A 56308-nucleotide genomic window follows, 5' to 3' on the forward strand; every position below is an offset into this window, starting at 1 on the left:
AGGACGATCCCTCCAAGCCACGTGGGCGCAGCAGCAGTTCGACGAGTGAGGCGAGCCAGTCGACCAGCAGCGCCAGTGCGACGGTGAGTATCGAGCCGAGCATCAGCACGGGCATCCGCTGGTTGGTGATGCCGGAGGAGATCAGGTCGCCCAGGCCGCCGCCCCCGATGAAGGTGGCGAGTGTGGCCGTGCCGACGTTCAGGACAAGAGCGTTGCGGACGCCGGCGAGGATCAGCGGTACGGCCAGGGGCAGTTCGACCTTCGTCAGCACTCCGAGCGACGACATCCCGATGCCCTTGGCGGCCTCCGTCAGGCCGGGGTCGATGTTGCGCAGCCCGGTGATGGTGTTGGCCAGCACCGGCAGCACCGCGTAGACGACCATGCCGACGACGGCGGTGCCCTGACCGATGCTGAGCCAGAACACCAGCAGCACCAGCAGCCCGAGGGACGGGACGGCCTGCCCCAGGTTCGCGGCCGCCATGGCTACGGGTGTCGCCCTGCGCAGCTTCTGACGGGTCAGGGCGATGCCGAGCGGTATCGCGATGATCAGCACGAAGAACGTGGAGATCACGGTCATCTCGATGTGCTGGCGCAGGCGGAGGGTGACGTTGCCGCCCGAGATGGAGTTGCGGGCGATCGTGTCGAGTTCGGCGCCGCGGAACCACAGCCAGGTGCCCAGCAGCACGAGCGCGAGCACACCGGGCAGGATCGTGAGTTTCTGCCAGGTGAGCCTGTCGCGGAGCCGTTCTTCGCTGTGTGCGGCCGCCGCGGGCGCCGACTCCTCGTCGGGCGCGGCCTGTTGGTCCTGCTGTGCGGGCGTCTGCCGCTCGTCCGCCTCGGTGGCCGCACTGTTGGTCGATCCGCTCACGATGTGAGGCCCTCCTGCGCCGCGTACGTGCGCTTGGCCTGCGTCTCGCTCAGGCTGTGCCGGTGCTCGATGGCCTCCAGCCGGTCGGCGTCGAGGAGTTCGTGCACGCAGTTCATCAGCGTCTCCAGGTCGACGACGCCGGTGTACTCCCCGCGCCGGCCGGTGACGGCGACCCGTCCGCCGCTGTCGGTGAGCACCGCCTCCAGCGCGTCGCGCAGCGTCGCGTCGCGGGTGACGGTGTCGTGCACGAGTGTCCCCGCGCGGGCCAACGAGCCCTTCGCATGGGTGAGATCGCCGCGCCGCAGCCACTTGTACGGGCGCTGCTTCGGGTCGAGCAGCAGCACCTCGTTCGTCGTGCCGGCGCTGAGCATCTCCGAGATGGTCTCCAGGGGCTCCTCAACGGTGGCGGTGGGGAAGTCGACGATCTCGACGTCCCGCACGCGGGTCAGGTTGAGCCTCTTGAGCGCCGCGCCGGCGCCCACGAATCCGGAGACGAAGTCGTCGGCCGGGTTGGTGAGGATCGCCTCCGGGGTGTCGAACTGGGCGATGTGCGACTGTTCGCGCAGGACGGCGATGCGGTCGCCCAGCTTGATGGCCTCGTCGAAGTCGTGCGTGACGAAGACGATGGTCTTGCGCAACTCGTGCTGGAGCCGGATCAGTTCGTCCTGGAGGTGGTCGCGGGTTATCGGGTCGACGGCGCCGAAGGGCTCGTCCATCAGCAGCACGGGCGGGTCGGCGGCCAACGCCCGTGCGACGCCGACGCGTTGCTGCTGCCCGCCGGAAAGCCGCCGCGGATAGCGGCCCTGGAACTCGGCGGGGTCGAGGCCGACAAGGTCGAGCATCTCCTCGACGCGCGCCTTGATCTTCGCCTTGGGCCAGCCGGCCATCTTCGGCACCTGGGCGATGTTCTGCGCGACCGTCATGTGCGGGAAGAGCCCCGACGACTGGATGGCGTAGCCGATCTTGCGGCGCAGCTTCACCGCGTCGATCCCGGTGACGTCCTCGTCGTCGATGCGGATGCGTCCCGAGGTGGGCTCGATCAGCCGGTTGATCATCTTCAGCAGGGTGGACTTGCCGCACCCGGAGGGGCCGACCAGGACGACGGTCTCACCGGCCTTGACCTCCAGGCTGACGTCGTCCACGGCGGCCACCGTGGAGCCGGAGTACCGCTTGGTCAGGCCCTCCAGGCGGATGGTGGCGCCGGAGGCGGCAGCGGGCGCGCCCCGTTCCGGAGCAGCCGCGGCCTGCGCGGGCGTCCCGCTGCCCTCCTCCGTCCGCGGCGTCGTCCCGGAGCCGGATGCTGCGGATGTCTCAGGCACGTATCCCCCTCGGGGTGGTCAGTCGTCCGACGACGACGTACGCGGCGTCGAAGAACAGGGCGAGCACGACGATGCCGAGAGTCCCGGCGAGCACTTGGTTGAGGGCGTTGGCGCTGCCGAGCGAGGCCACACCGCGGAAGATGGTGTTGCCCAGCCCGGGGCCGGAGGCGAAGGCGGCGATCGCCGCGATGCCCATGAGCATCTGCGTGGAGACGCGGATCCCGGTGAGGATCGGCGGCCAGGCCAGCGGCAGTTCGACCCTCAGCAGCCGCCTCGTACGCGACATGCCGATGCCGCGGGCCGCGTCGACCAGAGCGGGATCGACGCCGCGGAGCCCGACGATGGCGTTGCGGACGATGGGCAGCAGCCCGTAGAGCGTCAGCGCGATGACGGTGGGGGCGACCCCGAGCCCCACGAGGGGGATCAGCAGACCGATCAGCGCCAGCGACGGCACGGTCAGGATCGTCGCCCCGGTCGTCATGGCCAGATCGCCCGCCCATTCGCGGCGGTAGGTGAGCACACCCACCGCGACACCCAGGACGGTCGCCGCCACGATGCACTGGAACACGGCGCTCGCGTGCTGGAGCGAGTCCGCCAGCAGCTGCGTGTGGCGGTTGCCGAGATACTCCCAGAAGCTCATTCCGGTACCCCTCGCCTCTTCAAAGCCGCTCCGTCCGTTCCTGCCCGCCCACGCGTGCGGGCGGGTCCTGTCGTGCCGCGTGCTCTCCTGCCCGGCGACGCCGGAATGACGCACCGGTCACGGGTTCCTCACGGCACCGGCTCGCCGTCTCCGCCCCCGCCCGCCGCCTGACGCACCAGCGGGACGATCCGCAGCGGCACCGGGTTCTCCATGACGATGGCCGTCGAGGCCCGCACGATGCCCTCGAAGCCCACCACGCGGTCGATGACCCGCTGCAGATCCGCGTTGGACCGTGCGACGAGGCGGCAGAGCATATCCCCGTGACCCGTCGTCGTATGCAGCTCCAGCACTTCCGGTACGGAGTCCAAGTGGGCCCGTACGTCGGCGCCTTGGCCCTGCTTGATCTCCAGGGTGGCGAAGGCGGTGACGGGGTAGCCGATCGCCGCCGGATCGACGTCGGGGCCGAAGCCGCGGATCACCCCCGTGGTCCTGAGGCGTTCCAGTCGTGCCTGCACCGTGCCGCGGGCGACGCCGAGCCGGCGGGATGCCTCCAGCACTCCGATCCTCGGCTCGTCCGCGAGCAGTTCGAGCAGACGTCCGTCGAGCCGGTCGATACCCACAGCTTCCCTTTCGGTAACCAGCCTTCTGAGCATCTTGTACAGATCGTCCGGCGCGAGACCGGTCTCGCTGGTCAAGGTGTTCAGTGAATACGGGAAGTATTGCGCACCTTGTGGAACAGGGGGAGCCTTGGGGCATGACTGAGACCACCCACGCAACCCCTGACACTGCCCGGCAGGCCGATCCCTTCCCGGTGAAGGGGATGGACGCGGTCGTCTTCGCCGTCGGCAACGCCAAACAGGCGGCCCACTACTACTCGACGGCGTTCGGCATGAAGCTCGTCGCCTACTCCGGACCGGAGAACGGCAGCCGCGAGACGGCCAGTTACGTCCTCGAATCGGGCGCCGCGCGCTTCGTCCTCACCTCCGTCGTCAAGCCCTCCACCGACTGGGGGCGCTTCCTGACGGAGCATGTCGCGGCGCACGGCGACGGAGTCATCGACCTGGCCATCGAGGTCCCGGACGCGCGCGCCGCGTACGAGTACGCGGTCGCGCAGGGCGCCACCGGCATCGTCGAGCCGCATGAGGAGAAGGACGAGAACGGCACAGTCGTGCTGGCGTCCATCGCCACCTACGGCACGACCCGGCACACCCTCGTCGAGCGCTCGGCCTACTCGGGCGCCTATCTGCCCGGGTACGTGGCCGCGGAGCCGGTCGTCGAGCCGGGCAAGCGCAACTTCCAGGCCATCGACCACTGCGTGGGCAACGTCGAACTCGGCAAGATGGACGAGTGGGTGGCCTTCTACAACAAGGTCATGGGGTTCACGAACATGAAGGAGTTCGTGGGCGACGACATCGCGACCGAGTACAGCGCGCTGATGTCGAAGGTCGTCGCCGACGGCACCCTGAAGGTCAAGTTCCCCATCAACGAGCCCGCGATCGCGAAGAAGAAGTCGCAGATCGATGAGTACCTGGAGTTCTACGGCGGTGCCGGCGTCCAGCACATCGCGCTCGCCACGAACGACATCGTCGCGACGGTACGGGCGATGCGCGCGGCGGGCGTCCAGTTCCTGCAGACCCCCGACTCGTACTACGACACCCTCGGCGAGTGGGCGGGCGAGACCAGGGTGCCCGTGGAGACGCTGCGTGAGCTGAAGATCCTCGTCGACCGTGACGAGGACGGCTACCTGCTGCAGATCTTCACCAAGCCGGTCCAGGACCGCCCGACGGTCTTCTTCGAGATGATCGAGCGCCACGGTTCCATGGGCTTCGGCAAGGGCAACTTCAAGGCCCTCTTCGAGGCGATCGAGCGCGAGCAGGAAAGGCGCGGCAACCTCTGACGGCGGCCGTACGCCCGGGTGAGCGGCCCTGATCGGGGGACGCGCACCCCGGACACGGTCCATGACACGCATCCGTGACGTCCGCTCGTCACGCGCAGCCGTCGCCCGCAGCCGTCGCGCCTGCCCGGCAGCCCGGCCTTCCCGGCGCTGCGGGCAGGTGCGACGCTGAGCGCATGAGCGAGTTGATCCAGCGGCTCAGGGACGGCCTGCCCGGGGACGCCGTCATCACCGACCCCGACGTCATGGCCTCCTACTCCCGCGACATGGCCGACTTCTGCGAAGCGGGCACGCCGGCGGCCGTGGTGCTGCCCCGCACCGTCGAAGAGGTGCAGCACGTGATGCGCACGGCGACCGCCCTGCGCGTCCCCGTCGTGCCGCAGGGCGCCCGCACCGGTCTGTCGGGCGCGGCCAACGCCTCCGACGGCTGCGTCGTGCTCTCCCTGATCCGCATGGACCGGATCCTGGAGATCAACCCCGCCGACCGCATCGCCGTCGTGGAGCCCGGCGTCGTCAACGCCACGCTCTCCCGCGCCGTCAACGAGCACGGCCTGCACTACCCGCCGGACCCCAGCAGCTGGGAGCAGTGCACGATCGGCGGCAACATCGGCACGGCGGCCGGCGGGCTGTGCTGTGTGAAGTACGGGGTCACGGCCGAGTATGTGCTCGGCCTCGACGTCGTACTGGCCGACGGGCGGCTCATGTCGACGGGCCGCCGCACCGCCAAGGGCGTCGCCGGGTACGACATGACGCGGCTGTTCGTCGGCTCCGAGGGCAGCCTCGGCATCGTCGTACGCGCCGTGCTCGCACTCAAGCCGCAGCCGCCGCAACAGCTCGCGCTGGCCGCCGAGTTCCCCTCCGCAGCCGCGGCGGGCGACGCCGTCAGCCGGATCATGGAGTGCGGCCACGTCCCGTCGCTGATGGAGCTCATGGACCGCACGACGCTGCGGGCGGTCAACGCCCTGACGAACATGGGACTTCCGGAGTCCACCGAGGCCCTGCTGCTCGCCGCGTTCGACACCGACGACCCCGGCGCCGACCTCGCCGCCGTGGGAGAGCTGTGCGAGGCGGCGGGTGCCAGCCAGGTCGTGGCGGCGGAGACCCGTGCCGAGTCGGAACTTCTGCTTCAGGCGCGGCGCAGCGTGCACTGGGCGCTGGAGGCACTGCCGGGAACCACGTTGATCGACGACGTCTGCGTGCCGCGGACGAAGCTGGCCGACATGCTGGACGGCACCGCGGCCATCAGCGAGAAGTACGGGCTGACGATCGGAGTGTGCGCACACGCCGGGGACGGCAACACCCACCCCACCGTCTGCTTCGACCCGGACGACGAGGACGAGACGCGCCGCGCGCACGAGGCGTTCGACGCCATCATGGCGCTCGGGCTGGAACTCGGCGGCACCATCACCGGTGAACACGGCGTGGGCGTCCTCAAGAAGGAGTGGCTGGCCCGCGAACTCGGCCCGGTGGGGCTGGAGATGCAGCGCGGCATCAAGGAGGTCCTCGACCCGCTGGGCCTGCTGAACCCCGGCAAGCTCTTCTGAGACGTACCGGTCGGGGACGGTCCGGGACGCGTCGAGGACCGTCCGGGGACACCCGTCCGGGAGGCATCGAGGCGACGGGCAGAGCCACCGCCCGGCGGTTCGGGCGGATCACGACGGATCGGCCGAACTCCCCACCGCGCGTGGGATGTTCACGCCCGATGCACATTCGTCGGATCGAGTGAAAGTCGGAGGGAAATTCACCCTCACACTTCGGCGTCGCCTGCCTCTTCGGACGGTGACGGGTCGGTCAGGCAGACCCCCTCGCCGTGGCCCACCCGCAAGAGTTCGGCCAACGCGTCGTCCACGCCCAGCGCTTCGCCCTCGGTGCCCGCCGGCACGGCGCGCAGCGTGCGTTCCAGCCATCCGGAGACGATGCCCGAGGGGGTCTCGAGCAGGGCGTCGCCGTCGGGGGAGGAGAGAGCCACACAGATCACGTCGCGCCCCTGAACCTTCGCGGGCCACACCCGTACGTCCCCCTCACCGCAGGGGCGGAAGACGCCCTCGACGAGCAGTTCCCGTGCGAACGTCCAGGTGACGGGCGCGCCCGTGCCGACGTGGAAGGCGATGTGCGCGGCGTAGGGATCCTTCGCGAGATACGTCAGACGCGCCTGTACGGGAAGGCCGTGCTCGGGTGAGAGCACAAGCCTGATCTCGAGTTCGCATTCGACGACGAGGTTCATCGGACCGCCCTTTCGTGATCCTGTGATCAGTCGCGCAGCCTGTCTTGGCGTGCACTGAAGAGGGCCCAGGCCGTGGCCGGTTACGCGTGTTCGCGCCATTCTCTCCCCAGAGTGGGCCTGTGCGTCCAGCACGGGTGGGCAAGTTGTCGGCCCTGTCTGGTAGATGTGGACACTACGCTTCACGGTTGCACCGCGCGGGTCAACTGCGGAGCACGTACATCACAAGACGACACAACAGTCGAAACAGATACGGGACCTGGACACTATGAGCGCGCCCCTCTCAGGATCCGCCGGCGGAAGCCCTGCCCCCGGCTTCTATCCGGATCCGTCCATCCCCGGCTACATCCGCTACTGGAACGGCTCCTCGTGGGTGCCCGGTACCAGCCGCCCCCAGCCGGAAGAGGGCGAGGCGATGCCCACGCCGCCGTCGGCCGCCGCCGCCTCCTCGGCGGTCGCTCCGCCCACCCGGGAGGAGCCGGCACCGGCGGAGGAGACCGGACCGGTCTTCCTCGACGAGGAGATGGACAGCGGCGCCGGCCCTGAGTCACAGCTGCCTGCCGCCCGCAGCGGCGATGCGCCTCTCCCCGAGGTGCGCCCGCGTGGCGAGGTCGCGTCGGCCGGTTCCATCGACTGGGACGATCCGAGCCGCCTCCACGGGCAGCGCCCGGAACCCGCGTCCGCATGGCAGGCTGACGCGGCGCGGCAGGGAGGCTTCGCCGGGCAGAGCGAGGGCATCTCGTGGGGCCGCGGTGAGGGCGGCGAGGGAGCAGCAGGCGCTCCTGGCGCCTCAGCCGACCCTCGAGGCGGCTGGGGAAGGCCAGCGGCCGAAGGGGCCGCGGAGGGGCGCACGGACAGCGGTGCGGCCCCTGCTCACGGTTCTCCGGCTTCTCCTGCCCACGGCGCGGACTCCGCCGGCTCACCGCCTCGTGACGGCACCTTCCAGATGCGTGCGCTCAGCCCCGAGGCAGGCAGGCAGACGGGCCAGGAGCAGCACGGCGCCGACAACTCCGCCCCCGGACCGCAGGTACCCGAGCACACCGTCGGGCTGCGCCGCTCGGACGTGCTGCGCTACGGCACGGGCAGTGGCCAGACGCCCCCGGCAGCGGCCACGCCGTCCGCCCCGTCGGTGCCGGGCCAGGGCCCGCCCGCGCAGCCGCACACACCTGCTCAGGGCGCCCCGCCCCAGCCCCCTCAGGCCGCACCGCAGCAAGGCGCACCGCCGCATCAGGCCGCACCGCCGCAGCACGGCCTGCTGCATCAGCAGGGCGTGCCGCCGCAGCACGGTGCCCCGCCGCAGGGTGCTGCCCCCGCCGCCGGGCCCGCGCAGCCGTCCTGGACCCAGCAGGTGCACGACCTGGCCGGCAATGCCCCCGGCGGCGGCCAGGATGCACATGCCGCTCCCGCCGCGGAGGCCGCCATGGCGTGGCGGCCGCCGAGCGCCGACCCGTTCGCGCAGGCGCAGCAGGAGGCCCGTCCCGCCGCTCTGGGCAAGCGCTTCGGCGCCCGCATGGTCGACGGTCTGATCACCGGGGCGGTGGCTGCGGCCGTCGCGTTCCCGTTCGTCGGCGAGTCCGTCGACCATGTACAGGCGAAGATCCAGGCCGTGAGGGACGCGGGCGAGACGAAGACGGTCTGGCTCATCGACGGCACGACCGGCAGCAGCCTCGCCGTGGTCCTGGGCGTCCTGCTCCTCTTCGGCCTGCTCTACGAGGTGCTGCCGACGGCACGCTGGGGCCGCACCCTGGGCAAGAAGCTGTTCGGGCTGACGGTGCTGACCATGGAGCAGCAGGACAAGCCGGGCTTCGGGGGCGCCCTGAAGCGCTGGTTGACGTACGGCGTGCTCTCACTGCTGGTGATCGGCGTGCTCAACGTCCTGTGGTGCGTCTTCGACCGGCCCTGGCGGCAGTGCTGGCACGACAAGCTGGCGGGCACCTTCGTCTCCAAGGACTCGGGCGAGATCCGCCTCTGAGCGGATACGGGCGGGCCGGCGCCGCGCACCCTGCGCGTCCGGTCCCGCGACGGTCACTCCGATGACGCACGCCGGGTGCGAGGCGGCGCGGGCCGCGGTCCACTCGGCCCATGAGTACGGATCAGCCCGGCAACGACCCGTTCCGCAAGCAGGAGTCGCCCGAGGAGAGGCAGGAGCCGCCCAGGTACGGCGATTCGGCAGGTCCGTACGGCGACTCGGCCGGTCCGTACGGCGGTCCGCCCCCGCCGCCGGGCGGCCAGGGCGAGGGCCCGCGGGGAGATCCGTACGGCGGAGGCCCCTACGGCGGCGCGGGAGGCCCGTACGGCAGCGGCCCCTACGCCTCCAACCCGTACGGAGACATGGCGGGAGCCACCGACCCCCTGGAAGGCATGGCGCCTCTCGCGTCACGCGGCAGGCGGCTGGTCGCGCGGATCATCGACGCGCTCCTCATCGGCATCCCGGTCGGTCTCATCATGGGATTCGCACAAGGGGGCTGGGATCCGGACGACAGCAGCCGTACGGCGGGTCAGCAACTCGTCTACACGGTCGTCTATCTGGTCTACGAGGGGCTGATGCTCACGCACTCCGGCCAGACGGTGGGCAAGAAGGTGATGCGGATCAGGGTCGCTGTGCTCGCCGACGGCACGGTGCCCAGGGGAACGCCGGGCTGGCTCCGTTCGGCGGTCTACCACGTGCCGCCGCTGGTGCCCTGCATCGGCTTCCTCTTCTGGCTCGTGAACGTGCTCTTCTGCACCTGGGACAAGCCGTACCGGCAGTGCGTGCACGACAAGGCGGCCAAGACCGTGGTCGTGGCCGCCGATTGACCGGGTGACCCGTGGAACGGGTCCGACGGCGACGGTGGAGAGCGAGCACGAACCGCGGCGTCGCGGACGCCCGTCCGCCTGGTCAGGAACGCAGCGAGGGTTCCGCCACACGCCTCGCGCCCCGCGCCGCGGCCGTGTCGTGCCGCGCGTGGATGCGGGAGGGCGAGGAGGCCCGGGCCCGCAGCGCGACCGCACGCGCCTGCGAGCGTGTACGCACGCGACGGACCGTCTGCACCCCCGGAGTTGTGAGTGCCACCAGTACACCGACCGCCAGTGCGACGACCGCGATCAGTGCGACTCCCGGCCCTGACTGGGTCCGGGAGAGCAGGAGCATCGCGAGCGTCGAGCAGATGACGGTGACCGAACCGTAAGCGAGCTGTGCGGGGGTCGGACGCGGCATGGCGTGATCCGTCCTCGGGAGACGTGTCGGGAGTGGGGCCGTCGGTCGAGCCGTACGGAGGCACGCGGTGCCCGCCGAACGACCCTACGGTCCGGGATTCCCGGACGGACACCACGGTAAGCGTGAGCTGACCCACGTCGAAGTCGCACAGGGGGCGCACGGTCGCACAGCCGTTGATCGTCCCAACTGGCGGACAGGTGCCGACGCTTGCGTGCCCAGCACGAATGTGGGCATCAGGGTCTGTCTTTTCTCTCTCGGCTGCTGTCCAATACCTCCTGTCCCATGACACTCCACAGGGGAGGGCACCTCAGAGGTGAACGGCAGACGGAGATCCAAAAGATCCAGAGCAGGAGCGCTGACGGTTGCCATAGCGGCGATCGGCGCCACCGCACTGATACCCGCAAGTGCGGCACAGGCTCAGCAGATATCGGCGCCGGCCGCACATCCGGCACCGCAGTCGGCGGTAGCGCAGCCCGGAGCGCCCGGGGGGAGCGCGGACGGGCACAGCAAGGACAATCTCAAGGGTCCGTTCGACAAGGAGCGGAACGCTCAGCGTCAGGCGGCACTGGAGAAGCTGGCACAGGGTGACGCCAAGACCGTCCAGCGCAAGGGCTCCGAGGTCGTCAAGCTCGATGACGGCAAGTACGTAGAGCTGGCGCGGCAGAAGACGGACAAGATCTTCACCATCCTCGTCGAGTTCGGCGACAAGATCGACGACAAGTACGGCGGCGACCCGGGGCCCGTGCACAACAAGATCCCCGCTCCTGACCGCAAGAAGGACAACTCCACCTTCTGGAAGAAGGACTTCAACAGGGAGCACTTCCAGAAGACGTATTTCTCGACGAAGACCGAGGACTCGGTCAAGAGCTACTACGAGAAGCAGTCCTCCGGGCGCTACTCCGTCGAGGGAACGGTCTCCGACTGGGTCAAGGTCGACTACAACGAGGCCCGTTACGGCTCCAACTACTGCGGCGACTCCAACTGCCCGACCGTGTGGGACGCGATCCGGGACGGCGTCGAGAAGTGGGTCGAGGACCAGAAGGCGGCCGGCAAGAGCGACGCGGAGATCGCGGCGGCAGTGGCGGAGTACGACAAGTGGGACCGCTACGACTTCGACGAGGACGGCAACTTCAACGAGTCCGACGGCTACATCGACCACTTCCAGTTCGTGCACGCCGGTGAGGACGAGTCGGCCGGCGGCGGAGCCGAGGGCGAGAACGCCATCTGGGCGCACCGCTGGTACGCGTACGGCAGCGACGCGGGCAAGACCGGTCCGGAGGACAACAAGGCCGGCGGCACCCAGATCGGCGACAGCGGCATCTGGGTCGGCGACTACACCGCGCAGCCGGAGAACGGCGGACTCGGCGTCTTCGTCCACGAGTACGGCCACGACCTGGGTCTGCCCGACCACTACGACACAACTGGCGGCGGCGAGAACTCCGTCGGCTTCTGGTCGATCATGTCCGTGGGCTCCTGGCTCAACAAGGGCAAGGACGCCATCGGCGACTCCGCCGGCGACATGAGCGCGTGGGACAAGCTCCAACTCGGCTGGCTGGACTACGACAAGGCCAAGGCGGCCACCAAGTCGAAGCACAAGCTGGGCACGCACTCGTACCAGACGAAGAACAAGCAGGCGCTCATCGTCGAGCTTCCCGAGAAGGACGTCACGACGACGATCACCAAGCCCGCCGAGGGCGAGAAGCAGTGGTGGAGCGGCAGCGGCGACGATCTGCGCAACACCCTCTCCCGCAGCGTCGACCTGACGGGCAAGTCCAAGGCCTCCCTGGACCTCAAGGGCTGGTGGGACATCGAGGAGAACTACGACTTCCTCTACACCGAGGTCTCCGAGGACGGCGAGAACTGGACGCCGATCGACGGCACCGCCGACGGCAAGCCCATCCCGCGTGACGGCAGCAACCAGCCCGGCCTCTCCGGTGTGTCGAAGACGTACAAGGATCTCGCCTTCCCCCTCGACGACTTCGCGGGGAAGAAGATTGATGTTCGCTTCCGCTATCTGACGGACGGTGGGGTCGCCCAGAAGGGGTTCGCGGCGGACGCCATCAGCGTCACCGCGGACGGTGAGAAGATCTTCGAGGACGGCGCCGAGGCCGACAACGACAACGGCTGGGAGACGAAGGGGTTCTCGCGCATCGGGGAGTCCTTCACGAAGCCCTACGCGCAGTTCTACATCGCCGAGAACCGCAACCACGTCTCCTACGACAAGTCGCTGAAGTACGGGCCGTACAACTTCGGTTGGGCCTCGACGAGGCCCGACTGGGTCGAGCGCTACGCGTACGAGAAGGGCCTGCTCGTCTGGCTCTGGGACACCTCTCAGCTGGACAACAACGTCTCGGCGCACCCCGGCGAGGGCCTGATCCTGCCGGTCGACGCGCACGCGAAACCGGAGAAGTGGTCGGACGGCAAGCCGCTGCGCAACCGCATGCAGGCCTATGACTCGCCCTTCGGGAAGTATGCGACGAATGGGATCAAACTCCATAACGACGGCAAAGCGGTCAAGGTCAAGTCGAAGAAGGGCGTTCCTGTCTTCGACGACCATAAGGGGACGTACTGGTACGACTCGAACCCCACCCAGGGGGTCAGGGTGCCGGACACCAACACCCGGATCATGGTCGTGAACCAGCCCCGTTCCGGTGAGACGATCACCCTCCAGGTGAGACCTTCCACAAATTAATTTGCATCGTTGCAGGTCAAAACATGATCGGCCGTTGCCCCCCTGGCGGGCAGCGGCCGATCGCGTTTAGATGCCTGTGACGGGCCTCTGCGGAGGTCCACCGGAACAGTCTCGCGGGGGTGTTGTTGATCATGGCTGGAGGCGGATTCGCCCAGCTGCCGGACGGGAGCGTGATCGTCGCGCTCACCATTCCGGTCCCGGCCCAGCGTGCAGCCAGGCACGCGGGGCCGGATACGGGGGCGACCTCGGACGCGGGCCCGGAGGCGGCGACAGGAAGCCGGCAGCCGGGCCCCGTACGGCAGGGCCGCGGTGGCGGCCCGTACGACGGCCTCATGCCGGAGCGACGTCGCTGGTCGGCCCACGCGGACGAGGCGCACACGGTGCGTGCTGTCACGCCGGGGCGGCACGGCGACGAGCCGCGTGTACGCGTGCTCGTCCACTCCGTCAACCGTGCCCGCGCCCTGACCCGGCTGCGGAACCTCGGCATGCGGGCGGTCTATCTGCGGGGCAACGCGGAGCCGCCGACAGCCGACGAGGTCACGGCCGTGCTGCACCACCCGGACGGGCTGGTGTGGCGCACGACGCCGGGCGACGACCGCGAGGCATGGCACCCCATCGAGTCGCTGCTGCGGCCCTCGGACCGGGTGCGCACCGGCTAGGCGGGCACCACGGCCACCCCGGACACCGCGGCCCGCGTGTGCGCGGGCCGGAGGGCTGCCCGCGCCGCTGACGACACACGACCGCCCTGACGACAGGCGACGTCCAGACAGGGCAGAGCCGAGGCCGCTGGGCGGCGGCGCTCACGCCTCCCGCAGGACCGGTGCGCCTGACAGGTGGATCCCGGCGTCGCGCATCTCGTCGAGCGCGTTCTGCGTGGTGGCCGGCGCTACGCCGGCGGTGAGGTTCAGCAGGACCTGGGTGCGGAAGCCCTCGGAGGCCGCGTCCAGCGCGGTGGCACGCACGCAGTGGTCGGTAGCGATGCCGACCACGTCGACCTGGTCCACGCCGCGCTCCCGGAGCCAATCGGTGAGCGGCGTGCCGTTCTCGTCGGTGCCCTCGAAGCCGCTGTAGGCGGCGGAGTACGAGCCCTTGCTGAAGACCGCGTCGATCGCGCCGGCGGCGACGGCTGGGGCGAAGTTCGGGTGGAAGCCGATGCCTTCGGTGCCGGCGATGCAGTGCGGCGGCCAGGTGCGTTCGAAGTCGGGGTTGTCGGCGAAATGGTCGCCCGGCTCGATGTGGTGGTCCCGGGTGGCGACCACATGGTTGTACCCGGCGGAGGCGTCGCCGATGAGATCGGTGATGGCGGCGGCGACGTCCGACCCGCCGTTGACCCCGAGGCTTCCCCCTTCACAGAAATCGTTCTGCACGTCTACGACGATCAGTGCCCGGTGCATTGGAGGTGCCTTTCGGGGGGTGGGGGATTTGGTGCGGGGCGTCGGCACGACCCTAGAGAATCCGCCGTCTCCGTGGGAGGTCCCACGCAGACCTGTCATACGTACTCCGTAGGCAACACCGGCTCGCCGCGTGAGAGTTGCATGGCGGACATCGGCAGGCCGGCGAGGGCCCGGGTGTGCCGGTCCCGTGCTGCGTCGAGCGGTTCGCGGGCGACGGTCTCGCCGCCGCGCACGAGCGGCACGTGGAGCTGGTGCTCCCTCAGGTGCTCGGGCACCGGCCCGGTGCCGACGACCTCGGCCGCCGCGACGCCGTCCTCGTCGGGCCGGCGTGCAGCCCATTTCGCTCCTCCAGCGGAGGACTTGCCGCCCATCGACTTCTTCGCGACGGCCAGCATCGGCGCGTCCGGCTCGTCCGACGCGGCGCGCGCGACGAGCTTGTAGACCATCGCGCAGGTCGGGTGGCCGCTGCCGGTCACCAGCTGGGTGCCCACCCCGTACGCGTCGACCGGTGCCGCGGCGAGCGAGGCGATCGCGTACTCGTCCAGGTCGCTGGTGACCACGATCCGGGTACCTGTCGCGCCCAGTTCGTCCAGCTGGTGGCGCACCCGGTGGGCGAGCAGCAGCAGGTCGCCCGAATCGATGCGTACCGCGCCCAGTTCGGGTCCTGCGATCTCGACTGCGCTGCGCACCGCTTCCGCGACGTCGTAGGTGTCGACGAGCAGGGTCGTACCGCTTCCGAACGAGTCCACCTGTGCGGTGAAGGCGTCCCGCTCACTGTCGTGCACCAGCGTGAACGAGTGCGCGCTGGTCCCGACGGTGGGGATGTCGTACCGGAAACCGGCTGCGAGGTCCGAGGTCGAGGCGAAGCCGCCGAGGTAGGCGGCGCGGGAGGACGCGACGGCCGACAGCTCGTGGGTGCGCCGTGCGCCCATCTCCATCAGCGGACGCCCGCCCGCGGCGACGGCCATGCGGGAGGCGGCAGCGGCGACCGCCGAGTCATGGTTGAGGATCGAGAGGATGACCGTCTCCAGCAGCACGCTCTCCGCGAAGGTGCCCTCCACCCGCATCACGGGGGAGCCGGGGAAGTACACCTCGCCCTCGGGGTAGCCGGCGATGTCGCCGCTGAAGCGGTAGCCCGACAGCCAATCGAGAGTGGGCTCGTCGACTATTCCCCGCTCACGCAGGTAGTTGAGGACCTGGTCGTCGAAGCGGAAGTTCTCCACGGCGTCCAGTACCCGGCCGGTCCCCGCGACGACTCCGTACCTCCTGCCCTCGGGCAGCCGCCGCGCGAACACCTCGAAGACGCAACGCCGTTCGGCCGTGCCGGCGCGCAGCGCGGCCTGGAGCATGGTGAGTTCGTACTGATCGGTGAAGAGCGCCGTCGACGGCACGGCCACCGGCAGCCCCCTGTCCACGGTCGCCTGTCGGTTCACTGGTACTGGCTCCTCGCTTCGGCGAGCCCCTGGGGCAGGGGCGGTGCAGGAATCGAGCGTACAACACATCTCGTCAGTGTGACGATATCGGTTGTGGCCGTTTGGCCACCCGACACCTCTGAGTGGCAGCATGGGACCCGTGAGTGTTGCCCCCACTGAGATCGAACGCCCCGAGTCTGCCGAGGCGCCCCTCGAGGTGCCCGAGCCCGACGTCCCCTGGGCGACGATCGTGCACAACGACCCGGTCAACCTCATGAGCTACGTGACCTACGTCTTCCAGAGCTACTTCGGCTATCCGAAGGACAAGGCGAAGAAGCTGATGATGGACGTCCACCACAAGGGCCGGGCTGTGGTCTCCACCGGCAGCCGCGAGGAGATGGAGCGCGACGTGCAGGCGATGCACGGCTACGGACTGTGGGCCACCCTCCAGCAGGACCGCGGCTGATGGCCGGCCACTTCGAGGCCACAGGTGACGGCGGCGCCGCCATCGCCCTGGACGAGGTCGAGATCTCGATCCTGCGCAGCCTCGCGGTCCAGCTGCTGGAGTTGATCGGTCCGGGCGACCAGCCCGCCGACGGGGCGGAGGACCCGCTCATCGCCATCCTCGCCGACGGGCCGAGCGAGCCGCCCTCCGACCCCGCCCTGGCCAGGCTCTTCCCCGACGCCTACGGCGACGGCCCCGACTCGGCGCCCGGAGAGGGGAACGCGGAGGAGCGCCGCGCCTCCGCCGAGTTCCGCCGCTTCACCGAGAACGAACTGCGCGCCCGCAAGCGGGAGGACGGCCTTGCGATCGTCCGTGCGCTGGACTCCCTCACCCCCGACCCTCCCCCTGGGCCCGCCGGGCCCGGGGTGGGGCCTCCCCGGCGCAGCCAGGGGAAGTACCCCCAGGGGCCCGAGGGCAGCGCGGGCGCGGTGCTCACGCTCAAGCCCGAGGAGTCCAAGCAGTGGCTGGGCGCGCTGAACGACCTGAGGCTGGCCATCGGCACGCGCCTCGAGGTCACTGACGACGACGACAGCAGCGAGCTGTACGCGCTGCCGGACGAGGATCCCCGCAAGCCGATGGTGATGGCCTATCTGTGGCTGGGTGGGCTGCAGGAGACGCTCGTCGAGACGCTGCTTCCCTGAGAAGCCGCCCCGGGGCCCCGCCTTCCCCTGTTCGTCTTGACCGCCCCGGCGGCGCCTCCCCTGAACGGATGGCATCTGCCCGCCGGCGGCTTCCCGCGACCGTCCCGCCCCTCCCGCGCGGACATGATGAGGGCCCGGTTCCGAAAGGTTCCGGAACATCTCTGAACACCCGTCATGTCCCGGTGCGCGCCAGCCGCTTGCTCCGGCACGGAGAAAGGCGCATCCATGGCCTCCGAGCAGGTCGATGACCGCGGCGCCCCGCGCGGCGGCATCACGGAAACAACGACCGGCACCGCGGCCCCTCCGGAGGAGGGCTACCGGCGCGGTCTCGGCAGCCGCCAGATCCAGATGATCGCCATCGGCGGCGCGATCGGCACCGGCCTCTTCCTCGGCGCGGGCAAAGCCATCACCAAGGCCGGGCCCAGCCTGATCCTCGCCTACGCGGTGGCCGGGACCGTCATCTTCTTCATCATGCGGGCGCTGGGCGAACTGCTCATGTACCGGCCGGTCTCCGGCTCCTTCTCCGAGTACGCGCGGGAGTTCCTGGGGCCCTTCTTCGGGTTCGCCACCGGCTGGACGTACTGGCTCTTCTGGGTCGTCACCGGCATCACCGAGGTCACCGCGGCCGCCACCTACGTGCAGTACTGGTGGCCCGCCGTCCCGCAGTGGGTCTCCGCACTCGTCTTCACGCTCGTCCTGTACTGCGCGAACCTGATCTCGGTGAAGATCTTCGGTGAGCTGGAGTTCTGGTTCTCGATGATCAAGGTCACCGCCATCATCGGCATGATCCTCATCGGCGTCGGCGTCCTCACTCTCGGTTTCTCCGACGCCGGAAACACCGCGTCCATGACCCTGCTGTGGTCGGACGGCGGCTTCTTCCCGAAGGGGATCGGCGGAACGCTGATGACGCTCCAGATCGTGATGTTCTCCTTCCTCGCCGTCGAGCTCGTCGGCGTCACGGCGGGGGAGTCCGTGAACCCGGAGAAGACGCTGCCCCGTGCCGTCAACACCGTCCCCTGGCGCATCGCGCTCTTCTACGTCGGCGCGCTCCTCGTGATCCTCTCCGTGGTGTCCTGGACGGCGTTCGAACCCGGCACGAGCCCGTTCGTGGCGGCCTTCGGCAAGATCGGCCTGCCGGCGGGCGCGGCCATCGTCAACTTCGTCGTGCTCACGGCGGCGCTCTCCTCGTGCAACTCCGGCATGTACTCGACGGGCAGGATGCTGCGCGACCTGGCGATGAACAGGCAGGGGCCGAAGCTGTTCACCCGGCTCACCGCCAACGGGCTGCCGCTGCTGGGCACCAGCGTCTCCGCGGCGCTGATGACGGTCGGCGTCTGGATCAACTACCAGTGGCCCTCGAAGGCGTTCGACTACGTCGTCTCCTTCGCCACCATCTCCGGCATGTGGGCGTGGATCATGATTCTCGCCGCGCACATCCGCTACCGCCGCGCCGCGGACCGTGGACGTCTGCCGCAGTCCTCGTTCAAGGCACCGTGCGCCCCCTACGCGAGCTGGATCTCGCTGGCCTTCATCGGCTCGGTGGTGGTGCTGATGGGCTTCGACCCTGACTCCCGTGTCTCTCTCTACGGGGCACCGGCCTGGGCCGCGGGTCTCGTCGTCGCGTACTTCGTGCTCAAGGCGCGCGACCCGGACACCTTCCGGCGCGAGGAGACCGTGAGGAAGGGCCACGGGCGGCCGTGACCGGGTCCTGACCTGCGACGGTCCGCCCCGATCCCACTCCGCGAAGGCCCCGGTCCGACGCCCCCGGCGGCGCACCGGGGCCGCCGCATATCCTTCCGGGCATGCTGACCATCACCCAGGAGCTGCACGACAAGATCGTCGCTCACGCCCGCAAGGACCACCCGGACGAGGCGTGCGGAGTCATCGCGGGTCCCGCGGGAGAGGGCCGCCCGGAGCGCTTCATCCCGATGCTGAACGCGGCCCGCTCGCCGACGTTCTACGAGTTCGACTCGGGCGATCTGCTGCGGCTCTACCGCGAGATGGACGACAAGGACGAGGAGCCGGTCGTCATCTACCACTCGCACACCGCCACCGAGGCGTACCCCTCGCGCACGGACATCAGCTACGCCAACGAGCCGGGCGCCCACTACGTGCTCGTCTCCACCGCAGAGTGCGGCAACGACGAAGGCCCCTTCTCCTTCCGGTCGTTCCGCATCGTGGACGGCGAGGTCACCGAGGAAGAGGTCGAGGTCGTGGACGGGCAGGCGCCGCCCGCCTGAATCCCGGAGGAACTCCGGACAGGGAGATTCCTGCAGGTCAAGCGTGGAACGACGTCATATGAGACGGTTCGGTCCACATCATGGAATCAGTATCGGGTCATCGGACGGGGAATCGTTACGATGAGCCCATGGTTGTCCACGACGTGAGAGCTTCTTCGACGCTCCGGAGCGCGCTGCTCGTCGGGCGCCTGCACGTCGATCTGTGCCGTCTCGCCAGCGCGCTCGGGGCGACCCGGCGCCGCGCGTACGTCCGCGTCTGATCCGGTGCCCCGGCCCCTGGCGGCCGGCATGCACGGACATGGCGGCCGGCACCGCCGCCACCGTCCGCCCCGCCGAGGGCCCCACCACGTCCGCCACACCGCCCTGCCCGCCTTCCATCCACAGGAGCTTCCATGGCCATCGAGGTCCGCATCCCGACCATCCTCCGTACCTACACCGACGGCGAGAAGTCCGTCCCGGGGGAGGGCGACACCCTCAAGGAGCTCTTCGACGACCTGGAGAGCCGCCACGCGGGCATCCAGGGCCGTCTCGTCGACGGTGGTGAGCTGCGCCGCTTCGTGAACGTCTATCTCAACGACGAGGACGTGCGCTTCCTCGACGGCATCAGCACGAAGCTCAGCGACGGCGACAACGTCACGATCCTCCCCGCGGTGGCGGGCGGCGCGGGCACACACGTCCGCAGGGGAACCCGCTGATGCGCTACGACTCCCCGGTCCAGGCGGTCGGCGACACCCCGCTGGTGCGGCTCCCGCGGCTCTCGCCGTCCGAGGACGTGCGCATCTGGGCGAAGCTGGAGGACCGCAACCCGACGGGCTCCGTCAAGGACCGGCCGGCCCTCTACATGGTCGAACAGGCCGAAAAGGAGGGCCGGTTGACGCCCGGCTGCACCATCCTGGAGCCGACCTCCGGCAACACCGGTATCTCGCTCGCGATGGCGGCACGCCTCAAGGGTTACCGCATCGTGTGCGTGATGCCGGAGAACACCAGTGAGGAACGGCGGCAGTTGCTCGGCATGTGGGGAGCCGAGATCATCCCCTCACCGGCGGCAGGCGGTTCGAACACCGCCGTACGCGTGGCCAAGGAGCTCGCCGATCAGAACCCGGACTGGGTGATGCTCTACCAGTACGGCAACCCCGCCAACTCCGCCGCCCACTACACCACCACCGGCCCCGAGATCCTCGCCGACCTGCCCTCCGTCACCCATTTCGTGGCGGGCCTGGGCACCACCGGCACGCTGATGGGCGCCGGCCGCTATCTGCGCGAACACCGCCCCGGCGTCCAGATCATCGCCGCCGAACCGCGCTACGACGACCTGGTCTACGGGCTGCGCAACCTCGACGAGGGCTTTGTTCCCGAGCTGTACGACGAGTCCGTGCTCACCGGGCGGTTCTCCGTCGGCTCCGAGGACGCGGTGCGCCGCACCCGCGAACTCCTCGCCGAGGAGGGCATCTTCGCCGGGGTCTCCTCGGGTGCTGCGCTGCACGCCGCCGCGGGTGTCGCACGCAAGGCCCAAAGGGCGGGCGAGAGCGCCGACATCGTCTTCGTCGTCGCCGACGGTGGCTGGAAGTACCTCTCCACCGGTATCTACACGGCGGAGACCACCGAAGCCGCGGTCGAGGCGCTCCAGGGTCAGCTCTGGGCCTGATCGCTGTCCGTGCGCCGGCCGGGCGGCCGTGACGGGCCGCGGGTCAACTCCGGTCGGCGCAGGGCGGATTGATGCGCATGCCGGGCCCTGGGAGCCGCTCGTGTCGTCGTCCCGGCTGCCCTGTGTGGTCCGGGTCACGCCTCGCCGGACAGGTGGCGCACCTGCACCCAGATGTCCTGGTCGACCTCGCCGGCCCGCCGCCCGAACTCGCTCAGTTCCACGTCCCACGCCGCGTCGGCGTCCGTGCACAGTGCAGTCACCCGGCCCGGGGCGTCGGCGACGGTCCCCGGAGGCAGAGCCAGCTTCGCCCCGGACGATTCCGGCAGGCGGTACTCGCCCTTGCGGGAAGGCCGTTCCGCACTGACCCGCGCGACACGGGCCCTGTCGATGCGTACTGCAAGTACGAGGACCAGCAGCGGCTCACGCGTCCACCAGATCTCCCCGGGGCGCGGTCCACGGTCGGGCAGCGAGGCGTTCCGCGGGCGGCGGTCGTCGCGGAGGCGGCGAAAGGGACGGCCGAGCCGCGCACCCCCGTCGATCAGCGCCGCCACAAGTGACAGGGCCACGACGGCACCCAGGGCCAGCCACCACCAAGTGTCCATGCCCGCCTCGCCTCCCGGACCTCCGCGCGGCAGTACCGCACAGATTGCCGACCGTACCCCGCGCTGGTGATTCCGCCCACACCAGCGCGCTCTTGAGGCCAAACGCAGCACCCAGCGGCTTACGCTCGAAAAACCCCACAGCCGCCAACGGAGGTCCCGCTTCATGAAGCTCACCGTCGTCGGCTGCTCCGGGTCGTTCCCTTCGGCGGAGTCGGCCTGTTCGAGCTACCTGGTCGAGGCCGAGGGCTACCGGCTGCTCCTCGACATGGGGAACGGCGCACTCGGCGAGCTCCAGCGCTACAGCGGCCTCTACGACCTGGACGCCATCGCGCTCAGCCACCTCCACCCCGACCACTGCATCGACATGTGCGGCTACTTCGTGGCGCGCTACTACCGCCACGAGGGGGGACGTTGCGGGCCGATCCCTGTCTACGGGCCGCGGGACACCGAGCGGCGCCTGACAGTCGCGTACGGGGACACACCGTCCGATTCCGCGATGAGCGAGGTCTTCGACTTCCGCACGCTGATGCGGGGCGGCTCCTTCGACCTGGGCCCCTTCACCGTCCGCACGGAGGAGGTCCAGCACCCTGTCGAGTCCTACGCGTTCCGGGTCACCCACCGGGAAAGCGGCAAGGTGCTCGTCTACTCGGGTGACACGGGGACCTGCGGCTCGCTGGTCGAGCTGGCGCACGGCGCGGACATCTTCCTGTGTGAGGCCTCCTTCACCGACGGCAAGGAAGCCATCCCCGACCTGCATCTCAACGGCCGCGAGGCGGGGGAGTGCGCACAGTCCGCGGGGGTGGCGCGACTGGTCCTCACCCACGTACCGCCGTGGACCGACGCGAAGGTCAATCTCCGGGACGCGAAGGACGTCTTCGAGGGCCCGGTGGAGCTGGCCAGGCCGGGCGCGGTCTACGAGCTGTAGCGGCGCCGCGAAGTCCGGCCCGGCCCAGCGGGCCATGGCCCCACGCGGCACCGCGCCCACTGCCTGTGGGCAGCGGGCGCGGCGGTCACCTTCCGGTCATCCGTCCGGGGTCAGATCCCGGCGCGTGTCCCCTCCTGGTCCTCGTCCCCGTCGTCCCGGCCGCGCCGGGCGTCCTGGGACTGAGCACCTTGTGCGGGCCGGGCGTCCGGGGTGATGTTCCGGGACGCCTTGCCCATGGAGACGGGCCGCTCCTGCTTGTCGATGGCCTTGTCGGTGGCCGTTTCCGCGACTGCGACGGGGATGTCGCCGCCGACCTGGCCCTTGTTGGTCGTCCGCTCCCGCTGCCGCTCCTGTTCCTCAGGCTCGGGCGCCTCGCGGCCGGGCGTGGGGAGGTCGAACTTGATGATCGCGAAGCGGAAGACGGCGTAGTAGACCACCGCGAAGACGAGGCCCACGAGCATCAGGCCCCAGGGGTTGGTGGCGATGCCCAGGTTCAGCATGAAGTCGATCGCGCCGGCCGAGAAGCCGAAGCCGTCCTTCATGCCCAGGGCCCACACCAGGGCCATCGAGATGCCGGTCAGCACCGCGTGGATCGCGTACAGCACGGGCGCGATGAACATGAACGAGAACTCGATGGGCTCCGTCACGCCCGTGATGAAGGCGGTGAGCGCGAGGGAGATCATCAGGCCGCCCACGACCTTGCGCCGTTCGGGTCGTGCGCAGTGGTACATCGCCAGGCACGCGGCGGGCAGCGCGAACATCATGATCGGGAAGAAGCCGGTCATGAACTGGCCGGCACTGGGGTCGCCCGCGAGGAAGCGCGCGATGTCGCCGTGCTGGCCCTTGTACGAGCCCGCCTGGAACCACGGGAAGGAGTTGAGCAGGTGGTGCATGCCGATCGGGATGAGGGCCCGGTTGGCGACACCGTAGACACCGGCACCCGCGGCTCCCGACCCGACGAGCCAGGCGCCGAAGTCGTGCAGCCCGGTGCCCAGCACCGGCCAGATGTAGCCGAAGATCACGCCGATGAAGAGGCCGGCGAAGGCCGAGAGGATCGGCACGAGACGGCGGCCGCTGAAGAAGCCCAGCCAGTCGGGGAGCTTCTTGCGGTAGTAGCGCTGGTAGAGGAGGGCGACGACGATGCCGATCACCACACCGCCGAGCACACCGGCGTCCACGGGTGGTGCGGCGGTGCCGACCTTCCCGTCGATGACCTTCTCGACCGGGGGCAGATTGCCGTCCTTGAAGGCCCCCAGGACGTTCTTGAAGACCAGGTAGCCCACAACCGCCGCCAGGGCCGTCGATCCGTCCGACTTGCGGGCGAATCCCACGGCGATGCCTACGGCGAACAGCAGCGGCATGTTGTCGATCAGTGCGCCGCCGCCCTTGGCGAGGAACTGGGCGATGCGGTTGATGGAGTCCGGGAAGTTCGGGCGGCCCAGCATGTCGGGCTGGCCGAGCCGGACCATGAGTGCGGCGGCGGGCAGTGTGGCGATGGGGAGCATGAGGCTGCGGCCGATGCGCTGGGCTACAGCCATCGAACCCGAGCCCCGGCCCGTTCCCCGGGCTTCGGTAGCCGTGGTCATCAACTTCCTCCAGTGGTCTGCGGGAGGTCGGACCGTGCGGAGCAGACCCCATGAATGGTTTAGACCTCTTGTAGCACGAGCGCAGCAGCGCGGAAAGCGCGGTTTGTTGTTGTGAGGGCGCATATGTACCCAGGGAAAGGGGGAGTGTCTCCCCCTGGCTTCGCCGGGAAATGCCCCTGCATCGGGCCGTAAGAGGCGAAGGCCGCCAATTGGCCCATACTGGTGTAGACCTCGGTCGGCCGGGGTGCGTGCGCGACACGTGAGGCGGCGCCGGAGAGCAGGAGAAACACATGAGCAGCAAGGCCGAAAAGATCGTCGCCGGGCTCGGCGGACTCGACAACATCTCCGAGATCGAGGGCTGCATCACCCGTCTCCGCACCGAGGTCGCGGACACCACGCTCGTCGACGAGGCGGCTCTGCGGGCCGCCGGCGCGCACGGCGTCGTGAAGATGGGGTCGGCCATACAGATCGTCATCGGCACCGACGCCGACCCGATCGCCGTCGAGATCGAGGACATGATGTGACGCACCGCTGCCACCTCCGGCGGGGCCGTGTCTCTCCGGCCCGCCGGCGCAGCGGATGCCTGGAAGTGTGAACGGACCATGGGCTGAACGGGCGTTCAGACGTGAGGGCTTAGGCTCGCACCATGACTCGTTTCGACGGCCGTACGGCTGACCAGTTGCGTCCCATCACCATCGACCGCGGCTGGAGCAAGCACGCCGAGGGATCCGTTCTGATCAGCTTTGGCGACACCCGGGTGCTGTGCACCGCCAGCGTCACGGAGGGAGTGCCGCGCTGGCGAAAGGGCAGCGGCAAGGGCTGGGTCACGGCCGAGTACGCGATGCTGCCGCGCTCCACGAACACCCGCGGCGACCGCGAGTCCGTACGCGGCAAGATCGGTGGCCGCACCCACGAGATCTCCCGCCTGATCGGGCGCTCGCTGCGCGCTGTCGTGGACTACAAAGCGCTCGGGGAGAACACCGTGGTGCTCGACTGCGACGTCCTCCAGGCCGACGGCGGTACGCGCACCGCCGCGATCACGGGCGCCTACGTCGCACTGGCCGACGCCGTCGCATGGGCGCAGGAGAAGAAGCTCATCAAGAGCAAGTCCCAGCCGCTGACGGGCACGGTCGCCGCCGTCAGTGTCGGCATCGTCGACGGGAAGCCGCTGCTGGACCTCTGCTACGAGGAGGACGTGCGCGCCGAGACCGATATGAACGTCGTCTGTACCGGCGACGGGAACTTCGTCGAGGTCCAAGGCACCGCCGAGGGCGAGCCGTTCGCGCGCGAGCAGCTGAACGAACTGCTGGATCTGTCCGTCCAGGGATGCGTACAGCTCGACGGCGCCCAGCGGAAGGCGCTCGCCGGCTGACCGCGGGCGGCCGCAGCCGCGGTCGCCGTGCACGTCCCGGAGCCGAATCCGCAGCGCACGAGGGGCGGTTCGGGTCAGGGAACTTTGCGTATGCTTTACACGTCTGAAGAGGTACGGGCCGCGCGGGTCATACCGCGCGGCCCGTCCACTGACTAGGAAGAGGTTCCTGTGCGTCGCTCTCCCGTGCTCCCCGTCCTCGGCACCGTCGCGCTCGCCGCCACCGTCCTGACGGGGTGCAGCGCGGTGGACAAGGCAGTCAGCTGCGCCAACACCGCCGTCACCGTCGCCGAAGCGGCCAACGATCTCCAGAAGGCCGTCTCCGGTGCCTCCGAGGACCCGGCGCAGGCCAAGGAGTCGATAGACCGCATCGACAAGAACCTCAAGAAGATCGACGACAACACGGGCGACGCCGACGTCAACAAGGCCGTCGACCATGTGAGCACCGCAGTGAGCGACGCGCAGAAGGACCTCGACGCCGGGCGCGAGCCCGATGTGCGTCCGGTCGGCAAGGCGGCCGACGAGCTGACCAAGGTCTGCACGGGCTGACCGCAGACTGCCGCAGGGCGGCCGTGCGTCACGGCCGCCCCCTCGCCCCGCGCGGGGGACCGCCTACCGCGTGACCAGGTTCACCAGCGCGTAGATCGCAAGTCCCGCCAGGGATCCGACGACTGTGCCGTTGAGACGGATGAACTGAAGATCCCGTCCGATGTGCGCCTCGATCTTCTTCGACGTGTGGGCGGCGTCCCAGCTCGCGACCGTCTCCGTGATCAGGGACGTCACCTCGTCCCGGTACGTGGTGACGACGTACACCGCGGCGTCCTCGATCCAGCCGTCGACCTTGCCCCGCAGGCGGCCGTCCGAGGCCATCCGCTGCCCCAGCGACAGCAGCGAGGCCCGTGCCCGCACGCGCAGTTCGCTTCTCTCGTCCTCCGCCGCCGCGACGATCATCGAACGCACCGCGTTCCAGGCCGAGGAGATGAGGTCCTGCACCTCGCCGCGGCCGAGCACGTCGCTCTTGAGCCGCTCCACACGCTCCCGCGTCTGCGGATCCGAACGCAGGTCCGTCGCGAAGTCCGTCAGGAAACGGTCGATCGCACCGCGCGCCGGGTGTTCCGGCATGTCCCGCATCTCCGTCACGAACCGCAGCAGCTCCCGGTAGACGCGGTCGCCCACGCGGCGGTCGACGAAGCGGGGCGTCCAGCCCGGCGCGCCGCCGGTGACTGCCTCGATCACCGAGTCGCTGTGCACCTCCAGCCACTGTGCCGCCCGCCCGCACACCAGATCCACCACGCGCCGGTGCCCCTGGTCCGCCACGACCCGCTCCAGCATCGAACCCAGCCCGGGTGCGATCTCCTGCGCGTCGGCGCGGCGCGTGATGGCCTCACCCACCACCGCCTGCACATCCGAGTCGCGCAGGACGGCGAGGGCGCCGCGCAGCGCCGTCGACAGCTCCGAGGTGACCCGGTCCGCGTGCTCGGGCTGCGCGAGCCACGCACCGAGGCGGCCGGCGATGCCCACGGCCTTCAGCCGGGACCGCACGACGTCGCCGGAGAGGAAGTTCTCCCCGACGAACTCCCCGAGCGTGTGGCCGAATTGATCCTTCTTGGTGGGAATGATGGCGGTGTGGGGAATCGGCAGCCCGAGTGGGTGACGGAAGAGCGCCGTCACCGCGAACCAGTCCGCCAGCGCGCCCACCATGCCCGCTTCGGCGGCGGCCGCGACGTAACCCGTCCAGGCGCCCGCGCCCTCGTGCTGCGCCCACTTCGCGAGTACGAACACCACCGCCATCAGCAGCAATGCTGCCGTCGCGATGGTCTTCATCCGGCGCACACCGCGGCGCCGCTCCTCGTCCGCGGCAGTGAAGGTTCCCAGGGGGCCCGGATTGGGGCGCCGTTGGCGGCCGCCGGAACCCGCGGCGCCGCCCGGGCCCGAACTCCCGCTGCCTGTACGGCCGTTCGTACTCGGGTCCGCGGACCGTGCCGCCGTCCCGCCTGTGATCGGCCTCACTCCGCCCGCGCCTGCGGCGGCGACGTCGCCCGCTTTTGCCTGATCCATCCACTCCACCGTTCGGCCTGTCCCCCCTACAGTGTCCCAAGGTGCCTGACAGGTGGAACGAAGCCCGGACATACGGCGTCTGTCTTTGCGGACGGCCACCCGGGTCGTCCCCGGCCTGGCCGCCCCCCGGGGACAGGGCCATGCCGCGATCGTGGGATCATTTCACCGCGACCACTCGGAGCCTCGGGCTCCGCCTGCCCGAGGAGATACACCGAGCGTGACCAGAAACATGGGTTATGCCTTGCTCGCCGGTCTGGCGGCGATCGTCGTGCTTGTGTCCACCGCCGTCTTCATCGGCGTGGGCAGTGACGACGGCAGCCTCGACGGCATCACGCAGGGCACCCGTGACTCCGCGGCGCCCGCCTCCTCGGGCAACTGGGTCGGCACCTGGTCGGCCCCCGCCGTGGCGGCCGAGCCCAACACCCGTGACGGCTACGCCAAGATGTCGATACGCAACGTCGTCCACACCTCGGTGGGCGGATCCGGCGCCCGTATCACCCTCTCCAACCTCTACGGCGCCAAGCCGCTCACGATCACGCATGCGACGCTCGCCCTCGCCGCCGCACCCAGCAACCCCACCGCGGCCACGGGCACGATGCGCCGGCTGACCTTCGGCAACTCCCGCACGGTGACCATCCCTCCGGGACGCAAGGCCGTCAGCGACGCGGTCAGGCTCAACGTCCCGCACGCCGCGGACCTGCTCGTCACCACCTACTCCCCGAAGCCGTCCGGGCCCGTGACGTACCACCCCTACGCGCGTCAGACGAGCTACGTGGCGCAGGGAGACAAGGCCGAGGAGACCTCGGGCACGGCCTTCACCCAGCAGAGCCCGTACTGGCGCCACCTGACCGCGGTCGATGTGTGGACCAATCAGACGCGGGGCGCGGTCGCCGTACTCGGCGACTCCATCACCGACGGCATCACCTCCAGCCCCGGCGCCAACCGCCGCTGGACGGACTTCCTCGCCGAACGTCTGCGCACGGAACGGGACGCGCCCCGGTACAGCGTGGTCAACGGCGGCATCAGCGGTAACCGCGTCCTCGTCGACGGGCCCCGCTACTCGCCCAACAACGGACCCAGCGGCCTGACCCGCATGCAGCGCGACGTGCTCTCCTGCTCCGGCGTCAGGGCCGTCGTCATCGAGATGGGCCTCAACGACATCATCAAGCCGCCCCGGCAGAACAGCCCTGACCGGATCGTCGACGGCCTGCGGAAGTTGGTGAAGTACGCGCACGCCCGCGGCCTTCGCGTCGTCGGCGGCACCCTCACACCCTTCGGCGGCCACCGCGGCTACGAACGGCAGCTGGATGTGACCCGGCAGCAGGTCAACGAGGAGATCCGTTCGGGCAAGGTCTTCGACGAGGTTGTCGACTTCGACGCAGCCCTGCGCGACCCGGCCGACCCCAACCGCCTGCGCCCGGCCTACGACTCCGGCGACCACCTGCACCCCAGCGACAACGGATACCGGGCGATGGCCGAGGCGCTGGACCTGAAGCTGCTGAAGGGCTCCTCGCCCGCCCGGACGTAAGTACTGCTCAACCCGCCCCGTACATACGGGAGATGACGTCCTCGATGTCGGGCTCCCGCACGGACAGATCCACCAGCGGATAGCCGTCGGCGATCCGCGAGACGATCGGGGCGGCGCTCGCCGACGCGGGGAAGGCGAGCCACTGCCGGGGGCCCTCCGTCCGCACGGTGCGGGCCCCCTCGATCCCCTCGATCGGCGGCAGTTCGCGCTCCAGATCCACCACCAGCGTCCGCTCGCTCTCGCCGACCTCGTGCAGCCCCGCCAGCGCACCGTCGTACATCAGACGACCGTGGTCGATGACCATCACGCGCTTGCACAGCTGCTCGATGTCGGTGAGGTCGTGCGTCGTCAGCAGGACGGTCGTGCCCTGTGCGGCGTTGATGTCGCTCAGGAAGCGGCGCACCGTCGCCTTGCTGACGACGTCCAGCCCGATCGTCGGCTCGTCCAGATACAGCACGTCCGGGTCGTGCAGCAGCGCGGCCGTGATGTCGCCGCGCATCCGCTGCCCCAACGACAGCTGCCGCACCGGGACTTCGAGCAGATCGCCCAGATCCAGCAGCTCCACGCACCGCTCCAGGTTCTCGCGGTAGCGGGCCTCGGGGATGCGGTACATGCGGCGCACGAGGGAGTAGGAGTCGCGTAGCGGCAGATCCCACCACAGGGTCGTGCGCTGCCCGAAGACGACGCCGATGCGCCGCGCCAGCCTGGTGCGTTCACGGGCGGGATCGATGCCGGCGACGCGCAGCCGCCCGCCGCTGGGCGTGAGGATGCCGGTGAGCATCTTGATCGTCGTCGACTTCCCCGCGCCGTTCGGGCCGATGTAGCCGACCATCTCCCCGCGCGCGACGCTGAAGGAGATCCCGTCGACGGCACGCACCTCCTGCCGCTCGCGCCGCAGCTTTCCCGTCCTCCTGCGCACATGGAAGACCTTCTCCAGGTCCTCCAGCACGATGAAGTCGCCGTCCATCTCCTCCGGTTCCCCTCCCGATCGTCCTGCCCGGTGCTGTCCGTCCCCCGCCCGGTCCCGCTCGTCCTGCCGTCCCGCTCGTCCGGTCGTTCCGTGATGCCTCAGCTGCCCGTGCTGCGGTAGGCCCGCAGTCCCGCACGCCAGGCAAGCCCGGCCAGGACGCAGCAGGCCGCGGCCACCGCCGGTCCCGCGAAGTCCACCCAGCCCGGCAGGCGCAGCGGATCGTCGCGGCCCAACAGGCGTAGTACGGGCAGCCAGTTGATGAAGGCCAGCGGGATCACGAACGTCACCCCGCGCACCATGTCCTTCGCGAAGACCGTCGGCGGGTACTGGAGCAGCGTCGCGCCGCCGTAGGTGAAGGAGTTCTGCACCTCCGCGGCGTCCTGCGCGAAGAACTGGAAGGCGCCGCCCACGACGAAGACCGAGCCGAAGATCGCCGTTCCGCTCAGCACCGTCACCGCCAGCAGCAGCGGCGTCCACGCACCGCCCTCCAGCTGCACACCGCTCAGCGCCCACCCCAGGACCAGCACGCTCTGGCCGATGCGGCCCAGCCGCCGCAGCGCGAACCGGTCCGCGGCGACCTGCGCCAGCGCGGGCACGGGCCGCACCAGGATCGTGTCCATCGTCCCGTCGCGCACCCGCGTGCCGATCCGGTCGAAGGACCCCAGCAGCAGGTCGGCCAGGCCCAGCGATGCCGCAGAAGTGCCGTACAGCAGGGCGACCTCGTGGAGGGTGAACCCGCCGAGGACCTCCACGTGCGAGAACATGATCATGATCGCGACGAAGTCGAGCGCTGACATCGCGAAGTTGCCGACGGCCATCATCACGAACGACACCCTGTAGGCCATCGTGGAGCGCACCCACATCACAGCGATGAAGCAGTACGCCCGCAGTCCCCACGCCAGCCGGGCCAGGGGACCCTCGGCTCCCGCGCCGTCCGCGTCACCGGGGGGCCTCTTGGCGGGACCGCCGGGGGCGTACGCCCCGGCCTCGCGTGGGCCCGCGACGCCCGTCCGCGCACCGTCGCTCAGCGTCGGCTCAGCCACCCTGGACCACCACCTTCCGTGTGGCGAGCGACTGCAGCGCCCTGCCCGCGGCCAGCAGCACCGCGGCCCACATCGCCTGGAACGCGAAGGCCGACAGCACCCCTGCCCCCTCGTACTCGCCCAGCAGTACATCCACCGGGACCTGCATGGTCGCCGCCCACGGCAGCAGACGCGCCACCTCGCCGAAGACGCCCGGGAAGACGGTCAGGGGGAGCAGCATCCCCGAGAAGAACATGCTCATCAGCGTGCTCAGCATGTTCAGCCCCGTACCGTCCAGCAGCCAGAAGGCACTCAGCGCGAACAGGTAGCGCAGCGCGAAGCCCGTGACGATCCCGAGCGTGACCGACGCGAGGAAGGCCAGCCACGCCATCGGCGATACGGGCAGGGCCAGTTCGAAGAAGAACGCCCCGAAGGCCACGGGCGCGGCGCCCCGGGCCAGCAGATGGAAGCCCGCCCGGCCGAGATCGGCCGCCAGCCACCACAGCTGAAGATCGGCGGGCCGGTAGAGATCGACGGCGACGTCTCCCGTGCGGATGCGCTCCTGGAGCTCCTCCTGGAAGCCCCCGCCGATCAGCGCCGCCGCGGCGAGCATCGCCTGGCCCATCCATACGAAGGTCAGTGCCTGTGACTCGTCGTAACCGCCCAGGTGCGGCCGCTCGCTCCACAGCGCGGTGAAGGTGAAGGCGAGGATGAAGCCGAAGACGGTGTTGGTGAAGACCCCGGCCGCTGTCGCGACCCGGTACGTGGAGTATCGGCGGAAACTGCCCGCCGCCACGGCGAAATAGACGCCTTGCAGGCGCATCCTTTTGAAGCCTTTCTCCGTCTATCCCAGTAGGGCTTCCTCGTGGCTTTCTCACGATTGGGAAACGAAGGAGCCTAGCTCACGCGGAAAGCGGGCAGCCAACGATTATTCGCGTGCACGGTCGAGGGGCCGTGGCACGTACAGTGACGGGGCCGCGCTCGTGTACGACCGACCCCGGTGAGCTGGACGATCGAGCAGGCGCGCTTACGACGATGGGCGTTATGACCGGATCGCCCGAATTCGGACGAGGGGTCCCAGAAGAGATGAGCGACGAGCCGAAAGCAACGGGGAGCGCCCGCAGTGGCAGGACCGGCTTCCGCCGGTTCGTGCCCACGTGGCGGTGGGTGCTGGGCGGGTCGATGCTCGTACTCGTCCTCGCCTGCGGAGTGCTCGTGGCCGGCTACCTCCTGGTGAGCATCCCCCCGGCGAACAAGGCCGCCGCCGCCCAGACCAACGTCTTCCTCTACTCCGACGGCTCGCAGATCGCCCGCGACGGCGAGATCAACAGGGAGAACATCGACCTCGCCCAGGTTCCCAAGAGCGTGCAGGAGGCCGTCCTGGCCGCCGAGGACCGCGAGTTCTACCAGGAATCCGCGATCGATCCGAAAGCCATGCTCCGCGCCGGCTGGAACATGGTCACCGGCGGCGGAAAGCAGTCCGGCTCGACGATCACGCAGCAGTACGTCAAGAACTACTACCTCAACCAGGACCAGACCGTCACGCGCAAGGCGAAAGAGTTCTTCATCGCGCTGAAGCTGGACAACGAGGTCAGCAAGGCCGACATCCTCGAGGGCTACCTCAACACCAGCTACTTCGGGCGCAACGCCTACGGCATACAGGCGGCCGCCCAGGCCTACTACGCCAAGGACGTCGACGAACTCAGCACCGCCGAGGGCGCCTACCTCGCGGCCCTCGTCAACTCGCCCAACGCATACGACACCCAGGCACACCCCGAGAACCGCAAACGGGCCGTCGCCCGCTGGCACTACGTGCTCGACGGCATGGTCAAGAAGAGCTGGATCAGCAGGTCCGAACGGGACGCGTTCAAGTTCCCCGAGCCCGGACGCGACAAGCCCGCGACCGGCATGTCGGGCCAGCGCGGCTACCTCGTCGAAGCCGTCAAGAACTACCTGATCAGCAACGAGATCATCGACGAGCGCCGCCTGGCGGCCGGCGGCTTCCGCATCACCACCACGCTCGACCCGAAGCGGCAGAAGGCCATGGGCAAGGCCGTCGAGAAACGGCTGATGTCCAAGCTCGAAAAGGACCGCAAGGTCGACAAGTACGTGCGCGCGGGCGGCACTTCGGTCGACCCCAAGACCGGGAAGATCGTCGCCATGTACGGCGGCATCGACTACACCAAGCAGTACGTCAACAACGCCACACGCCGCGACTACCAGGTCGGCTCCACGTTCAAGCCGTTCATCTTCACCTCGGCCCTGGAGAACAACTCCAAGACCCAGAACGGCCGCAGCATCACCGCCGGCACCATCTACGACGGCACGAACAAGCGCGAAGTCGTCAGCGACGGCAACGGCACCGACTACGCGCCCGAGAACGAGGACAAGAAGTCCTACGGCCAGATCCCCGTCTCCCAGGCCATGAACAAGTCGGTCAACTCCGTCTTCGCACAGATGGGCGTCGACGTCGGCCCCAAGAAGGTCAAGCGCACCGCCATCGACCTCGGCCTTCCCGAGAAGACCCCCAACATGCCCGAGGACGGCTCCATCGCACTCGGCGTCGCCACCGCCTCCACCACCGACATGGCCGAGGCCTACGCCACGCTCGCCAACCACGGGAAGCGCGGCCACTACAGCCTCGTCGAGAAGGCCACACACGGCGGCGAAGTCATCGACCTGCCCGACCGCGACGTCTCCGAACAGGTCGAGCGCAGCGCCGCCGACTCGACAACCGCCGTACTGCGCAAGGTCGTTCAGGGCGGCACCGGCACCGCCGCCCAGAGCGCGGGACGCCCCGCGGCCGGCAAGACCGGCACCGCGGAGGAGGACAAGGCGGCCTGGTTCGCGGGCTACACGCCCGAACTCGCCACCGTCATCAGCGTGATGGGGCAGAACTCCGAGACCGGCGTCCAGAAGTCCCTCTACGGGGCCGCCGGACTCGAACGCGTCAACGGCGGCGGCTTCCCCGCCGAGATCTGGGGCGACTACACCAAGGCCGCCCTCAAGGGAGAGCCCGTACGCAACTTCGACCTCAAGACCGGGGGCGACGCGGACATCCCCGGTACGAAGCCCCCGGGCAGCGAAGACCCCAGCGCACCGCCCACCGGCCCCACATCGGAGCCGCCGACCACCGGGCCCACGACACCGCCCACCGACCCGGGTACGCCCAGCATCCCGCCCACCGGGCCGCCCACGGACCCGGGTACGCCGCCGCCGACAGGCGACATCGGCGGTGAGATCGGCGGTGATGACGGCTCGGGCGGCGGTGACCAGGGCGGCGGCTGGCAGGGCGGCAACACCACGGGACGGCCCGCGTCCGCCGCCCGCATCGCGGAATCGGGCGAGGAGTGGGAAGGCGGCTGACGGGCGGACGGCCTGGGTGCGTGCGGGCGGCCCGGGTCCATGTCGGCCGGCTCAGAGCGAGGGCTGCCGACGGCGGGAGGTCCTGGAGCACACCCCGGCCTCACCGCTTCACAGACAGAGCCCGTTACAAATAGAGCCCCGTCGAATCGTCGGAGCCCTGAAGCCGCTCCGACGCCACCGCGTGCAGATCGCGCTCCCGCATCAGCACGTACGCCACGCCCCGCACCTCGACCTCGGCCCTGTCCTCCGGGTCGTAAAGCACACGGTCACCGGGCTCCACCGTACGGACGTTCTGGCCGACCGCCACGACCTCGGCCCACGACAGCCGGCGGCCCACCGCCGCCGTCGCGGGAATCACGATCCCGCCCGACGAACGCCGCTCGCCCTCCTCGATGTCCGTACGGACCAGCACACGGTCGTGCAGCATCCGGATCGGCAGCTTGTCGTGGTGCGCCATGCCCGCGCCCGCGCCGGACTTCGAGCCGGGGGCCGCATGGCCGGTAGACGTTTCGGAACTCACGGCTAGACCGTATCCCAGGGCCTCAGCGGTGACGCCGACGAGCCGACAGCGCGAACAGCCCGCCCACGACGACCACGGCGACGAGGGCCACCGGCACCACCCGCTCCAGACGGGGCGAGCCCTTCTCGTCGACGAACTTCGACCGTACGTCCCCGACCGCCCGGTTGGCTGCGACGTACGCGCGGCCCGCGGTGCGGTCCACCGCCGCGGCCGCCTTGGCCTTCGCGTCCCCCGCGATCGTCCTGGGGTGCACGCGCACGGCGATCTCATCGAGCGTCGCGGCCAGTTCACGCCGCCTGCTGATGATGTCCGCCTCGATGTCCGCGGGAGTCCTGCCTTGTGGCACCGCGCGCCTCCGTCGATCGATCCGTCGCTCATACGTCGTCATACGCCGTTCACCTGGCCAACCACGGCCCGGTTCCCGTCAGTCGGCCGCCTCCGGTACGGCACGGTCGCGTTCGTCGCGTCCGCTGTCGTTCCGCGTTCCCCGGACCGGCCACGCGAACTCGCCCCGCACGGACCGGCGACGCCGGACCGGGCGGGACCCGCGAGCCATTGGCGGGCCTGACGTACAGTCTCTCAGCTCACCCCGCGCGGTGCCCCGCGGCACCCCCGGCGCGGACGCGTGCGGCTACTCTCGGGACCGACGACAGCGACACCGAGGAGCACAGATGAGTGAGCGACTGCAGCCCGGCGACCCCGCCCCAGCCTTCTCCCTGCCGGACGCGGACGGCAAGCAGGTCTCGCTCGCCGGCCACAAGGGCCGCAAGGTCATCGTCTACTTCTACCCCGCGGCGATGACTCCCGGCTGCACCAAGCAGGCCTGCGACTTCACCGACAACCTCAGCCTGCTCACCGGCGCCGGCTACGACGTCATCGGCGTCTCCCCGGACAAGCCCGAGAAGCTCGCCAAGTTCCGGGAGAAGGAGAACCTCGAGATCACCCTCGTCGGTGACCCCTCCAAGGAGGTCATGCAGGAGTACGGGGCCTTCGGCGAGAAGAAGCTCTACGGCAAGACCGTCACCGGCGTGATCCGCTCGACGGTGATCGTCGACGCCGACGGCAAGGTGGAGCGCGCCTTCTACAACGTCAAGGCGACCGGGCACGTGGCCAAGCTGATCAAGGACCTCGAACTGGAGAAGTAGACCACGCCAGAGCCTGCCCTGGTCCCCTCCCCGTCCCTCTGCCTGGCCCCGGTCCGGATCGCCTCCGGTGGGGGCCGGTGCGCTGTGCGCCGCCGGCTGGCCTGCCCGGCTTCCGTCCCGCTGCTGGGACGGCGTGACCGCTTCCCGTCTCCGTCGTTGATCTGTGCGAGACCACGACGAATGTTCGTGGAGTGCGGCGCTGGGGCGGCAGTGCCTACGGGGACGGGGGTGAGGCGTTGCGGGGGACCAAGTACACGCGGGAGCAGCTCGCGGAGGCGGTGGGAACCTCCTCGAACTGGTCGGAGCTGATGCGCACGCTGGGGTTGCGTGTCAGCGGTGGCCGCCGCCGTACGTTGCAGAGGACCGTGGCCGAACTCGGCCTGGACACCGGTCACTTCACCCGCCGCAGTCCCTGGAGCAAGTACTCGGACGAGCAGATCGCGCGGGCAGTGGTCTCATCCACCAGGCTCCGGGAAGTGGTCGCCGCCCTGGGGGCCAAGCCGTCGCTGGGCCGCTCTCGCACATCCGCCGGCGCATCGCCGCAGCGGGTGTCGATGTGGGCCACTTCCCGGGCCTGAACCGGCCACGGGTGGAGCTGCCCTTCTCCGACGAGGAGCTGCGAGAGACGGCCAACTCCGTGCGGAGGCTCCGGGCCCTCGCACGGGAGCTCGGACTGCCGGACGACGGCCGCTCCCGCGCCGCGTTGCGAAGGATGCTCCATGAAGCCGGGGCGGACGTCTCGCACTTCTCCCACGCCCGCATCGCCGTCCCCGAGGCGGCCCTGCGTGAAGCGGTGGCTCGCAGCGTCTCCTATGCCGGAGTGCTGCGGGAACTGGGCATGACGGTGAACGAGTCGAACCGCATGAAGATCCAGCGGCGGGTGGTCCGCCTCGGCCTGGACACCGCGCACTTTCGCCGGCGTACGGAGCACTCACTGCGGTCCGCTCCGGCGAGGCGGAACGCCCAGGACGTACTCCGGGTCCGGCCCGACGGCATGCCCCGTGTCAACCATGCCCCGCTGCGCAGGGCGCTCGATGCGACCGGGGTGCCGTATGTGTGTGCCCGTTGCGGCAACCCGGGTTCCTGGAACGGCCAGGCGATGACTCTGCAGATCGACCACGTCAACGGGGACTGGCGCGACAACAGACGGCAGAATCTGCGCTATCTCTGCCCGAACTGCCACGCGATCACCGACACGTGGTGCGGCCGCAACAGGCGACGGGGCTGGCCTTCGGCAGACAGGAGATCGAAGTAGGATGTGCCCGGCCAGCGCGAGTGCCGGAATTGGTAGACGGGCCGGGTTTAGGTCCCGGTGCCTGCGGGCGTGAGGGTTCGAGTCCCTCCTCGCGCACAACCGGCCCCACTCGGAATTCCGAGTGGGGCCCGTCGTTTTCCGGTACGGCTCGGCTCAGCGCACCAGTTCCCTGATCTCCGGCGCCAGTGCGCGGAAGGCGCGGCCGCGGTGGCTGATCGCGTTCTTCTCCTCGGGGGTGAGTTCCGCGCACGTACGGGAATCGCCGTCCGGCTGGAGGATCGGGTCGTAGCCGAAGCCGCCGGTGCCGGAGGGTGCGTGCCGGAGGGTGCCGCGCAGCTGACCCTCGGCGACGCGTTCGGTGCCGTCGGGGAGGGCGAGGGCCGCCGCGCAGGCGAAGTGGGCGGCGCGGTGTGCGGCGTCGATGTCGGAGATCTGGGCGAGCAGCAGGTCGAGGTTGGCCTTGTCGTCGCCGTGCCGCCCGGCCCAGCGGGCGGAGAAGATGCCGGGGGCGCCGCCGAGGACGTCTACGCACAGGCCGGAGTCGTCGGCGACGGCGGGGAGCCCTGTGCCCTGTGCGAGTGCGTGGGCCTTGAGCAGGGCGTTCTCGGCGAAGGTCACGCCGGTCTCTTTGACGTCGGGGATGTGGGGGTAGGCGTCGGCGCCGACGAGTTCGAGGTCTGTGCCCGCGTCGGTGAGGATGGCCTGGAGCTCGGTGACCTTGTGTGCGTTGAGGGTGGCGAGGACGAGGCGGCCGGGCTGGTGTTGGGCGCTGCTGCTCATGGGGCCGATTATCCACCGGTGGGTTCCTCGGCAGCCGGGCGGTCGATGGTTTCCGGTGGGGCTATTCTCGTACGGGCAGGACGAGTTACGGATGACGGCGGGGAGGAGGCAGGGCGCGTGATCGACTCCGGTGTGGGTGCGACTGGGCGGGCTCTGCGTGTGCATCTCTCCGGGCTGGTGTTCTCCCTCGTCGCGTTCTTCCTGGCCGGGACGGGGCTGACCACAGTGCTGACGGCTGCCGCGACTTCCGCGGCGGTGCTGCTGCTGTGCCATGCGCTGGCCGGCGTGGCCGTCGGTGCGGCTGTTCCGCAGGTGGCCCGGGCCCGTGTCCGTACGGCGATCAGGGACCGTGAGCTGCGTACGGCGTTTCTGCCGCAGCGTGATCCGGATGCCGACGGGCGTCCGCGTCCGCGAGCACCGGGCCGTCGCCTCGCGACGGCCGTGTAGCACTCGCTCCGCTCCACCTGCTTCGTCCTTCTCCGGGTTCTCCGGCTTCTCCGATCTCCCTCCCGTGGGCTGCTGTTGAGCGTCCCGCCGAAGGCGGCGCGTCGTTGAGGTCCCGGGTCCGGGCGCGGGTCTGCGTGCGCGCGGCTCGTCGCGCCGATCTTCTTCGCACCGGTGGGTCACCGGTGCTTCCCGATCCGGCACGACGAGACCCCTGGAGGGCTCAACCATGTCTTTTTTCGCTGCATTTGTGGCGCAGCTGTCCGATGTTCTCGGTCCGCTCTTCGGTGCTTCGGCGACGGCCGCGGCGATCGTGGTGTTCACCATGTGTGTGCGGCTCGTGCTGCATCCGCTGGCGCGAGCGGCTGTGCGGGGTGAGCGTGTCCGGGCCGCGCTGGCTCCTCGTATGGCGGAGCTGAACCGCAAGCACCGCTCGGATCCGGACCGGCTGCGGCGGGAGTTGGAGAGGGTGCGTTCGCAGGAGGGGGCGTCGCCGGTGGCGGGATGCCTGCCGATGTTCCTGCAACTGCCGGTGTTCTTCGCGATGTACCACCTGTTCACCACGGACGAGGCCCTGCTGGGCCACACATTGCTGGGGGCTCCGCTCGGGGGGCGCTGGTTCGGTGCTCTGGAGGCGGGTGGCGTTGTGGGCGGTCCGGGGCTGGTGTACGCGGGCCTGTTCGTGCTGGTCGGTGCGGTGGCGACGTGGACGTATGTGCGTACGCGCAGGCTCATGGCCGACGCGCCCGCCCTCGCGCCCGCGGCGCCCGGAGCCTCTGCGGCGCCCGGGGGTGCGGCGATGGCCCGGATGCTGCCGCTGCTGTCGTTCGGGACGCTGGTCACGGTGGCGGTCGTGCCGCTCGCTGCCGCCTTGTACGTGGTGACGAGCACGACGTGGACGGCGGTGGAGCGTGCTGCTCTGCGTGCGGGCCGGCCCGAGGTGCCCGCTCCGGGAGCGGTGTCCCGGGGGCGGCGGTCCACTACATGAACACGGGGTTGTGGAGCTGAACCGCCTCTTGGAGGATCGGCCATTCCGATCGAGACATATCGGTGGCCGGTCCCCGGGGCGGGGTCCGCTGAGCACGACCTCGGGAGTTGAGTGGGACGTGAAGTTGCTGCGCGTCGGACCGGTGGGGGCGGAGCGCCCGGCTCTGCTGGATGAGGCAGGTGTCCTGCGGGACCTGACCGGTGTCGTCCCGGAGATCGACGGCGCTCTCCTCGCCGACGAGGGGGCTCTGGCGCGCGTACGCGACGCCGCTGCCGCGCCCGGTGAGCTCCCCGCGCTGGAGGCGGACGGGCTCCGGACGGGTCCGCCTCTCGCCGGTATCGGCAAGGTGGTCTGCATCGGGCTCAACTACCACGATCACGCACGGGAGACGGGCGGCGCGATACCGGAGGAGCCGATCCTGTTCATGAAGGCTCCGGACACGGTGGTCGGCCCGTACGACACTGTGCTGGTGCCGAGGCGGAGCGTGAAGACGGACTGGGAGGTGGAGCTGGCGATCGTGATCGGCAGGACCGCCCGCTACCTCTCCTCGGACGAGGAGGCCCTCGCGTCGGTCGCCGGTTACGCCGTGTCCAACGACGTCTCCGAGCGCGCCTTCCAGCTGGAGCGCGGCGGCCAGTGGGACAAGGGGAAGAACTGCGAGACGTTCAATCCGCTGGGCCCGTGGCTGGTGACGGCGGACGAGGCCGGTGATCCTCAGGCGCTGGGTCTGCGGCTGTGGGTGAACGGCGAGCTGAAGCAGGACGGCACGACGGCCGAGCAGATCTTCCCGGTCGCCGAAGTGGTGCGCTATCTCAGCCAGTTCATGACGCTGCGTCCGGGAGACGTCATCAACACGGGCACGCCCGCGGGTGTCGCCATGGGCGCCCCGGAGCCGAAGCCGTATCTGCGTGCCGGTGACGTGATGGAGCTGGAGATCGACGGACTGGGCAGGCAGCGCCAGGAGTTGAAGGACGCGTAGCTGTGCGGCGGCAGGTCCGTGCCCGGATCCGGGCCGCCCCGGGCGTGGGCGACGACCGCGTCCCGCGACCGATGCCGGGTCCGCATCATCATGATCACCTGGCTCGTCGCCCGTCGAGCGCCGTCCACGGTCCACCGTGCCAAGGCGCGAGAGGCCGCCGGTCGTACGGACCGTCGATCTCGGCGTACGGCGGTCCACCCACTCGCGCCTTGGCCACCTGTGTCGTCGATTCGTTCTGGCCGGTCATGACCCTCGCAGGCCTCGCCGTGTTCCTGTGCGACTCGACCGGGCCCGGTGCCCCGGCGCGCCGGACGCGGAAGCTGGCCAGGAGGCTGATTGACCGGCCCCGCCGGGAGAAAGCAGCGCGCCAACTGCCGTGATCCACTTGTCGGTTCCGGATTCTCGGTTCCGGACGCCCTAAGCCAGGTCCGTCGTGATCACGCAGGACTCGAGCGCCGAGGTGCGGGCGGCCTCCAGCACGCGGATGGTGGCGACGGCCTCGTGCGCGGTGACCGGGGGCCGGGTCCCTTCGCGCAGGGCGGCCGCGATCCCCGCGTAGTAGGCGGGGTAGTCGCCGTCCCTGGTCGGTACGGGGCGGCGTGCGTCGAGGTCGCCGATGGTGCCCCAGGCGCTCTCGGGCTCCACGCCCCACCGTTCGCCCGAAGCGGGACGGGCGCCTTCCCGCAGTGCTGCCTCCTGAGGGTCGAGCCCGTCCTTCACATAGGCCGCTTCGCTGCCCAGCACCCGGAAGCGGGGCCCGAGTTGGGCGGCGACGGCGCTCATCCACAGGTGTGAGCGAACGCCGTCGGCGTGCGTGAGGGCGATGAAGGCGTCGTCGTCTGCCTCGGCACCGGGGCGTCGCACGTCGGTCTCCGCGTAGACGGACGTGGCCGGCCCGAAGAGCGTCAGCGCCTGGTCGACGAGGTGGCTGCCCAAGTCGTAGAGGAGTCCGCCGACTTCGGCAGGATCGCCGGACTCGCGCCAGCCGCCCTTGAGTTCGGGACGCCAGCGCTCGTAGCGGGACTCGAAGCGGCGGACGCGGTCGCCGAGCGCGCCGTCCGCGAGGAGCGACCGTACGGTGAGGAAGTCGTTGTCCCAGCGCCGGTTGTGGAACGCGGAGAGCATCAGCCCGCGTTCGGCGGCGAGCGACGCGAGCTGCTGCGCTTCGGCGGCGGTGCCGGCGAGCGGCTTGTCGACGACGACGGGGAGTCCTGCTTCGAGGGCCCGGCGGGCGAGCGCGACGTGGGTGCGGTTTGGCGACGCGACGACGACGAGGTCGAGTTCGTCGGCGCGGGCGAACAACTCGTCGGTCGTGGCGAGCGTACGCATGTCGCTGCCCAGTTCCGCGTGCACCTGTGCCCGCCGCTCGGGGTCGGCCGTCACGACGGTGTCCAGGGTGAGGCCCTCGGTGGCTGAGATGAGCGGCGCGTGGAAGACGGAACCGGCCAGGCCGTATCCGATGAGACCGACGCGCAGGCGAGGAGGGGCAGCTTCTTCCGTACGGTCCATGAGGATACTTTCGCAACGCGGTTGCGTAAGCGCAAGCCGGACGGACAATGGGGATATGAGCAGCGAAACCGCCCTCGGCAGTGGCCCCACTCTCGACGGGAACAGTGGACTCGCCGTCCCGTACGGCAGGAACGCCGCCCGGGTCCTCGGCCTGCTGCGTCTGGCAGGCCACGAGGGTGCGAACCGCAGCGAGCTGGCACGGCGCACCGGTCTCACCCCCCAGGCGGTCAGCAAGATCACGGCCAGGCTCCGTTCACACGGTCTCGTCACCGATTCCGGCCGCCGTGTCTCGACGGGCGGCAAGCCGAGCACGGTGCTGCGCTTGGCGCCGGGCGCGCGTCACGCGGTCGGGATACATCTCGACCGTGACCGGCTGACGGCCGTGCTCGTCGACCTCTCCGGCGGCGTGGTGGCGGGCCGTACGGCCTCGCTGGATCTGAGCGCCGGTACGGAAGCGCTGCTGGAGGCAGTCGAGTCGGCGGTCCACGAGCTGATCCGCTCGGGGCTTCCGGCCCTGGGCCTCGGCGGTACGAGCAGCGTGGACACGGAGGGAGCCGCGGGCGGGGAGCTGTGGCAGGAGGCGCCCGAGCGTGCGGTGTGGACGGGCCGCCATGTGGAGGCTCCCGCCGTGACCCCGCCGGTCATCGAGCGCGCAGCTCTCGACGCCGCCCGGCGGGCCGTCGCGGAGGAGGGCGAACTGTGGAGCGACGGGGAACCCGGTCGCGGCGCCGCGGACGGCGGGCCCGAACCCGGCGCCGAGTCCGCCGAGCAGTCCGCCGAGCAGCCCGCCGGGCAGGAGACGGCAGAAGAAGAGGAAGGGGTGCCGGAGACGGGTCGGCCGGGTGAGCGCGCCGGGCACGCCGCCCCGGTCCCGGAGGAGGCGGAAGAGGCGGAGGCGGAAGAGGCACAGGAGTCAGGTGCCGTGCCGCCGGGTGCGGGCGGGCGGTGGGGGAGCGTCGTCGGCGTCGGTGTTGCCGCGCCCGGCCCGCTGGACCACGTCCGAGGCGTGCTGCGCCATGTCACGGGGGTGCCGCAGCTCGCGGGCTTTCCGCTGCGGGACGCCCTGGCCAGGCGCCTGGGTCTGCCCGTCGTCGTCGACAAGGACACCGATGCCGCCGCGCTCGGGCTGGCGCTGAGGGGCAAGGAGTCGCTGGCCTACATTCATCTCGGTACGGGCCTGGGTGCCGGGCTGGTGCTGGACGGACGCATCCACCGCGGAGGGCGGAACGGGGCGGGGGAGTTCGGTCACCAGGTGGTCCAGTTGGACGGCCCGCGGTGCCGCTGCGGCCGGAACGGCTGTCTGGAGGCGCTGTGCATGGACGCGGTGCGGCGCGGCAGGACGGACGAGGCGGCCCGGGTTCTGGGTGTCGGCGCCGCCAACCTGGTCAGCCTCCTCGGTGTGGACCGTGTGCTGCTCGGTGGCCGCACGATCCTTTCCGCCCCTGACGCCTACGTCGACGGTGTCGCGGCGCAGCTGCGCGGTGCCGCCGGTGCCGCTCCGAACGGGGCCGGGGGCGGCCCCGAGGTCCGTGTGGAGCTGGCCTCGGAGGGGACCCGTACCGTCGCGGACGGTGCCGCGCAGCTGGTCCTCGCTCCGCTCTTCGGCCGCGCTCCGGGGGCTCCGGCAGACGGCGGTTAGGCTGAACGTGGCGGTCGGCGGCGTCGGCTCGCCGAGCCGTCATGACCGATCCGACCCCTGGCAGGAGCCGTTACGTGGCAGAGCGAAAGCCGATCGAGTCGTGGCTCACCGACATGGACGGTGTGCTGATGCACGAAGGCGTCCCCGTCCCGGGTGCCGACGCCTTCATCAAGCGTCTGAAGGAGTCAGGACGCCCCTTCCTCGTTCTGACGAACAACTCGATCTACACGCCGCGCGATCTCCACGCCCGTCTCGCCCGGATCGGGCTGGACGTCCCGACCGAGAACATCTGGACGTCGGCCCTGGCCACGGCCCAGTTCCTCGACGACCAGCGCCCGGGCGGCACCGCGTACGCGATCGGTGAGGCCGGTCTGACGACGGCGCTGCACGATATCGGTTACGTGCTTTCCGATGCCGAGCCGGACTACGTGGTGCTCGGCGAGACCCGTACGTACAGCTTCGAGGCGCTGACGAAGGCCATCCGGCTGATCAACGCCGGGGCCCGCTTCATCGCGACCAACCCGGACGAGACCGGTCCGTCGGCCGAGGGTGCGCTGCCGGCGACGGGATCGGTCGCCGCGCTCATCACCAGGGCGACCGGGCGGGAGCCGTACTTCGTCGGCAAGCCCAACCCGCTGATGATGCGTGCGGGTCTCAACGCGATCGGGGCGCACTCGGAGACGACCGCGATGATCGGCGACAGGATGGACACGGACGTGCGGGCCGGCATGGAGGCCGGTCTGGAGACGTTCCTGGTGCTGACGGGGCTGACCAAGCCGGACGAGGTCGACGTCTTCCCCTACCGGGCGTCGTGCGTCGTGGAGTCCATCGCGGACCTCGTCGACCGGATCTGAAGACCGGATGTGAAGACCGGGTCTGACGGCACCCGGCCGTACGACGGCCCCGGCGGCTACGAACCGGCGGTGCCGCGCCCCCGGCCGGACATGGCGCACACGCGGCGCGCGGCGCACGCGTCCGCGCGTGGAACAGCGCCGTAACGGCCGGATGAGACTCCGGCGGCCGGAGTGGTCGCTGTGACACGATGGCCGTCCGGTTCCGGGCGCCTGCCGAGGGGGCAGGCCCACCGAGGGGGAAGTCGATGTACGGCAGGGGCAGTTACGTTCTCCGGCGCGGAAGTGGTGGCCGCGAGCGACGCGGACGCCGCAGACCCGTCCGCTCCGGCGTCACCACCATCTGCGTGCCGGCGCTCGCGGGGCTGCTGCTGGGCGGATGCTCGTCCGACTCCGGCTCGGGCGAGGGCAACAGCGGGGACGCAGGGGGCGGCGTCGACCAGCGGCCCAGGTCGGTCACGCCGTACTGGGTCGACCCGGACGGCAACGCGGCCCGCCAAGCGGAGAGTTACAGCAAGGACGGCAAGAAGAAGCAGGCGTCGCTGATGCGGAAGATCGCGGCGCAGCCGGTCGCCGAATGGGTCGGCACCGATGATCCCGAGGGGCAGACCCGCAAGGTCACGGCAGCCGCCGAGAAGTCCGGCCGCGATGCGCTGCTCGTCCTGTACAACCTGCCCCACCGCGACTGCGGCCAGTACTCCAAGGGTGGCGCCGCGGACGCCGCGGAGTACCGCGCGTGGCTCGCCGCGGTGATGAAGGGCATCGGCAAGCGCCCGGCGACGGTGATCGTGGAGCCGGACGCCATTCCGCACGTGCTGATGGAGGGCTGCACGCCGGCCAAGTACACCGATGAGCGGTACCAGTTGCTCAACGAGGCGGTCGGCAAGCTGCAGAGCCTGCCGGACGTCCGGGTGTATCTGGACGCGGGCAACCCGGACTGGGTGCGCGACCCGGGCGCGCTCGTCGAGCCGATGAAGCGTGCGGGCATCGAGACCGCCGACGGCTTCTCGCTGAACGTCTCCAACTACCAGACGACGGCGTCGAACACGGCCTACGGCAAGAAGTTCTCCCCCATGGTCGGCAACAAGCCTTTCGTCATCGACACCAGCCGCAACGGCAACGGGCCGGTCGAGGGCGCGGGCGCCGACGAGGAAGCGTGGTGCAACCCGAAGGGCCGCGCCCTCGGTGAGGCCCCGACGACGAAGACGGGCGACCAGATCGTCGACGGCTATCTGTGGATCAAGCGTCCCGGTGAGTCGGACGGCGAGTGCAAGGGCGGCCCGAAGGCCGGGCAGTGGTGGCCCGAGTACGCCCTGGGGCTCGCCGGCAACGCCGGGGACTGACCGGCGGAGTCTCCCCGACCTGCCGCTCGCCGGCACCCCGGACGCAGCCGCGGGGCGCGGCGCCGGACAGGCGTCGGCCCGCACCGTTCCCGGTGCGGGCCGACACTGCGCCGTGAGGCCTCAGTTGATGGAGGACGCCGACTCCTCCGCGGCAGGCCGCTCCGGCTTCCCGGCACCCTCGCCGCGGACGTGTGCGACGAAGGACCCGAGTTCGCGCTTGACGACGGGGGCGAGCAGGTACAGGCCGATGATGTTGAAGACGGCCAGCATGAAGAGGAACGCGTCGGCCATGCTGATGAGGGTCTCCAGGGAGAGCAGCGAACCCGCCACGGCGAAGACGCTGTAGACGACCTTGAAGATCGTCTCGCTGGTCCTGCTCTTCCCGAAGAGGTAGCACCAGGACTTGAGGCCGTAGTAGCCCCAGGTCAGCACGGTGGAGAAGGCGAACAGCAGCACCGCGATCGTCAGCAGGCCCGGGAACCAGGGGAGTACGGTTCCGAAGGCGTCGGAGGTCACGGTGACGCCCTCGGGCTCCTTGCCGACCTTCCAGCTGTCGGGCTTGGCGATGACGATGGTCAGCGCGGTCATGGTGCAGACGATGACCGTGTCGATGAACGGTTCGAGCAGGGCGACGAGGCCCTCGCTGGCGGGGTGCTTGGTCTTCACCGCGGAGTGCGCGATCGGGGCCGAGCCGAGACCGGCCTCGTTGGAGAAGGCGGCGCGCTGGAAGCCGATGATCAGGGCGCCGATGACACCGCCCGCGACGCCTTCGGGGTCGAAGGCTCCGTCGATGATGCTGACGAGCGCACTCGGCACCTGGTCGGCGTTCCACAGGATGACCGTCAGGCAGGCCAGGATGTACATGATGGCCATGGCCGGTACGAGGCGGCTGGTGACCGAGGCGATGGACTTGATCCCGCCGATCAGGACGACGCCGACCAGGATGGCGATCAGCACGCCGAAGGAGAGGGCACCGGCGGAGGAGCCGAGCGGGCCGTCCTCGCCGCCGGTGGTGGCGGCGAGCTGCGCGTAACTCTGGTTGATCTGGAAGAGGTTGCCGCCGAAGAGACCGAAGAAGAGGATCATGACGGAGGAGAGCCCGGCGAGAACCGTGCCGAAGATCTTGCCCCCGCTGCCGAAGCGTTCGGCCAGGCCCTTGGGCAGGTAGTGCATCGGGCCGCCGGAGACGGTGCCGTCCGCGTGTTGTTCGCGGTACTTCACGCCGAGGGTGACCTCGACGAACTTCGTGGCCATGCCGAGAAGCCCGCAGAGGATCATCCAGAAGGTCGCGCCGGCGCCGCCGATGCTCACGGCGACCGCGACACCGGCGATGTTGCCGAGCCCGACGGTGCCGGAGACGGCGGCTGTCAGGGCCTGGAAGTGGTTGACCTCTCCCGGTGAGTCGTGGTCGTCGTGCTTTCCGCGCACCACGTCGATGGCGAGCTTGAACTTGCGGAACTGGACCACACCGAACCACACGGTGAAGACCAGCCCGCCGACGACGAGCCACGCCACGATGAGCGGGAGTTCGGTACCGGCCACGGGTACGGCGTAGAAGACGAGGTCGCTCAGCCAGGTGGCGACCGGGTCGAAGAGGCGGTTTACGGCCTCGTCGATGGATTTCGTCATGGAGTCGAGCGACATGGACCACCTTCGGCGGATCGGGCGGAAGCACGGCTGTGGACACGCCGCGTGATTCCGGCAAGCCGAGCACGGGGTGTTCTCGGCCTCGGGGCCTTCTCATGGTGCAGGGCAAAGGCAGGGCAAATTCAGGATCGCCTGTTCGTATCACGCATGGCGACCGAGTCAAGTGGCGTAGATCACTCCAGAGCGCGCGCCAGGCGATATTGATGTGACTGTTACCGCCCATTGAGGTTCATCTGAGGTGCGACTCAGGACCTCTTTGCGGTGATTCTGGAGTACATGTGCACTGACTCACGGCCGCCGGACGGACCTCACCAGGGACATCCGGCGGGCGCGTGAGCGGTCACTGTCCGTAATGGGGAAGGGTCCGGCCCGGGCGAAGGCAGGGCTGTTTCACCCGCACCGCTGCCGACGGGCGCGGCCCGGTGAGTCGGACGGCGAGTGCAAGGGCGGCCCGAAGGCCGGGCAGTGGTGGCCCGGGTAGGCGCTGGGCCTCGCCGGCAACCAGCGCTGAGCGCCCGTCCCCGGTTCGTTGGGGGCTTCCCCTGCTCGCCGGCTGACGAGGGACTCCCCAGGCGTCCCGCCGGACCGTTGCCGGTCGGCGGGACGCCGGGTGGGGGGTTTCCGGGAAAGGTTCGTGATCCCGCCCGCGGCTCAGGGTGAGAGCGGCGTCGTCGTCGGGAACGTCGCGGTGGCCGAGCGGGGCACCTTCAGCCACACCGACTTCGACGGCTTCCCGTTGCCGTCGACGGCCGTCGCCATCCACCAGCCGGGCGGCACCAGCGACGGATCCTCGGGCAGCTTCACCGTCACACCGTCCGCGGTCTTCTTGAACTTCAGCTCGACGGAGGACTGTTCGACGTTGGTGACGTGCGTGAACGAACTCGGCCGGATCAGCCGCATCTTCTTGATCGAACCGGCGTCCTTGCTGAGGAACGAGGCGGTTCCGCCCAGCCGCACGGTCCTTTCGCCCTGGCCGGCGTTCTTCAACTCCGGCCGCTCGCCCTTCGTGTGGAGGTACGGCGGCGTGTAGATGTCGATCTGCTGCTCGAACTTGCCGGGCTTGGTGTTGGCCTTGTCGGAGAAGAGCGAGTCGGAGCCGAACGTCATCACGCGCCCGTCGGGCAGCAGCATCGCTCCCGAGTGGTAGTTGCGGCCGACGAGCGGGTCCGCCACGGGTTTCTTGGTGTTGTCGGCGGGGTTGTAGATCTCCGCCTTGAGGATGTTGGTGTCGCTGCGTCCGCGGTAGTCGCCCGAGCCGTTGGTGGTCAGCACCTTGTCGTCCGGCAGGATGACGCTGCTGGGGTACCGGGCCTTCGCGTACAGGTCGGGCCCGTTCTGGAAGCGCGGGGCGGGTTCCGTCAGATCGACGATGCGCGTCTTCTCGCTGGCCTTCTTCGACTCGCCGACGCCGCCGCCTCCGAGCACCATGAACTTGCGGCTCTGTGTGGGCGGCAGCGGCACGGACATCGCCGTCTCCAGCTTGTCCGGGTCGCTCATGCCGGGGATCTTGCGGAAGCCGTTGGTCTCCAGGTCCCACAGCCCGGGCGTGCGGCCCTGGTCGGCGGGGCCGTAGCCGGCGTTGGCCCCGGAGTAGAAGATCTTGTTGTCGTCGGTGAGGTGCAGCGCCGGGTAGGTGGGGAAGAACCGCTTGCGCGGCAGGAACTCCCACTTCTTCGTCTGCGGGTCGTAGATCTCGTTCTTGCCGGGGACGACCTGGCCGATGTCGTCCAGGCCGGAGACCGAGAGGACCTTGCCGTCCTCGAGCGTGGTCAGCGTCGGGTACCAGCGGGCCTCGTGCATCGGGTCGACCTTGATGTAGCGCTCGGCGACCGGGTCGAACTCGTAGGTGTCCTTGATCCCCTGGAAGTCCTTCTTGTCGAAGGAGAGCTTCTGGGCGATGCCGTAGATGTTCCGGCGCTCGGCTCCGCGCAGCCCGCTCAGCCGGTAGTTGTCCTCAGTGCCGGTCTGGTACTGCTTGCCGCGCCTGGACGCCTCCACGTACACACGGGCGACGCTCGGGCTGACCTCGACCCTGCCGGTGACCGGGTCGGCCTTCTTCTTGGCGCGCGGCACCAGGACGCTGTCCTTGGCCTCGAAGGTCTTGCCGTTCTGGCGGCCGGTGAAGCGCGTACCGGCCTTGATGGTCTTGGCGCGGTCCGGGCTCTCGTTGTGGACGATCATCAGGCCGCCGGCCTTCTTCACGTCGCCGCCGAGCTTCTCGTAGCGCCGGGTGCCGCCGGCCACGAGCAGCTTGCCGTCGGGCAGTTGGGTGTGCCCGGCGCAGAAGAGGTCGTTGGGGGTGTGGATGTTCTTGAAGGTGTTCTTCACCGGGTCCCACAGGACCGTGCGGAAGGTCTTGGCGTTGAACTGTTTGGCGTCGTTGCCCGAACCGGCGACGAGCAGCACCTTCCCGGTGTGCAGCAGAGCCGCGTGAATCGTGTTGATCCGGTACTTCTCGGGGACGTCGACGGTTTTCCAGTGGCCGTTCGCCGCCTTGTACTCGGGCTGGTTGATCTTGTAGTCGTGGTACTTCTCCGAGGCGATGCCGTAGAGCGCGGGGCCGTTGAACCCCGCGATCACCAGCACAACGGTCGCGCCTATCGCGGTACGGCGCGTACGGCGGCTCGGTCGGAACTTCATCTTTCACGTCCCCCAGGGGCGGTCTGCAGAGGTACGGGCTGCTGCGTCGTGTGCGGCAGGCCGCCGCCGTGTGCGTTCTCCGGCGGCGGTGGCAGCGGGGCGCCCATCCGGTGCCGGTGGCGCCGCTGCTTCCGCCTCTTCTTCTCCGCGCGTACGGTCACGCGCCAGCCGACGATGGGGGCGGCCGTGATCAGCATCGCCAGCGCGGCCCACGTGAGCATCGCCGGGTGGTCGTGCCCCAGATAGAAGGAGCCGCCCAGCGAGCCGCCGAAGACGAGGATGAAGAAGAGGTGGATGCGGAAGGTGCCGAAGAGGGTGTCCGGGCTGGCCGAGTTGCCCTTGGGGGTCACGACGAACTTGCTCTTGCGGCGCAGCACCGTGTCGAAGAGGGAACGGGCGTAGATCGGTGCGGAGAGCGCGGACATGAGCATCCCGGCGAGGCCGCCGGAGCCCTCCGGCTCGTGCGGTGAGACGTTGTGCCGCCGGTTCCAGACGTACAGGCCGATCTGCAGCGCCGTGGCGTTGCCGTACAGGGCCATCCAGATGGTCGGGTCGATCTGCACACCCGAGGCGCCCAGGCCCAGGAAGAGCGCACAACTCAGCGCCGCCAGGATCCAGTTGAGCGCCGAGATCGGGTAGAAGATCATCAGCATCGTGTAGTTGAAGAGCTTGCCGGGCGGCAGTGTGAACACGCCGCGCCAGTACTGCTTGAGGATCGTCTCGTACGTGCCGCGTGACCAGCGCAGTTGCTGCGTGAAGAAGTCCGTCCAGGCGTTGGGCCCCTCACCGACGGCCAGCACGTCCGGGGTGTAGACCGAGCGCCACTTGCGTCCGGTCTCCGGGTTGCGGTGCCGGTGCATCTCGAAGCCCGTGGCCATGTCCTCCGTGATGGAGTCGTAGAGCCCGCCGATGCCCTTGATGGCGCTGATGCGCACGGCGTTGCTGGTGCCGACGAACATGGGGGCGCTGTAGCGGTTGCCGGCGCGCTGGATGAGGGCGTGGAAGAGGAACTGCTGGCTCTCGGCGGCCTTGGTGACGAAGTTGTCGTAGTTGCCGTAGACCTGCGGGCCGATGACGAATCCGACGTCCGGGTCGCGGAAGTAACCGAGCATCCGCTCCAGGTAGTTGGGCAGCGGCACGTGGTCCGTGTCGACGGACGCGAAGTAGTCGTAGTTGTCGCCGTGCGCGGCCAGCCAGGCGTTGTAGTTGCCGTGCTTGGTCTTCGCCCTGTGCGGGCCCTTCTTCTTGTTCCAGCGGGGGACGCCCTTGCGGGTGAAGTGGTGCACGCCCAGGCGGCGGCAGACCTCTTTCACCTCCGGGTCGTCGCCCTCGTCGAGGAGCCAGATGTGCAGCAGGCCGCGGTGGCGTATCTTCACAGCCGCCTCGAGGGTCTTCGTCACCATCTCCAGCGGTTCCTTGCCGGGGACGAAGGAGGTGAGGAAGGCGACGCGGGTGCCGGACTCCGGGACGACCGGGATCGGGTCCCGCGCGACGAGCGTGGCGTGCGCGTTGGAGAGGACGTTGAGCGTGCGGAAGAGCTCGATGAGGCCGATGGAGACCAGCATCACGATGTCGAGCTTGAGCACCAGGTCGGAGACGGCGCCGTCGTCGCGCTGCGTCCAGTGCTGGGGCTGCATGAGCCACACCAGGAGCCCGGCCGAGAGCAGCGGTGCCAGGCAGAGCAGTGTGGCGGCGCGTATTCGGTGGGGCTCGTCCGAGAGCAGACTCTTGTAGGCGACGCGGTAGGGCTTGCCGGGATCGGGCTGTCTGAGCGGGCCGGCGAGGCGGCTGTAGTGCTCGTAGTCGTAGCGCGGCAGCTCTTTGGGCGTCCAGCGCAGCCCGCGGCCGAGCGTGCCTCTGGCTCTCTGCCTGATGTGCGCGGGTATGCGCAGCTGAGTCGTCCGTGTCGGGTCGTCGTCGGCGGCCTGCCCGTGTTCCGGCTGGTGGTCGCCGGACCTGGTCGAGGTCATGAGTCATCCCCCTGAGCGCAGCAGGCTGCGTGTGGTCGTACTTCCCGCGTCCTCTCCCGCGGCCCCCGGCGCGGCAGGCATCGGCTGCTTCGTACAGAGACTGCGCGTGGGCGACGTCCGGTTCCATGGAGTGGACCGCGGAATGCCGTCCGGGCGGAGCTCGGGGGCATTGCCCGTGTGCTGAGCTGTGCCCCCTCGTCTCCCGCCGGTCCACCTGGGCTTCGCGACGGTCGGAGACGTCGGTAGGTTCTCCGACTCCAGGCCCGAACGCAAGGGCGATAAGGGGCACTTCGTCACGGATGCGGAGTGATTTCCGAGTTCTCTGTGACGGAGGTGTCATCGAACTGGACACGTTGTGTGTGATCCGTGAGTAAGTTCTCGCCCCTCAGCGCCTGGCCGTCAGCCCGTCGGGTCGGCGAAGACGACGGTGAACTCCTCCGTTCCCGGGGTCACTTCGCCCTCCGCGCCGCCGTGCAGCGTGAATGCCATCAGCCGCTCGCCCTCGGCGGCGAGCTCCCGCTCCTCGCGGCCGGTCAGCTTGCGGTGGAACGGCGTGACGGTGAGCGTGACCGCCGACTTCCGCGGCTGCTCCACCCTCCACGTCGCACGCACCTCGCCGTCGAGCAGCACGGTGCCGGGGATCTGCCCGTTGCGGCTGGCGATGATCTTGCGGGCGGCGTCGCTGATCACGCGGGTGCGGTCCGCGTGGGAGAGGATGAGGTTGTCGTACTCGGCGACGAACCGCGCGGGCAGCGGCAGATCCGGGCTCGGCCGCGGGGCGTCGGGCAGGTCGAACAGCTCCCGCCCGCTCTCGCTGCGGAAGACGCGCAGCTGAGGGCGGAGCCGCTCCATGACCTCGCCGAGCCGGGTCAGCCCGGACCAGGCCTGCGCGTCCATGACGGATGCCGGGCCGAAGGCGCCCAGGTAGCGCAGCAGTACGGTCTCGACGGACGGCTCGGGGGAGACGGGGCGGCCCACCCAGGACTCGATGGTGGAGTACGTCGGCTGCCCCGATCGCCCCCACAGTCCGCGTGGCGGGATCTGCACCACGTCGCACAGATAACGGGCCGCCTGCGCCAGGGCGTTCTGGTCGTGGCCGGGCCAGCGCTCACCGAGCAGCCGGGCCAGGTCGCGGGCCGTGCGCGGCTCCTCCCGCACGAGTTCGAGCCCGGCGGCGGCGACGTCCCACGGGTCCAGGCCCGCCAGCCGCGTGCGGTAGGTGCTGCGCAGGAGGTTCTCGTACAGGACGCGGGTCAGCGGCCGCAGTTGCAGGCAGTCCGCCGCGCTCACCAGGTGCACGGTGCCGCGCATGACGCTCACCCGTACCGCGTGCCGGTCGCGCAGCAGGGCGGACAGCTCCTCGGCGCGGAAGTCCACCAGCCGCGACCAGAGTCCGTAGTAGGGCGGCTTCGGCGCCTGCGACTGCATGCCCACCAGATGCTCGACCGCGTCCAGGGCCGTCATCACCTCCCGCTCGGCCAGCAGTTGACGCGAGAGGTAGGCGCGGCCGAGCGCCCGGGCGGTGAGGGTGGCGGGGTGCATGAGGGGAGTCTCGCGGATCGGGTGCGGCCACGCCACGCGGCGGGGCCGTGCTGCCCGTCCGGGCGGGGCCCGGCCCGTGCGCAGCGGGTGCGCGCGGGCCGGAACCCTTCCTCCGGGGCCGTACGGGAATTCGGGTCCCGTGGACCCTGGTAGGTCCTGCTGGGTCCAGCGGTGCCGGAGGTCTCGCGGTGCGGGCGGCCTCGTCGTATCGACGGTCTCGCGGCGCCGACCGTCTCCGGCCGCGGACCCGGCGGGTCAGAACTTCACGTCGGAGCAGGAGTAGAAGGCGTTGGCCGTGTCGGCGATCGTCCACACCCCGAGGATCAGGTGCCGGCCCGACTTGCCCTCCGGCAGCTTGCCCTTCCCGGTCCACTCGGCGGGGGGCTTCTCGCCGTTCATGTCGACGGTCAGGAACGGCTTCGGCTCCAGGTCGGCGCGGGTGAGCTTCTTGCCCGGGTCCCACCCGTCCTTGGTGACGTAGAACGTGAAGTCCGTCGTCGCATGCATCGCCGTCATGGACCACTTGAAGGTGTGGTCCGCGCCCGCCTGGAGTTCGGTGGCCGGCCAGTCGCCGCCGCGCGGGTCGTCGAGTTCCTTGAAGGTCTCGTTGCCGCCCGCGCAGATGGAGCCGTCCTCGGGACCGGCCTCGGGGAAGCCCTTGGGGCCCTCGACGCTCTGTGGCTCGTTCTCGATGGCTCCGCAGCCGGTGACCTTGCCGTCGGCGCAGTTCGCCTGGCGGCTGGCGGGGTCGGTGCTGAAGCCGTGCCCTTGTGCCGAGCCGCCGGTGAAGAACATGGCAGCGCCGCCAAGTCCCAGTCCTACGACGGCCGCTGTGATCCTCTTGCGCATGTCTCTCCAGATGATCGTGGGGGGTCGGAGTGCGCACATGACGTTCAACGGTCTAGACCAGACGGTGAATGTAGCGCGAGCATCCAGTCATGTCCAGACCAATTTCCGGGCGGAGGTGGAGAGGAGCCGACAGGCAGAGTGGGCAGGGCGCCGACCAGGCGCGGGAACGACGGAAGCCCCCCGCTCACGCGGAGGGCTTCCGGTCTTGCTCGGTACGCCGTCAGGGACTCGAACCCCGGACCCGCTGATTAAGAGTCAGCTGCTCTAACCAACTGAGCTAACGGCGCCCGTCGGCCTTCGCAGACCGACGAAGGAAATACTACCCCCTTCGGAGGGGTGCGCATGACCATGATCAGATGGCGAGCGAGAGCATGACGGGAGCCGCCTTGCTGCTGAGCGTCTCCGCGGCCCGACGCAGCCGGTGAGCGTGCTCCACCGGCAGGGACAGTGCGAGACATCCCACAGAGGAGCCGGCGGTCACGGGCACCGCCGCGCACACCGTGCCCACCGCGTACTCCTGCAGATCCAGCACCGGAACGGTCGGGGGCTGCCGGTCGAGCGTGTTCAGCAGGAGCATCTCGTCCGTGATCGTCCGGGAGGTCAGACGTGCCGTCCTGTGCCGGGAGAGGTGGTCCTTGCGGCCGTTGTGGTCGAGCTGACCGAGGAGGCACTTGCCGATCGCCGTCGCGTGCAGCGCCGAGCGGAAGTCGACCCATTCGTTCACCGCCGGCATCGCCGGGCTGTCCGCGTACCCGGTGACCTCCAGCTCGCCGTCCTTGTAGCGGCTGAGATAGACGGCCGCGCCGACGGTGTCCCGCAGATCGGCGAGGGTGCGCTGGAGGCGTTCGTCCAGGGCGCGTTCACGGTCGCCGCCGGAGCCGAGCAGCACCAGCGACTCACCGACGACGTACGAGCCGTCCGAGAGCTGTTCCGCGTAGTTCTCCCGGCAGAGCATCGCCAGCAGGTGTGCGAGATGGCCCGGAGGCAGTCCCGTCTCCTGCGAGAGGTGCGCCTCCGTGACGCCGTCGCGGTGCGCGGCGATCGCCTCGAGCACACGCAGCGCGTACCGCACTGAGTGGAACGGCGCGCTGTGCTCCGGCTTCAGCCCCACGACGGGCCTCCCTGAAGATGTGACCGTTTGCTTCGTGACCGTCGCGTCCGGTCACGCCCACTTCTCACGATAGCCGCCAACAGGGCAGCGGGAGGGGGCCGTTGCCCCTATTTGGCATATGCGTCCTCGCGGCCCCCGCGCCCTGTACGGTGCCCGCCGTCACGCGGCTCCCGGACGCCGCAGCGCACACGCGCGGGGGCCGCACCCGGATGCCGGGTGCGGCCCCCGCGTCGGATCGGCAGGGCCCCGTCGCCTTACAGCACGGCGCTCAGGAACTCCCTGGTGCGCTCGTGCTCCGGCTCGCTGAAGATCTTGTCCGGCGCACCCGACTCGATGACCCGGCCCGCGTCGAACATCAGCACGTCGTCGGAGATGTCGCGGGCGAAGTTCATCTCGTGCGTGACGCACAGCATGGTGATGTCCGTGGTGTGCGCGATGTCCCGGAGGACGTCGAGCACACCCGCCACCAGCTCCGGGTCGAGCGCCGAGGTGACCTCGTCCAGCAGCAGGACCTGCGGACGCATCGCCAGCGCACGTGCGATGGCCACGCGCTGCTGCTGACCACCCGAGAGCTGGCTCGGGTACTTGTCGATCTGGTCCGTCAGGCCGACGAGTTCGAGCAGCTCGCGGGCGCGCTGCTCCGCCTCGTCACCGGACAGGCCCAGCACGTGGACGGGCGCCTCGGTGATGTTCCGCAGCACCTTCATGTTGGGGAAGAGGTTGAACTGCTGGAACACCATGCCGATGTTCTTGCGCACCTCACGGGAGTGGCGCTCGCCGGCGGGCACCAGCTTCCCGTCCTTCTGCTCGTGCGTCAGGTACTCGCCGGCAACCTTGATCGTGCCTTCCTCCGGCTTCACCAGGGTCATCAGCAGCCGCAGGATCGTGGTCTTCCCGGATCCGGACGGGCCGATGAGAGTGACGTGCTTGCCGGAGGCGACGTCGAAACACAGGTTGTCGAGTACGACGTTGCTGCCGAACCGCTTGGTGACGTCCTTGAACT

At 69.7% G+C, this 56308-nt stretch carries 53 protein-coding genes and 2 tRNA genes (2 of these 55 only partly in view); 29 read left to right on the forward strand and 26 right to left on the reverse strand.

All coding sequences use genetic code 11. The features are described from left to right. The 4 genes from I004_RS37550 to I004_RS0115030 all read right to left on the reverse strand — a co-directional run. Positions 1–979: the 5' portion of an ABC transporter permease gene (locus I004_RS37550; RefSeq protein ID WP_028436172.1), read on the reverse strand. Its footprint begins 2 nt before the window's first position; only the first 979 of its 981 coding nucleotides appear in the window; its start codon is at positions 977–979; the stop codon is cut by the window's left edge — 1 of its three bases falls inside, at position 1. Further along, positions 865–2187 (reverse strand): ABC transporter ATP-binding protein, encoded by a 1323-nt coding sequence (locus tag I004_RS34065; RefSeq protein ID WP_078511222.1) that lies wholly within the window; start codon positions 2185–2187, stop codon positions 865–867. The genes I004_RS37550 and I004_RS34065 overlap by 115 nt, the downstream gene beginning before the upstream one ends. Beyond that, positions 2180–2827 carry an ABC transporter permease gene (locus I004_RS0115025; protein WP_028436173.1) on the reverse strand — a complete coding sequence of 216 codons (648 nt, stop codon included), beginning with the start codon at positions 2825–2827 and terminating at the stop codon, positions 2180–2182. The genes I004_RS34065 and I004_RS0115025 overlap by 8 nt, the downstream gene beginning before the upstream one ends. A gap of 128 nt (positions 2828–2955) precedes the next feature. Further along, positions 2956–3447, reverse strand: a complete 492-nt coding sequence (locus I004_RS0115030) for an Lrp/AsnC family transcriptional regulator (protein ID WP_028436174.1) — start codon at positions 3445–3447, stop codon at positions 2956–2958. A 134-nt stretch (positions 3448–3581) separates the two neighbouring features. Between I004_RS0115030 and hppD the strand changes: the two genes are divergently transcribed. After that, positions 3582–4724, forward strand: a complete 1143-nt coding sequence (hppD, locus tag I004_RS0115035) for a 4-hydroxyphenylpyruvate dioxygenase (protein WP_028436175.1) — start codon at positions 3582–3584, stop codon at positions 4722–4724. A 173-nt stretch (positions 4725–4897) separates the two neighbouring features. Further along, entirely contained in the window at positions 4898–6265 is a 1368-nt protein-coding gene (locus I004_RS0115040) for an FAD-linked oxidase C-terminal domain-containing protein (protein ID WP_028436176.1), read from the forward strand. 203 nt (positions 6266–6468) lie between these two features. Here the strand turns inward: I004_RS0115040 and I004_RS0115045 are convergent, their stop codons facing one another. After that, positions 6469–6945: an SsgA family sporulation/cell division regulator gene (locus tag I004_RS0115045; RefSeq protein WP_028436177.1), complete on the reverse strand. Its 477-nt coding sequence runs from the start codon at positions 6943–6945 to the stop codon at positions 6469–6471. Between the two features lie 265 nt (positions 6946–7210). Between I004_RS0115045 and I004_RS0115050 the strand changes: the two genes are divergently transcribed. Further along, the gene (locus I004_RS0115050) at positions 7211–8914 is read left to right on the forward strand and encodes an RDD family protein (RefSeq protein WP_028436178.1); all 1704 of its coding nucleotides are present in this window, start codon (positions 7211–7213) and stop codon (positions 8912–8914) included. Positions 8915–9024: 110 nt separating this feature from the next. Then, the gene (locus I004_RS0115055; protein ID WP_028436179.1) at positions 9025–9738 is read left to right on the forward strand and encodes an RDD family protein; all 714 of its coding nucleotides are present in this window, start codon (positions 9025–9027) and stop codon (positions 9736–9738) included. An 82-nt stretch (positions 9739–9820) separates the two neighbouring features. Here I004_RS0115055 and I004_RS0115060 read toward each other — a convergent pair whose 3' ends face one another. Beyond that, positions 9821–10138 (reverse strand): hypothetical protein, encoded by a 318-nt coding sequence (locus I004_RS0115060; protein ID WP_028436180.1) that lies wholly within the window; start codon positions 10136–10138, stop codon positions 9821–9823. Positions 10139–10451: 313 nt separating this feature from the next. Here I004_RS0115060 and I004_RS0115065 point away from each other — a divergent pair, with 313 nt between their 5' ends. Both I004_RS0115065 and I004_RS37555 read left to right on the forward strand, forming a co-directional pair. After that, a complete protein-coding gene (locus I004_RS0115065) occupies positions 10452–12830 on the forward strand; it encodes an immune inhibitor A domain-containing protein (RefSeq protein ID WP_028436181.1) in 2379 nt (792 codons plus the stop codon). A 332-nt stretch (positions 12831–13162) separates the two neighbouring features. Beyond that, positions 13163–13489: a hypothetical protein gene (locus tag I004_RS37555; protein ID WP_106965357.1), complete on the forward strand. Its 327-nt coding sequence runs from the start codon at positions 13163–13165 to the stop codon at positions 13487–13489. 141 nt (positions 13490–13630) lie between these two features. On the opposite strand, the gene I004_RS0115075 is transcribed toward I004_RS37555, so the two are convergent. Together I004_RS0115075 and I004_RS0115080 are read right to left on the reverse strand one after the other, a co-directional pair. Continuing rightward, entirely contained in the window at positions 13631–14224 is a 594-nt protein-coding gene (locus I004_RS0115075) for a nicotinamidase (RefSeq protein ID WP_028436183.1), read from the reverse strand. A 95-nt stretch (positions 14225–14319) separates the two neighbouring features. Next, on the reverse strand, positions 14320–15726 hold the full coding sequence (locus I004_RS0115080; RefSeq protein WP_078511224.1) for a nicotinate phosphoribosyltransferase: 1407 nt from the start codon (positions 15724–15726) through the stop codon (positions 14320–14322). Positions 15727–15787: 61 nt separating this feature from the next. Here I004_RS0115080 and clpS point away from each other — a divergent pair, with 61 nt between their 5' ends. The 7 genes from clpS to I004_RS0115115 all read left to right on the forward strand — a co-directional run bounded on the left by clpS (position 15788) and on the right by I004_RS0115115 (position 20667). Next, positions 15788–16102, forward strand: a complete 315-nt coding sequence (clpS, locus tag I004_RS0115085) for an ATP-dependent Clp protease adapter ClpS (RefSeq protein ID WP_028436185.1) — start codon at positions 15788–15790, stop codon at positions 16100–16102. Further along, on the forward strand, positions 16102–16782 hold the full coding sequence (locus I004_RS0115090) for a DUF2017 domain-containing protein (RefSeq protein ID WP_028436186.1): 681 nt from the start codon (positions 16102–16104) through the stop codon (positions 16780–16782). The genes clpS and I004_RS0115090 overlap by 1 nt, the downstream gene beginning before the upstream one ends. Before the next feature lie 225 nt (positions 16783–17007). Continuing rightward, on the forward strand, positions 17008–18483 hold the full coding sequence (locus I004_RS0115095; RefSeq protein WP_028436187.1) for an amino acid permease: 1476 nt from the start codon (positions 17008–17010) through the stop codon (positions 18481–18483). Between the two features lie 101 nt (positions 18484–18584). Beyond that, the gene (locus tag I004_RS0115100; protein ID WP_028436188.1) at positions 18585–19022 is read left to right on the forward strand and encodes a M67 family metallopeptidase; all 438 of its coding nucleotides are present in this window, start codon (positions 18585–18587) and stop codon (positions 19020–19022) included. Between the two features lie 128 nt (positions 19023–19150). Next, positions 19151–19282: a putative leader peptide gene (locus I004_RS34070; protein ID WP_486580005.1), complete on the forward strand. Its 132-nt coding sequence runs from the start codon at positions 19151–19153 to the stop codon at positions 19280–19282. 132 nt (positions 19283–19414) lie between these two features. Then, positions 19415–19717 carry a MoaD/ThiS family protein gene (locus I004_RS0115110; protein WP_028436189.1) on the forward strand — a complete coding sequence of 101 codons (303 nt, stop codon included), beginning with the start codon at positions 19415–19417 and terminating at the stop codon, positions 19715–19717. Next, positions 19717–20667 (forward strand): cysteine synthase, encoded by a 951-nt coding sequence (locus I004_RS0115115; RefSeq protein ID WP_028436190.1) that lies wholly within the window; start codon positions 19717–19719, stop codon positions 20665–20667. Before I004_RS0115110 ends, I004_RS0115115 begins: the two co-directional genes overlap by 1 nt. A gap of 134 nt (positions 20668–20801) precedes the next feature. Here the strand turns inward: I004_RS0115115 and I004_RS0115120 are convergent, their stop codons facing one another. After that, positions 20802–21269, reverse strand: a complete 468-nt coding sequence (locus I004_RS0115120; protein ID WP_028436191.1) for a hypothetical protein — start codon at positions 21267–21269, stop codon at positions 20802–20804. A 163-nt stretch (positions 21270–21432) separates the two neighbouring features. Between I004_RS0115120 and I004_RS0115125 the strand changes: the two genes are divergently transcribed. Next, complete coding sequence (locus I004_RS0115125; protein ID WP_028436192.1) at positions 21433–22194, forward strand: MBL fold metallo-hydrolase; 762 nt, start codon at positions 21433–21435, stop codon at positions 22192–22194. 110 nt (positions 22195–22304) lie between these two features. On the opposite strand, the gene I004_RS34075 is transcribed toward I004_RS0115125, so the two are convergent. Next, positions 22305–23780 (reverse strand): PTS transporter subunit EIIC, encoded by a 1476-nt coding sequence (locus I004_RS34075; RefSeq protein ID WP_486580006.1) that lies wholly within the window; start codon positions 23778–23780, stop codon positions 22305–22307. Positions 23781–24070: 290 nt separating this feature from the next. Between I004_RS34075 and I004_RS0115135 the strand changes: the two genes are divergently transcribed. The 3 genes from I004_RS0115135 to I004_RS0115145 all read left to right on the forward strand — a co-directional run bounded on the left by I004_RS0115135 (position 24071) and on the right by I004_RS0115145 (position 25698). Further along, positions 24071–24304 carry a PTS glucose/sucrose transporter subunit IIB gene (locus tag I004_RS0115135; RefSeq protein ID WP_028436193.1) on the forward strand — a complete coding sequence of 78 codons (234 nt, stop codon included), beginning with the start codon at positions 24071–24073 and terminating at the stop codon, positions 24302–24304. A gap of 122 nt (positions 24305–24426) precedes the next feature. After that, complete coding sequence (gene rph / locus I004_RS0115140; protein WP_028436194.1) at positions 24427–25152, forward strand: ribonuclease PH; 726 nt, start codon at positions 24427–24429, stop codon at positions 25150–25152. A gap of 168 nt (positions 25153–25320) precedes the next feature. Beyond that, on the forward strand, positions 25321–25698 hold the full coding sequence (locus tag I004_RS0115145; RefSeq protein ID WP_051345057.1) for a hypothetical protein: 378 nt from the start codon (positions 25321–25323) through the stop codon (positions 25696–25698). Between the two features lie 63 nt (positions 25699–25761). Here the strand turns inward: I004_RS0115145 and I004_RS0115150 are convergent, their stop codons facing one another. Beyond that, positions 25762–27207 (reverse strand): DUF445 domain-containing protein, encoded by a 1446-nt coding sequence (locus tag I004_RS0115150; RefSeq protein ID WP_037976316.1) that lies wholly within the window; start codon positions 27205–27207, stop codon positions 25762–25764. 229 nt (positions 27208–27436) lie between these two features. On the opposite strand from I004_RS0115150, the gene I004_RS0115155 reads away from it, so the two are divergent. After that, on the forward strand, positions 27437–28735 hold the full coding sequence (locus I004_RS0115155; RefSeq protein ID WP_028436197.1) for an SGNH/GDSL hydrolase family protein: 1299 nt from the start codon (positions 27437–27439) through the stop codon (positions 28733–28735). Between the two features lie 7 nt (positions 28736–28742). Here the strand turns inward: I004_RS0115155 and I004_RS0115160 are convergent, their stop codons facing one another. The 3 genes from I004_RS0115160 to I004_RS40325 form a co-directional block, all read right to left on the reverse strand. Further along, positions 28743–29702: an ATP-binding cassette domain-containing protein gene (locus tag I004_RS0115160; RefSeq protein WP_028436198.1), complete on the reverse strand. Its 960-nt coding sequence runs from the start codon at positions 29700–29702 to the stop codon at positions 28743–28745. Positions 29703–29803: 101 nt separating this feature from the next. Continuing rightward, positions 29804–30568 carry an ABC transporter permease gene (locus I004_RS0115165; protein WP_106965358.1) on the reverse strand — a complete coding sequence of 255 codons (765 nt, stop codon included), beginning with the start codon at positions 30566–30568 and terminating at the stop codon, positions 29804–29806. A gap of 172 nt (positions 30569–30740) precedes the next feature. Further along, complete coding sequence (locus tag I004_RS40325) at positions 30741–31550, reverse strand: ABC-2 family transporter protein (protein WP_028436200.1); 810 nt, start codon at positions 31548–31550, stop codon at positions 30741–30743. Between the two features lie 263 nt (positions 31551–31813). Here I004_RS40325 and I004_RS34080 point away from each other — a divergent pair, with 263 nt between their 5' ends. After that, complete coding sequence (locus I004_RS34080; RefSeq protein WP_486580007.1) at positions 31814–34093, forward strand: transglycosylase domain-containing protein; 2280 nt, start codon at positions 31814–31816, stop codon at positions 34091–34093. A 124-nt stretch (positions 34094–34217) separates the two neighbouring features. Here the strand turns inward: I004_RS34080 and I004_RS0115180 are convergent, their stop codons facing one another. Continuing rightward, complete coding sequence (locus tag I004_RS0115180; RefSeq protein WP_028436201.1) at positions 34218–34550, reverse strand: GroES family chaperonin; 333 nt, start codon at positions 34548–34550, stop codon at positions 34218–34220. 85 nt (positions 34551–34635) lie between these two features. Further along, positions 34636–34959: a DUF3618 domain-containing protein gene (locus tag I004_RS0115185; protein ID WP_028436202.1), complete on the reverse strand. Its 324-nt coding sequence runs from the start codon at positions 34957–34959 to the stop codon at positions 34636–34638. 325 nt (positions 34960–35284) lie between these two features. On the opposite strand from I004_RS0115185, the gene bcp reads away from it, so the two are divergent. The 4 genes from bcp to I004_RS0115205 all read left to right on the forward strand — a co-directional run bounded on the left by bcp (position 35285) and on the right by I004_RS0115205 (position 37109). Beyond that, positions 35285–35758, forward strand: a complete 474-nt coding sequence (gene bcp / locus I004_RS0115190) for a thioredoxin-dependent thiol peroxidase (RefSeq protein WP_028436203.1) — start codon at positions 35285–35287, stop codon at positions 35756–35758. A 191-nt stretch (positions 35759–35949) separates the two neighbouring features. After that, the gene (locus tag I004_RS40330) at positions 35950–36336 is read left to right on the forward strand and encodes a hypothetical protein (RefSeq protein ID WP_028436204.1); all 387 of its coding nucleotides are present in this window, start codon (positions 35950–35952) and stop codon (positions 36334–36336) included. Then, the gene (locus I004_RS34085) at positions 36315–37013 is read left to right on the forward strand and encodes an HNH endonuclease signature motif containing protein (protein ID WP_486580008.1); all 699 of its coding nucleotides are present in this window, start codon (positions 36315–36317) and stop codon (positions 37011–37013) included. Before I004_RS40330 ends, I004_RS34085 begins: the two co-directional genes overlap by 22 nt. Before the next feature lie 14 nt (positions 37014–37027). Beyond that, positions 37028–37109 (forward strand) — tRNA-Leu (locus I004_RS0115205). Positions 37110–37166: 57 nt separating this feature from the next. On the opposite strand, the gene rdgB is transcribed toward I004_RS0115205, so the two are convergent. Next, positions 37167–37793 carry an RdgB/HAM1 family non-canonical purine NTP pyrophosphatase gene (gene rdgB, locus I004_RS0115210; protein ID WP_028436205.1) on the reverse strand — a complete coding sequence of 209 codons (627 nt, stop codon included), beginning with the start codon at positions 37791–37793 and terminating at the stop codon, positions 37167–37169. Positions 37794–37910: 117 nt separating this feature from the next. Here rdgB and I004_RS0115215 point away from each other — a divergent pair, with 117 nt between their 5' ends. From I004_RS0115215 to I004_RS0115225, 3 genes are all read left to right on the forward strand, one after another. Further along, the gene (locus tag I004_RS0115215) at positions 37911–38240 is read left to right on the forward strand and encodes a DUF6412 domain-containing protein (RefSeq protein ID WP_486580009.1); all 330 of its coding nucleotides are present in this window, start codon (positions 37911–37913) and stop codon (positions 38238–38240) included. 226 nt (positions 38241–38466) lie between these two features. Continuing rightward, the gene (locus tag I004_RS0115220) at positions 38467–39225 is read left to right on the forward strand and encodes a membrane protein insertase YidC (RefSeq protein WP_028436207.1); all 759 of its coding nucleotides are present in this window, start codon (positions 38467–38469) and stop codon (positions 39223–39225) included. 118 nt (positions 39226–39343) lie between these two features. Continuing rightward, the gene (locus I004_RS0115225; RefSeq protein WP_028436208.1) at positions 39344–40204 is read left to right on the forward strand and encodes a fumarylacetoacetate hydrolase family protein; all 861 of its coding nucleotides are present in this window, start codon (positions 39344–39346) and stop codon (positions 40202–40204) included. Between the two features lie 417 nt (positions 40205–40621). On the opposite strand, the gene I004_RS0115230 is transcribed toward I004_RS0115225, so the two are convergent. Further along, positions 40622–41713 (reverse strand): Gfo/Idh/MocA family protein, encoded by a 1092-nt coding sequence (locus I004_RS0115230; RefSeq protein ID WP_028436209.1) that lies wholly within the window; start codon positions 41711–41713, stop codon positions 40622–40624. 55 nt (positions 41714–41768) lie between these two features. On the opposite strand from I004_RS0115230, the gene I004_RS37560 reads away from it, so the two are divergent. The 3 genes from I004_RS37560 (at position 41769) to I004_RS0115245 (ending at position 45546) form a co-directional block, all read left to right on the forward strand. Further along, a complete protein-coding gene (locus tag I004_RS37560; RefSeq protein ID WP_051345059.1) occupies positions 41769–43352 on the forward strand; it encodes an ROK family transcriptional regulator in 1584 nt (527 codons plus the stop codon). 74 nt (positions 43353–43426) lie between these two features. Continuing rightward, positions 43427–44206 (forward strand): HAD-IIA family hydrolase, encoded by a 780-nt coding sequence (locus tag I004_RS0115240; RefSeq protein WP_028436210.1) that lies wholly within the window; start codon positions 43427–43429, stop codon positions 44204–44206. Between the two features lie 245 nt (positions 44207–44451). Further along, positions 44452–45546, forward strand: a complete 1095-nt coding sequence (locus I004_RS0115245; protein ID WP_028436211.1) for a glycoside hydrolase family 6 protein — start codon at positions 44452–44454, stop codon at positions 45544–45546. A gap of 120 nt (positions 45547–45666) precedes the next feature. Here the strand turns inward: I004_RS0115245 and I004_RS0115250 are convergent, their stop codons facing one another. The 8 genes from I004_RS0115250 to ehuA all read right to left on the reverse strand — a co-directional run. Then, positions 45667–47190, reverse strand: coding sequence for an alanine/glycine:cation symporter family protein (locus I004_RS0115250; RefSeq protein ID WP_028436212.1), 1524 nt, complete (start codon positions 47188–47190; stop codon positions 45667–45669). A gap of 654 nt (positions 47191–47844) precedes the next feature. Next, on the reverse strand, positions 47845–49833 hold the full coding sequence (glxA, locus tag I004_RS0115255; protein ID WP_028436213.1) for a radical copper oxidase GlxA: 1989 nt from the start codon (positions 49831–49833) through the stop codon (positions 47845–47847). Next, positions 49830–51803 (reverse strand): glycosyltransferase family 2 protein, encoded by a 1974-nt coding sequence (locus I004_RS0115260; RefSeq protein WP_028436214.1) that lies wholly within the window; start codon positions 51801–51803, stop codon positions 49830–49832. Before I004_RS0115260 ends, glxA begins: the two co-directional genes overlap by 4 nt. A gap of 399 nt (positions 51804–52202) precedes the next feature. Then, entirely contained in the window at positions 52203–53345 is a 1143-nt protein-coding gene (locus I004_RS34095; RefSeq protein ID WP_051345079.1) for a winged helix DNA-binding domain-containing protein, read from the reverse strand. Between the two features lie 255 nt (positions 53346–53600). Further along, positions 53601–54194: a lytic polysaccharide monooxygenase gene (locus I004_RS0115270; protein ID WP_028436215.1), complete on the reverse strand. Its 594-nt coding sequence runs from the start codon at positions 54192–54194 to the stop codon at positions 53601–53603. A gap of 213 nt (positions 54195–54407) precedes the next feature. Further along, positions 54408–54481: transfer RNA gene (locus I004_RS0115275), tRNA-Lys, on the reverse strand. 65 nt (positions 54482–54546) lie between these two features. Continuing rightward, positions 54547–55305: an IclR family transcriptional regulator domain-containing protein gene (locus I004_RS0115280; RefSeq protein ID WP_028436216.1), complete on the reverse strand. Its 759-nt coding sequence runs from the start codon at positions 55303–55305 to the stop codon at positions 54547–54549. A 254-nt stretch (positions 55306–55559) separates the two neighbouring features. After that, a protein-coding gene (gene ehuA / locus I004_RS0115285) for an ectoine/hydroxyectoine ABC transporter ATP-binding protein EhuA (protein ID WP_028436217.1) crosses the window boundary here: on the reverse strand, positions 55560–56308 show its 3' portion. The gene runs 67 nt beyond the window's last position; only the last 749 of its 816 coding nucleotides appear in the window; its start codon lies beyond the right edge, outside the window; its stop codon occupies positions 55560–55562.

This window comes from Streptomyces sp. TAA486 (assembly GCF_000426165.1).

Coding starts and splice junctions, on each gene's coding strand:
- I004_RS0115025 (WP_028436173.1), bottom strand. CDS start 2,827: ATGAGCTTCTGGGAGTATCTCGGCAACCGCCACACGCAGCTGCTGGCG.
- hppD (WP_028436175.1), top strand. CDS start 3,582: ATGACTGAGACCACCCACGCAACCCCTGACACTGCCCGGCAGGCCGAT.
- I004_RS0115040 (WP_028436176.1), top strand. CDS start 4,898: ATGAGCGAGTTGATCCAGCGGCTCAGGGACGGCCTGCCCGGGGACGCC.
- I004_RS0115045 (WP_028436177.1), bottom strand. CDS start 6,945: ATGAACCTCGTCGTCGAATGCGAACTCGAGATCAGGCTTGTGCTCTCA.
- I004_RS0115050 (WP_028436178.1), top strand. CDS start 7,211: ATGAGCGCGCCCCTCTCAGGATCCGCCGGCGGAAGCCCTGCCCCCGGC.
- I004_RS0115055 (WP_028436179.1), top strand. CDS start 9,025: ATGAGTACGGATCAGCCCGGCAACGACCCGTTCCGCAAGCAGGAGTCG.
- I004_RS0115060 (WP_028436180.1), bottom strand. CDS start 10,138: ATGCCGCGTCCGACCCCCGCACAGCTCGCTTACGGTTCGGTCACCGTC.
- I004_RS37555 (WP_106965357.1), top strand. CDS start 13,163: ATGCCGGAGCGACGTCGCTGGTCGGCCCACGCGGACGAGGCGCACACG.
- I004_RS0115075 (WP_028436183.1), bottom strand. CDS start 14,224: ATGCACCGGGCACTGATCGTCGTAGACGTGCAGAACGATTTCTGTGAA.
- I004_RS0115080 (WP_078511224.1), bottom strand. CDS start 15,726: ATGTGTTGTACGCTCGATTCCTGCACCGCCCCTGCCCCAGGGGCTCGC.
- clpS (WP_028436185.1), top strand. CDS start 15,788: ATGGGACCCGTGAGTGTTGCCCCCACTGAGATCGAACGCCCCGAGTCT.
- I004_RS0115090 (WP_028436186.1), top strand. CDS start 16,102: ATGGCCGGCCACTTCGAGGCCACAGGTGACGGCGGCGCCGCCATCGCC.
- I004_RS0115095 (WP_028436187.1), top strand. CDS start 17,008: ATGGCCTCCGAGCAGGTCGATGACCGCGGCGCCCCGCGCGGCGGCATC.
- I004_RS0115100 (WP_028436188.1), top strand. CDS start 18,585: ATGCTGACCATCACCCAGGAGCTGCACGACAAGATCGTCGCTCACGCC.
- I004_RS34070 (WP_486580005.1), top strand. CDS start 19,151: ATGGTTGTCCACGACGTGAGAGCTTCTTCGACGCTCCGGAGCGCGCTG.
- I004_RS0115110 (WP_028436189.1), top strand. CDS start 19,415: ATGGCCATCGAGGTCCGCATCCCGACCATCCTCCGTACCTACACCGAC.
- I004_RS0115115 (WP_028436190.1), top strand. CDS start 19,717: ATGCGCTACGACTCCCCGGTCCAGGCGGTCGGCGACACCCCGCTGGTG.
- I004_RS0115120 (WP_028436191.1), bottom strand. CDS start 21,269: ATGGACACTTGGTGGTGGCTGGCCCTGGGTGCCGTCGTGGCCCTGTCA.
- I004_RS0115125 (WP_028436192.1), top strand. CDS start 21,433: ATGAAGCTCACCGTCGTCGGCTGCTCCGGGTCGTTCCCTTCGGCGGAG.
- I004_RS34075 (WP_486580006.1), bottom strand. CDS start 23,780: ATGACCACGGCTACCGAAGCCCGGGGAACGGGCCGGGGCTCGGGTTCG.
- I004_RS0115135 (WP_028436193.1), top strand. CDS start 24,071: ATGAGCAGCAAGGCCGAAAAGATCGTCGCCGGGCTCGGCGGACTCGAC.
- rph (WP_028436194.1), top strand. CDS start 24,427: ATGACTCGTTTCGACGGCCGTACGGCTGACCAGTTGCGTCCCATCACC.
- I004_RS0115150 (WP_037976316.1), bottom strand. CDS start 27,207: ATGGATCAGGCAAAAGCGGGCGACGTCGCCGCCGCAGGCGCGGGCGGA.
- I004_RS0115155 (WP_028436197.1), top strand. CDS start 27,437: ATGGGTTATGCCTTGCTCGCCGGTCTGGCGGCGATCGTCGTGCTTGTG.
- I004_RS0115160 (WP_028436198.1), bottom strand. CDS start 29,702: ATGGACGGCGACTTCATCGTGCTGGAGGACCTGGAGAAGGTCTTCCAT.
- I004_RS0115165 (WP_106965358.1), bottom strand. CDS start 30,568: ATGTGGGTGCGCTCCACGATGGCCTACAGGGTGTCGTTCGTGATGATG.
- I004_RS40325 (WP_028436200.1), bottom strand. CDS start 31,550: ATGCGCCTGCAAGGCGTCTATTTCGCCGTGGCGGCGGGCAGTTTCCGC.
- I004_RS34080 (WP_486580007.1), top strand. CDS start 31,814: ATGAGCGACGAGCCGAAAGCAACGGGGAGCGCCCGCAGTGGCAGGACC.
- I004_RS0115180 (WP_028436201.1), bottom strand. CDS start 34,550: ATGGCGCACCACGACAAGCTGCCGATCCGGATGCTGCACGACCGTGTG.
- bcp (WP_028436203.1), top strand. CDS start 35,285: ATGAGTGAGCGACTGCAGCCCGGCGACCCCGCCCCAGCCTTCTCCCTG.
- rdgB (WP_028436205.1), bottom strand. CDS start 37,793: ATGAGCAGCAGCGCCCAACACCAGCCCGGCCGCCTCGTCCTCGCCACC.
- I004_RS0115220 (WP_028436207.1), top strand. CDS start 38,467: ATGTCTTTTTTCGCTGCATTTGTGGCGCAGCTGTCCGATGTTCTCGGT.
- I004_RS0115230 (WP_028436209.1), bottom strand. CDS start 41,713: ATGGACCGTACGGAAGAAGCTGCCCCTCCTCGCCTGCGCGTCGGTCTC.
- I004_RS37560 (WP_051345059.1), top strand. CDS start 41,769: ATGAGCAGCGAAACCGCCCTCGGCAGTGGCCCCACTCTCGACGGGAAC.
- I004_RS0115245 (WP_028436211.1), top strand. CDS start 44,452: ATGTACGGCAGGGGCAGTTACGTTCTCCGGCGCGGAAGTGGTGGCCGC.
- I004_RS0115250 (WP_028436212.1), bottom strand. CDS start 47,190: ATGTCGCTCGACTCCATGACGAAATCCATCGACGAGGCCGTAAACCGC.
- glxA (WP_028436213.1), bottom strand. CDS start 49,833: ATGAAGTTCCGACCGAGCCGCCGTACGCGCCGTACCGCGATAGGCGCG.
- I004_RS0115260 (WP_028436214.1), bottom strand. CDS start 51,803: ATGACCTCGACCAGGTCCGGCGACCACCAGCCGGAACACGGGCAGGCC.
- I004_RS34095 (WP_051345079.1), bottom strand. CDS start 53,345: ATGCACCCCGCCACCCTCACCGCCCGGGCGCTCGGCCGCGCCTACCTC.
- I004_RS0115270 (WP_028436215.1), bottom strand. CDS start 54,194: ATGCGCAAGAGGATCACAGCGGCCGTCGTAGGACTGGGACTTGGCGGC.